This is a genomic window from Streptomyces sp. NPDC048612, from assembly GCF_043199295.1.
GTDB lineage: Bacteria > Actinomycetota > Actinomycetes > Streptomycetales > Streptomycetaceae > Streptomyces.
Genome location: NZ_JBICVV010000001.1, coordinates 445394 through 499939 on the forward strand (window position 1 = coordinate 445394; position 54546 = coordinate 499939).

59 protein-coding genes (2 of these 59 only partly in view) are annotated in these 54546 nt (G+C 71.6%); 32 read left to right on the forward strand and 27 right to left on the reverse strand.

The annotated features are described in order from the left end of the window. Positions 1–252 carry the beginning of a DNA-3-methyladenine glycosylase family protein gene (locus ACGFN2_RS01800; protein ID WP_393356728.1) on the reverse strand. 729 nt of this gene lie to the left of the window's left edge, so only the first 252 of its 981 coding nucleotides appear in the window; its start codon is at positions 250–252; its stop codon lies beyond the left edge, outside the window. A gap of 2 nt (positions 253–254) precedes the next feature. Further along, a complete protein-coding gene (locus tag ACGFN2_RS01805; RefSeq protein WP_362608278.1) occupies positions 255–626 on the reverse strand; it encodes a VOC family protein in 372 nt (123 codons plus the stop codon). Between the two features lie 79 nt (positions 627–705). Here ACGFN2_RS01805 and ACGFN2_RS01810 point away from each other — a divergent pair, with 79 nt between their 5' ends. From ACGFN2_RS01810 to ACGFN2_RS01825, 4 genes are all read left to right on the forward strand, one after another. Next, positions 706–1167, forward strand: a complete 462-nt coding sequence (locus tag ACGFN2_RS01810; protein WP_393356730.1) for a MarR family winged helix-turn-helix transcriptional regulator — start codon at positions 706–708, stop codon at positions 1165–1167. 527 nt (positions 1168–1694) lie between these two features. Next, positions 1695–2309, forward strand: a complete 615-nt coding sequence (locus tag ACGFN2_RS01815) for a hypothetical protein (RefSeq protein ID WP_393356732.1) — start codon at positions 1695–1697, stop codon at positions 2307–2309. Then, positions 2306–2596 (forward strand): hypothetical protein, encoded by a 291-nt coding sequence (locus tag ACGFN2_RS01820; RefSeq protein ID WP_393356734.1) that lies wholly within the window; start codon positions 2306–2308, stop codon positions 2594–2596. The genes ACGFN2_RS01815 and ACGFN2_RS01820 overlap by 4 nt, the downstream gene beginning before the upstream one ends. Positions 2597–3431: 835 nt before the next feature. Beyond that, positions 3432–3962, forward strand: coding sequence for a hypothetical protein (locus tag ACGFN2_RS01825; protein WP_393356736.1), 531 nt, complete (start codon positions 3432–3434; stop codon positions 3960–3962). A 37-nt stretch (positions 3963–3999) separates the two neighbouring features. Here ACGFN2_RS01825 and ACGFN2_RS01830 read toward each other — a convergent pair whose 3' ends face one another. Next, complete coding sequence (locus ACGFN2_RS01830) at positions 4000–4242, reverse strand: metallophosphoesterase (RefSeq protein ID WP_393356738.1); 243 nt, start codon at positions 4240–4242, stop codon at positions 4000–4002. On the opposite strand from ACGFN2_RS01830, the gene ACGFN2_RS01835 reads away from it, so the two are divergent. From ACGFN2_RS01835 to ACGFN2_RS01850, 4 genes are all read left to right on the forward strand, one after another. Continuing rightward, positions 4126–4389: a hypothetical protein gene (locus ACGFN2_RS01835; protein WP_393357180.1), complete on the forward strand. Its 264-nt coding sequence runs from the start codon at positions 4126–4128 to the stop codon at positions 4387–4389. The genes ACGFN2_RS01830 and ACGFN2_RS01835 overlap by 117 nt on opposite strands. 403 nt (positions 4390–4792) lie before the next feature. Next, complete coding sequence (locus ACGFN2_RS01840) at positions 4793–5296, forward strand: SigE family RNA polymerase sigma factor (protein ID WP_362608269.1); 504 nt, start codon at positions 4793–4795, stop codon at positions 5294–5296. A gap of 732 nt (positions 5297–6028) precedes the next feature. Continuing rightward, positions 6029–7336 carry a preprotein translocase subunit SecY gene (gene secY, locus ACGFN2_RS01845; protein ID WP_393356740.1) on the forward strand — a complete coding sequence of 436 codons (1308 nt, stop codon included), beginning with the start codon at positions 6029–6031 and terminating at the stop codon, positions 7334–7336. Between the two features lie 475 nt (positions 7337–7811). Further along, positions 7812–8066: a hypothetical protein gene (locus ACGFN2_RS01850; protein WP_393356742.1), complete on the forward strand. Its 255-nt coding sequence runs from the start codon at positions 7812–7814 to the stop codon at positions 8064–8066. Positions 8067–8323: 257 nt separating this feature from the next. Here the strand turns inward: ACGFN2_RS01850 and ACGFN2_RS01855 are convergent, their stop codons facing one another. Next, positions 8324–8905 carry a heme-binding protein gene (locus tag ACGFN2_RS01855; RefSeq protein ID WP_393356744.1) on the reverse strand — a complete coding sequence of 194 codons (582 nt, stop codon included), beginning with the start codon at positions 8903–8905 and terminating at the stop codon, positions 8324–8326. A gap of 261 nt (positions 8906–9166) precedes the next feature. On the opposite strand from ACGFN2_RS01855, the gene ACGFN2_RS01860 reads away from it, so the two are divergent. The 5 genes from ACGFN2_RS01860 to ACGFN2_RS01880 all read left to right on the forward strand — a co-directional run bounded on the left by ACGFN2_RS01860 (position 9167) and on the right by ACGFN2_RS01880 (position 13310). Beyond that, the gene (locus tag ACGFN2_RS01860; protein WP_393356746.1) at positions 9167–10372 is read left to right on the forward strand and encodes a sensor histidine kinase; all 1206 of its coding nucleotides are present in this window, start codon (positions 9167–9169) and stop codon (positions 10370–10372) included. After that, positions 10369–11010 (forward strand): response regulator, encoded by a 642-nt coding sequence (locus ACGFN2_RS01865; protein WP_393356748.1) that lies wholly within the window; start codon positions 10369–10371, stop codon positions 11008–11010. The genes ACGFN2_RS01860 and ACGFN2_RS01865 overlap by 4 nt, the downstream gene beginning before the upstream one ends. 278 nt (positions 11011–11288) lie before the next feature. Next, positions 11289–11933, forward strand: a complete 645-nt coding sequence (locus tag ACGFN2_RS01870) for a vitamin K epoxide reductase family protein (protein ID WP_362601673.1) — start codon at positions 11289–11291, stop codon at positions 11931–11933. Positions 11934–12013: 80 nt separating this feature from the next. Then, complete coding sequence (locus ACGFN2_RS01875; RefSeq protein ID WP_362601676.1) at positions 12014–12556, forward strand: DUF1707 domain-containing protein; 543 nt, start codon at positions 12014–12016, stop codon at positions 12554–12556. 331 nt (positions 12557–12887) lie between these two features. Then, complete coding sequence (locus ACGFN2_RS01880; protein ID WP_393356751.1) at positions 12888–13310, forward strand: hypothetical protein; 423 nt, start codon at positions 12888–12890, stop codon at positions 13308–13310. A 225-nt stretch (positions 13311–13535) separates the two neighbouring features. On the opposite strand, the gene ACGFN2_RS01885 is transcribed toward ACGFN2_RS01880, so the two are convergent. Beyond that, on the reverse strand, positions 13536–13985 hold the full coding sequence (locus tag ACGFN2_RS01885; protein WP_393356753.1) for an SRPBCC family protein: 450 nt from the start codon (positions 13983–13985) through the stop codon (positions 13536–13538). A gap of 104 nt (positions 13986–14089) precedes the next feature. Between ACGFN2_RS01885 and ACGFN2_RS01890 the strand changes: the two genes are divergently transcribed. After that, positions 14090–14230, forward strand: coding sequence for a hypothetical protein (locus ACGFN2_RS01890; protein ID WP_393356755.1), 141 nt, complete (start codon positions 14090–14092; stop codon positions 14228–14230). A 117-nt stretch (positions 14231–14347) separates the two neighbouring features. Here the strand turns inward: ACGFN2_RS01890 and ACGFN2_RS01895 are convergent, their stop codons facing one another. Beyond that, positions 14348–14965: a TetR/AcrR family transcriptional regulator gene (locus ACGFN2_RS01895; RefSeq protein WP_393356757.1), complete on the reverse strand. Its 618-nt coding sequence runs from the start codon at positions 14963–14965 to the stop codon at positions 14348–14350. Between the two features lie 57 nt (positions 14966–15022). Between ACGFN2_RS01895 and ACGFN2_RS01900 the strand changes: the two genes are divergently transcribed. Together ACGFN2_RS01900 and ACGFN2_RS01905 are read left to right on the forward strand one after the other, a co-directional pair. After that, positions 15023–15514, forward strand: coding sequence for a DUF1453 domain-containing protein (locus tag ACGFN2_RS01900; RefSeq protein ID WP_393356759.1), 492 nt, complete (start codon positions 15023–15025; stop codon positions 15512–15514). Between the two features lie 4 nt (positions 15515–15518). Further along, positions 15519–15629 carry a hypothetical protein gene (locus ACGFN2_RS01905; RefSeq protein WP_393356761.1) on the forward strand — a complete coding sequence of 37 codons (111 nt, stop codon included), beginning with the start codon at positions 15519–15521 and terminating at the stop codon, positions 15627–15629. Between the two features lie 85 nt (positions 15630–15714). Here the strand turns inward: ACGFN2_RS01905 and ACGFN2_RS01910 are convergent, their stop codons facing one another. Next, complete coding sequence (locus ACGFN2_RS01910) at positions 15715–16173, reverse strand: PaaI family thioesterase (protein WP_362601694.1); 459 nt, start codon at positions 16171–16173, stop codon at positions 15715–15717. Between the two features lie 65 nt (positions 16174–16238). Between ACGFN2_RS01910 and ACGFN2_RS01915 the strand changes: the two genes are divergently transcribed. After that, a complete protein-coding gene (locus ACGFN2_RS01915; protein WP_362601697.1) occupies positions 16239–16943 on the forward strand; it encodes a helix-turn-helix domain-containing protein in 705 nt (234 codons plus the stop codon). Between the two features lie 126 nt (positions 16944–17069). Beyond that, a complete protein-coding gene (locus tag ACGFN2_RS01920; protein WP_393356764.1) occupies positions 17070–17594 on the forward strand; it encodes a DUF1877 domain-containing protein in 525 nt (174 codons plus the stop codon). Between the two features lie 70 nt (positions 17595–17664). Here ACGFN2_RS01920 and ACGFN2_RS01925 read toward each other — a convergent pair whose 3' ends face one another. Both ACGFN2_RS01925 and ACGFN2_RS01930 read right to left on the reverse strand, forming a co-directional pair. Further along, positions 17665–18327 carry a GDSL-type esterase/lipase family protein gene (locus ACGFN2_RS01925; RefSeq protein ID WP_393356766.1) on the reverse strand — a complete coding sequence of 221 codons (663 nt, stop codon included), beginning with the start codon at positions 18325–18327 and terminating at the stop codon, positions 17665–17667. A gap of 60 nt (positions 18328–18387) precedes the next feature. Continuing rightward, the gene (locus tag ACGFN2_RS01930) at positions 18388–19908 is read right to left on the reverse strand and encodes an FAD-dependent oxidoreductase (protein WP_393356768.1); all 1521 of its coding nucleotides are present in this window, start codon (positions 19906–19908) and stop codon (positions 18388–18390) included. A 147-nt stretch (positions 19909–20055) separates the two neighbouring features. Here ACGFN2_RS01930 and ACGFN2_RS01935 point away from each other — a divergent pair, with 147 nt between their 5' ends. Both ACGFN2_RS01935 and ACGFN2_RS01940 read left to right on the forward strand, forming a co-directional pair. Continuing rightward, positions 20056–23298, forward strand: coding sequence for an ATP-binding protein (locus tag ACGFN2_RS01935; protein WP_393356770.1), 3243 nt, complete (start codon positions 20056–20058; stop codon positions 23296–23298). Positions 23299–23377: 79 nt separating this feature from the next. After that, positions 23378–24109, forward strand: a complete 732-nt coding sequence (locus ACGFN2_RS01940) for a Clp protease N-terminal domain-containing protein (RefSeq protein ID WP_362601711.1) — start codon at positions 23378–23380, stop codon at positions 24107–24109. A gap of 89 nt (positions 24110–24198) precedes the next feature. On the opposite strand, the gene ACGFN2_RS01945 is transcribed toward ACGFN2_RS01940, so the two are convergent. The 6 genes from ACGFN2_RS01945 to ACGFN2_RS01970 all read right to left on the reverse strand — a co-directional run bounded on the left by ACGFN2_RS01945 (position 24199) and on the right by ACGFN2_RS01970 (position 31142). Beyond that, on the reverse strand, positions 24199–25122 hold the full coding sequence (locus ACGFN2_RS01945) for an aminoglycoside phosphotransferase family protein (protein ID WP_393356772.1): 924 nt from the start codon (positions 25120–25122) through the stop codon (positions 24199–24201). 55 nt (positions 25123–25177) lie between these two features. Next, on the reverse strand, positions 25178–26842 hold the full coding sequence (locus tag ACGFN2_RS01950) for a PKD domain-containing protein (protein WP_393356774.1): 1665 nt from the start codon (positions 26840–26842) through the stop codon (positions 25178–25180). 343 nt (positions 26843–27185) lie between these two features. Next, positions 27186–27800, reverse strand: coding sequence for an ATP/GTP-binding protein (locus ACGFN2_RS01955; RefSeq protein ID WP_362601719.1), 615 nt, complete (start codon positions 27798–27800; stop codon positions 27186–27188). After that, entirely contained in the window at positions 27748–28191 is a 444-nt protein-coding gene (locus ACGFN2_RS01960; RefSeq protein ID WP_362601722.1) for a DUF742 domain-containing protein, read from the reverse strand. Before ACGFN2_RS01960 ends, ACGFN2_RS01955 begins: the two co-directional genes overlap by 53 nt. Before the next feature lie 52 nt (positions 28192–28243). Next, positions 28244–28675, reverse strand: a complete 432-nt coding sequence (locus tag ACGFN2_RS01965; RefSeq protein WP_018088646.1) for a roadblock/LC7 domain-containing protein — start codon at positions 28673–28675, stop codon at positions 28244–28246. 25 nt (positions 28676–28700) lie between these two features. After that, positions 28701–31142: an ATP-binding protein gene (locus tag ACGFN2_RS01970; protein WP_393357160.1), complete on the reverse strand. Its 2442-nt coding sequence runs from the start codon at positions 31140–31142 to the stop codon at positions 28701–28703. 570 nt (positions 31143–31712) lie between these two features. Here ACGFN2_RS01970 and ACGFN2_RS01975 point away from each other — a divergent pair. Next, entirely contained in the window at positions 31713–32852 is a 1140-nt protein-coding gene (locus ACGFN2_RS01975) for a substrate-binding domain-containing protein (RefSeq protein WP_362601728.1), read from the forward strand. 60 nt (positions 32853–32912) lie between these two features. Here ACGFN2_RS01975 and ACGFN2_RS01980 read toward each other — a convergent pair whose 3' ends face one another. Further along, positions 32913–33584, reverse strand: a complete 672-nt coding sequence (locus tag ACGFN2_RS01980; protein WP_362601731.1) for a DUF4142 domain-containing protein — start codon at positions 33582–33584, stop codon at positions 32913–32915. Between the two features lie 281 nt (positions 33585–33865). On the opposite strand from ACGFN2_RS01980, the gene ACGFN2_RS01985 reads away from it, so the two are divergent. The 5 genes from ACGFN2_RS01985 to ACGFN2_RS02005 all read left to right on the forward strand — a co-directional run bounded on the left by ACGFN2_RS01985 (position 33866) and on the right by ACGFN2_RS02005 (position 37699). Further along, positions 33866–34360 (forward strand): MarR family winged helix-turn-helix transcriptional regulator, encoded by a 495-nt coding sequence (locus ACGFN2_RS01985; RefSeq protein ID WP_393356778.1) that lies wholly within the window; start codon positions 33866–33868, stop codon positions 34358–34360. 144 nt (positions 34361–34504) lie between these two features. Continuing rightward, positions 34505–34849: a hypothetical protein gene (locus tag ACGFN2_RS01990; RefSeq protein WP_393356780.1), complete on the forward strand. Its 345-nt coding sequence runs from the start codon at positions 34505–34507 to the stop codon at positions 34847–34849. Between the two features lie 4 nt (positions 34850–34853). Continuing rightward, a complete protein-coding gene (locus tag ACGFN2_RS01995) occupies positions 34854–35855 on the forward strand; it encodes a caspase family protein (RefSeq protein WP_362601739.1) in 1002 nt (333 codons plus the stop codon). Beyond that, positions 35839–36975, forward strand: a complete 1137-nt coding sequence (locus tag ACGFN2_RS02000) for a trypco2 family protein (protein ID WP_393356782.1) — start codon at positions 35839–35841, stop codon at positions 36973–36975. Before ACGFN2_RS01995 ends, ACGFN2_RS02000 begins: the two co-directional genes overlap by 17 nt. Before the next feature lie 106 nt (positions 36976–37081). Then, positions 37082–37699: an MBL fold metallo-hydrolase gene (locus ACGFN2_RS02005; RefSeq protein WP_362601745.1), complete on the forward strand. Its 618-nt coding sequence runs from the start codon at positions 37082–37084 to the stop codon at positions 37697–37699. A 30-nt stretch (positions 37700–37729) separates the two neighbouring features. Here ACGFN2_RS02005 and ACGFN2_RS02010 read toward each other — a convergent pair whose 3' ends face one another. Continuing rightward, positions 37730–38176: a MarR family winged helix-turn-helix transcriptional regulator gene (locus tag ACGFN2_RS02010; RefSeq protein WP_393357162.1), complete on the reverse strand. Its 447-nt coding sequence runs from the start codon at positions 38174–38176 to the stop codon at positions 37730–37732. Between ACGFN2_RS02010 and ACGFN2_RS02015 the strand changes: the two genes are divergently transcribed. The 4 genes from ACGFN2_RS02015 to ACGFN2_RS02030 all read left to right on the forward strand — a co-directional run bounded on the left by ACGFN2_RS02015 (position 38162) and on the right by ACGFN2_RS02030 (position 40053). Continuing rightward, positions 38162–38518, forward strand: a complete 357-nt coding sequence (locus tag ACGFN2_RS02015) for an alpha/beta fold hydrolase (RefSeq protein ID WP_393356784.1) — start codon at positions 38162–38164, stop codon at positions 38516–38518. The genes ACGFN2_RS02010 and ACGFN2_RS02015 overlap by 15 nt on opposite strands. Positions 38519–38524: 6 nt before the next feature. Next, entirely contained in the window at positions 38525–38833 is a 309-nt protein-coding gene (locus ACGFN2_RS02020; RefSeq protein WP_393356786.1) for an alpha/beta fold hydrolase, read from the forward strand. Positions 38834–38912: 79 nt separating this feature from the next. After that, positions 38913–39686 carry a DUF72 domain-containing protein gene (locus ACGFN2_RS02025; RefSeq protein ID WP_393356788.1) on the forward strand — a complete coding sequence of 258 codons (774 nt, stop codon included), beginning with the start codon at positions 38913–38915 and terminating at the stop codon, positions 39684–39686. A gap of 82 nt (positions 39687–39768) precedes the next feature. Beyond that, positions 39769–40053 carry an acylphosphatase gene (locus ACGFN2_RS02030; protein WP_393356790.1) on the forward strand — a complete coding sequence of 95 codons (285 nt, stop codon included), beginning with the start codon at positions 39769–39771 and terminating at the stop codon, positions 40051–40053. A 33-nt stretch (positions 40054–40086) separates the two neighbouring features. On the opposite strand, the gene ACGFN2_RS02035 is transcribed toward ACGFN2_RS02030, so the two are convergent. From ACGFN2_RS02035 to ACGFN2_RS02070, 8 genes are all read right to left on the reverse strand, one after another. After that, entirely contained in the window at positions 40087–41484 is a 1398-nt protein-coding gene (locus ACGFN2_RS02035; protein ID WP_393356792.1) for a lanthionine synthetase C family protein, read from the reverse strand. Further along, positions 41481–44678, reverse strand: a complete 3198-nt coding sequence (locus ACGFN2_RS02040) for a lantibiotic dehydratase (protein WP_393356794.1) — start codon at positions 44676–44678, stop codon at positions 41481–41483. Before ACGFN2_RS02040 ends, ACGFN2_RS02035 begins: the two co-directional genes overlap by 4 nt. A gap of 49 nt (positions 44679–44727) precedes the next feature. Further along, positions 44728–44868, reverse strand: coding sequence for a hypothetical protein (locus ACGFN2_RS02045; protein ID WP_362601760.1), 141 nt, complete (start codon positions 44866–44868; stop codon positions 44728–44730). Positions 44869–45115: 247 nt separating this feature from the next. Further along, positions 45116–46144: a UDP-N-acetylmuramate dehydrogenase gene (locus tag ACGFN2_RS02050; RefSeq protein WP_393356797.1), complete on the reverse strand. Its 1029-nt coding sequence runs from the start codon at positions 46142–46144 to the stop codon at positions 45116–45118. 188 nt (positions 46145–46332) lie between these two features. Continuing rightward, positions 46333–47640, reverse strand: coding sequence for a hypothetical protein (locus ACGFN2_RS02055; protein ID WP_393356799.1), 1308 nt, complete (start codon positions 47638–47640; stop codon positions 46333–46335). A gap of 295 nt (positions 47641–47935) precedes the next feature. Further along, positions 47936–49222: an MFS transporter gene (locus ACGFN2_RS02060; protein WP_393356801.1), complete on the reverse strand. Its 1287-nt coding sequence runs from the start codon at positions 49220–49222 to the stop codon at positions 47936–47938. 243 nt (positions 49223–49465) lie between these two features. After that, complete coding sequence (locus ACGFN2_RS02065; protein ID WP_393356803.1) at positions 49466–50479, reverse strand: 2-hydroxyacid dehydrogenase; 1014 nt, start codon at positions 50477–50479, stop codon at positions 49466–49468. Then, the gene (locus ACGFN2_RS02070) at positions 50476–51645 is read right to left on the reverse strand and encodes a lactate 2-monooxygenase (protein WP_393356805.1); all 1170 of its coding nucleotides are present in this window, start codon (positions 51643–51645) and stop codon (positions 50476–50478) included. The genes ACGFN2_RS02065 and ACGFN2_RS02070 overlap by 4 nt, the downstream gene beginning before the upstream one ends. Before the next feature lie 111 nt (positions 51646–51756). Between ACGFN2_RS02070 and ACGFN2_RS02075 the strand changes: the two genes are divergently transcribed. After that, positions 51757–52917 carry a PucR family transcriptional regulator gene (locus tag ACGFN2_RS02075; protein WP_393356807.1) on the forward strand — a complete coding sequence of 387 codons (1161 nt, stop codon included), beginning with the start codon at positions 51757–51759 and terminating at the stop codon, positions 52915–52917. A gap of 79 nt (positions 52918–52996) precedes the next feature. On the opposite strand, the gene ACGFN2_RS02080 is transcribed toward ACGFN2_RS02075, so the two are convergent. Beyond that, positions 52997–53458, reverse strand: coding sequence for a MarR family transcriptional regulator (locus tag ACGFN2_RS02080; RefSeq protein ID WP_362601783.1), 462 nt, complete (start codon positions 53456–53458; stop codon positions 52997–52999). 93 nt (positions 53459–53551) lie between these two features. On the opposite strand from ACGFN2_RS02080, the gene ACGFN2_RS02085 reads away from it, so the two are divergent. Beyond that, complete coding sequence (locus tag ACGFN2_RS02085) at positions 53552–54400, forward strand: SDR family oxidoreductase (protein ID WP_393356810.1); 849 nt, start codon at positions 53552–53554, stop codon at positions 54398–54400. A 25-nt stretch (positions 54401–54425) separates the two neighbouring features. Here the strand turns inward: ACGFN2_RS02085 and ACGFN2_RS02090 are convergent, their stop codons facing one another. After that, positions 54426–54546 carry the 3' end of a phenylalanine 4-monooxygenase gene (locus tag ACGFN2_RS02090; RefSeq protein ID WP_393356812.1) on the reverse strand. The gene runs 767 nt beyond the window's last position, so 121 of the gene's 888 nt are visible here — the last part of the coding sequence; its start codon lies beyond the right edge, outside the window; it ends in the stop codon at positions 54426–54428.

Sequence of the window (54546 nt, forward strand, 5' to 3'; positions counted from 1 at the left end):
CACTGCCGTCGCCGGGTGCGGGGTGCCGGGATGCACGGTGAATTCGGCCCGGACCGTTCCCGTGCCGCCGTCTGCCCTCACCTCCTGCCGGACGGCGGCCGCGACGACCGAGGCGCCGTCGTCGGCGGGGAAGGCCAGGCGGAGGATGCCGTCCGTCGCCCGGCGGTAGTTCGCGGGGCGGAAGCTCTCCAGGAACCGGATGCCGGAGGCGAGCGAGAAGGGTCCGGCAGGGGTGAGGGTGACGGCGGGCACGGTCAGCCTCCGTGTGCGGTGAGGGTGTAGCCCTCGGGGCCCTCGAAGGAGAACATCGGCCCGAAGGGGCTGTCCGCGATCGGAGTGAGGATCTTGATCCCGGCAGCGGCGAGCTGGTCGTGGAGCTGATGGGCGTCGGAGGTCTGGAACCAGAGCACCGCGCCGAGTCCGGGCCGTGCGGTGTCGGCGAGGTCGACGCCCGGCAGGAGTTCGCGGACGGCGAAGGGGGTCGGCTTGGTGTCGAAGACGACCGCGTGGGGCGGTGAGAACGCGGCCCGGCGCAGACCGAGGTGCTGCTCGCAGAAGTCCGCCGCCGCGTGCAGGTCGCGCACCTGCAGGGCGACGAAGTCGGGGCCGTCGATGGTGGCAGTCATGGGTCTCCTCGAATCCAATGTCAGGACTTTGACATATCCGAGGCTAAGGCGGTCGCGTCGCGTATGTCAAAATGCTGACATGCTGGAGAACGCGTCGGCCGAACCGCCCCACCCCACGAAAGGCGTCACTCGCCACGTGGGATACCTGCTCAAACGCACCCAGGCCGCCCTCCGTGGGGCCATGGACAAGGTCCTGCGCGAGCACGGCCTGACCGTGCCGCAGTACGCCACCCTCGAACTCCTGGCCCTGCATCCCGGCATGTCCAACGCCGACCTCGCCCGCGCGACCTTCGTCACCCGGCAATCCGGAAACGTCGTCCTGCGGGGCCTGCAGGAAGCGGGACTGATTGCCCGCCCCGCCACCGCCGACCACGGCCGCGCCCGGCCCGCCCACCTCACCAAGGAGGGCAACGCGCGCCTGGCCGCCGTCCAGGCCGCCGTCTACGCCATCGAACAGCGCATGGTCGAAGCGATCCCGGCGCAGCGCCGGGCAGTGCTCCTTGCCGACCTGGAGCGCATGGCGGAAGCACTGGAGGAATGACCCCACTTCCCGGGTGTCGGTGAACACCCGCCGGGTTGCCCCGGAGAAGCTGCTCTTCGATCCGGTCGGCTTGCGACGGACCCTCGGTGTGCCGGAGTCCCGCCAGGAGGCGTTCGGCTCCGCCCCGGCCTTTCGTTTGGCCAAGGCGAGCTGATGCGAGGTTCGGACGCGTCGGTAGGTGATTGCGCAGCAGGTCAAGGTGAAGAAGGCCTCGTGGACGTCGCTCTGTCGACTGTCGGTACAGGGCGACCGCCGCTTGCGATGCCGTTGCTGCCGCAGCGGCATCAATCTTGAGGCGGGGCTGAGCGGAGCAGTCGGTACGGATGGGAAGGGCGGGGGCCGAATGCCATCCAGCGAGGGCCGAGAAAAGGGCAGCCGGTGGCGCACAGGGCTGACCGCGACCGCACCCGGGTGTCCGACGTTTCTCACTGCTTGCGGGTGAACCACGAGACCACGCCGTCGCGCCGACCGAAACTGGATGATCGCGCCCGTTATTGTCCCTTCTCGTGCCTTTGAGTTGCGCATTTGTGAATCTCAAGCCCGGCGTCGGAAAGACGACGAGTGCTGTGTGGCTGGCCCACGCGCTTCACGAGTCGGGTAGGTCTCCGCTGCTGGTCGACGGGGACCCGGCCGCTTCCGCGCTGCGCTGGAGCGAGCTGGCCAACGGCTTTCCGTTTCCGGTGATCGCCCTGCCGGTGGGGGACGTCCACCGTCGCGTGAACGACTTCCTCGGCGACCGCCAGTCCGTCGTGCTCGATGCGCCCCAGCTGGAAGACCATCCCCGTATCGCCCGCAGCATCATGAGGTACGCCGACGAGTGGATCGTGCCCGTGACCCCAGCCCCCATCGAACTGGACCGGATGGCGCCCATCCTCGGTGAGATGGCGGACGTTCAGTCCCTGCGTGCCGAGCCGGCCCGCTCGGCGGTGCTGCTCAATCGCACCAACCGTCCCGATGCCACACGCACCGGGCCCGATGCGGACGCTCGTGAGGCACTCACCGAGCGGGGCTTCAAGGTGCTGGACACCCATATCGCGCGGCTCGACCTGTACGCCCAGTCTTTCGGGAACCCGGTCCAGGCCAAGGGTTCGGCGTACATGGACTTCGCGGAGGAACTGATCAAGCGTCAGGACGAGGCATGAACCAGCGCAAGGAGAACTACCGTGCGGCATTGCGGCGCGGGCCGGATGTCTCGGCACCTCGGCCCACCAAGGTCGCCAGGTTGCAGAGCAGATACATCCGGGTGACCGTCGAGGTCGACCCCGACCTGCGAGGCGATCTGACGCGATGGATGGGGTGGCCCGTCTCCTCGGTGGCGTTCGCCGGCGCTACCGTCCTGCGTACTCTGGCCGCCACCGCAAGCTGGGTCGCTCGCCCCGGAGGCCAGGCTTCGTCCGGCCCGCGCGAGGCTCCGGATTCGGGTCGCTGACCTTCATGCGCTGACGACCCCGAACATGGCTGGAATTACGGAGCGGGGTCGTTCTGCGGGACGCTATGGGGCGGGGGTTGACTTTGCGGAGTTTCGCGGACACCAATATCGATAATGTCAACCGTCGGATGCGGCTGAGCTTTCTGGGCTGACCAAGACCGTCCTGAGGTCGGCTGCGAATTCTCCGTACCCTGCGTGCCCGACCCGGGAAGCTTTGCGCGGTACGGGGCTGAACGTGGTCGATCGCCCCTGTGACGGATGCGGAAAGTGCCTGCTTGGCATGCAGCGGCTGTCCCCCATGAAGTCGGCTACGTCGTCCCCGGAGCGTCAACGGGAGGACGTGCTGAGAGCCGCGGCATCTGTCGGCGGGGACGCCGCAGCGTCGGCTGGGCTGACGACTGGGAGGTATTGGGAGTCACGGACCCGGTCACCAGGCCCAAGCCCGGCCCGTGGCTTCGCGATGAGCGGGGGTCGTATGACGGCCTCGTCGCCGCAGCGGGTGGACCGCTCGACCGCAACGTCGTTGACTGCCTGAACACTGGCTACAAGACGCGTGACGAGGGAAAGCTGCTCGTCACGTTTGGCCACGAAGGTCCCTGGGACCTCAACGGCCATCGACTGCCCAGCAGACTGCCGCGAGGGCATTGCGTACTGCGACGTGTCCGTCCGCTTGAAAACCCTCGTGTGAGAACCCAGTTCGTGGACGCACATGCTGCGCAATGCAACCGCTACCGCTGCAGTGGTAATGCCGGGTTCTCATGTCCTGATCACCGAACACTGCAGGAAGAACTCGATGGCAGAACGGGCTGTGAATATGCGAGCCTCCCTCTCCCAGATGCCGATCGAGAAGGCCGTGATGACCCGCGACGAGGCTCTCAAGCAGCTCAGCCACCTCGCGCACGCGAAGGCATTTGATCAGCACGTCGGGTCTGACCAGCTCATCCAGGCTGGGCTGGACGCGCTGATCGCTGGGGTTGAGAGTCCTTCCCTCGCCATGCTGGCCGGTCTGCTCCGGAGCGAAGAGCCGGAGGCTCCGGCGCTCTTCGACCAGGTGCTGGAGGAGTTGGGCCTGCTCTTCCATCCGCCCACTGACCCTCGGGCCGCGAAGTGGGCGATGGCCTACTGGGTCGCCGGCCAGATCGCCGACGGCTCTCTGAATCCCGCCGTCGGCACCCACTTCATCTGGGCAGACGTCGCCTATGACCTCGGCTACCCCGAAGAGCTGGAACCGCTCGTCCATTGCGCGCACAACCTGGACGGCTGGGAGGAGAGCTGGGGAGTCTCCGTCGAGGAACTCGACGAAAGCGCGGTTGAGGCGGCGAAGCAGTTCCTGAGCAAGAGATCGGTAGCCGAAGCGGGGAGCTGACACCAGTTCACTCTCGCCACCGGGGATCGGTAACCCACTACCACCGTTCCCGCCAAGCGGCTGATGGTGCAGCCCTCAGGTCAGATACCGCATTGTGTCGGCATGGCCGAGACACAGAGGTCGGCGGTGCCAAGCTGGTCTGCACGTAGGAGATCACGCGCACGTGCTTTCGCTCATGGTTGCCCATGACCACGACCGAGTTCGGGCGCTCACGAAGAAGCCTGACCACCGCACCGGGTGCTGGACCTCGGTCGACCAGATCACCGACGCTGACCAGCATGTCGTCCGTACGACCCGTCCGGGCACGGCGCCGCCCCTGTTCGCGTTCTTCGCCGGCAAGGTCGCGTCCGGGCGCGATGACATCCGGGAGACACCGTCCACCGAATCCTCGCCGAGGACGACATCACCGACCGACCCCACGGCCTGAGCATCACGAGATCATGCCTGCGCCCTGGAAGACCCGCCCACGGCGGCAGTGCCTGGGAAAGAGCGCACACCGTGTGTTGGTGCCCGGCGGTGAGCGGCTGAACGCTGGCTGACCCGAGCATCGGTCCGTGTTGGTCTGGGAGTTCGAGGCCGGTCTCTACGCCGTGGCACGGACAAGCGCGCCGTTGTGCTCGTGTTCGTCGAGCTTGCACGCAGACGGCGCGGGCAGGGCGAACGGTCCCGGCAAGTGCGACGACCGGTGATCGTTGAGGGGGCGGCGCTCCACTGGCAGGCGGCGAGACCCTCCGAGTGATCCAAGTCACTTGCTGGGGGTGCATAGCGAGGTAGGGGCCAGTGTCTTTATTGAGGGTGTAGGGGCGTGTTGAGGTGAAGGGGCGACACTGATGGGGCGGATGCGGGCCGATGAGTTCGACCGGTTCGTGGCGGCTCGGTGGTCGGCGTTGCTTCACCTGGCGCGGCTGTTCACCGGCGGAGACCGGCACCGGGCCGAGGATCTGCTGCAGGAAGCGCTGGTCAAACTGTGGTTTGCCTGGCCGAAGGTGGCCGATCAGGCGCCTGAGGCGTATGTGCGCAGAGTCCTGGCCCGTGCCGCGGCGCGCTCGGCGCGGCGTCGCTGGTGGGGCGAGCACCCTGTGGACCAGCTGCCCGACCCGCCCGAGGTGGCAGATGAGACCGCTGCCGTGGACGAGCAGACCCGGTTGGAGGCCGTGTTGGCGTTGCTGCCGACGCGGCAGCGGGCTGCGGTGGTGCTGCGCTACTACCAGGACCTGCCCGAGCGGGATGTCGCGGAGGTGCTGGGCTGTCCGGTGGGTACCGCCCGTTCACTGACGACCCGCGGCGTTGCACGGCTGCGTCAGCTTCTGGCCGAGGCAGAGCCGGTGGAGTGAAGAGGGAGCTATGGATCACTTCGAACAGGAGCTGGCGCGGATGATGCGCGACAGCCACGAGGAAACGCTCTATGAGGACCGGCACCGGGACCGACTGCACGCCGGCGTTCGGGCACGCCGGAGGGCTCGGGCGGCCTGGACGGCCACCGGCTCCGTGCTGACCGTCGCCGGACTCGGGGTCGGACTGATGGTCCTGCCAAGTTCCCTTGCTCAGGACGGTGGCCCCGCCGGCCCTCAGCACCGCTCCGGCACCCCCGCGGAGCCGGGCCCGACACCGTCGAGGCCCCGCCCCGGGCCCAGTGCCACGGCTCCGATGCCGACCTGCACGTCAACCACCCGGCCGGTGCCGATGCCGTATCACCTTTCGACCGCCGCGCCTTCGATGCCCAGCCGTACGTCACCCCTCAAGCCGGTTCCGATGCCGACCTGCACCTCAATTACCAGGCCGGTTCCGACGCCGACACAAACCTCGACCGCCAAGTAGCGCCCTGGCCGCGTTCAAGCGGTCCCGATGGGTGTGTACAGAAGCCCAGTTCCGTGGACCTCGGTGAGAGGGAGACGGCGACTTGGCGTGCGCGCGTACCGCGCCCTGGTCAACCGAGTCGGTCACACGCCTCTGCCTCGGCTCCCGCCGAGCGGGCGAGCTCCGCACCGTTCATCCGCCATGTATTCGTCGATCCTCGAAACCGTCGCCTCCCGGCCCGAAATGTGTCGGGAGGCGCAGGAGGCACCGTGCTCACCGCGTTCGCCCGCGCGTTCAAGACGCCCGAACTGCGCAAGAAGCTGTTGTTCACCTTGGGCGTCATCGTGCTCTACCGGATCGGAGTGCACATCCCGGTCCCAGGGGTGAAGTACGCGAACGTCGAGTTCTGCATGGAGCGGCCCCGCGCCGACGGTGGGTTGTTCGGCCTGGTGAACATGTTCAGCGGTGGTGCGCTGATGCAGGTCACGATCTTCGCGCTGGGGATCATGCCGTACATCACGGCGAGCATCATCCTCCAGCTGCTGACCGTGGTGATCCCGCGGCTGGAGACCCTCAAGAAGGAAGGGCAGTCCGGGCAGGCGAAGATCACCCAGTACACCCGCTATCTGACCGTGGCGCTCGCCGCCCTGGAGGGCACCGGTCTGGTGGCCGCCGCCCGCGCCGGTACGCTCTTCCCGGGCTGCACGCGCCCTGTCGTGCCCAGCGACTCGGCCTTCACCGCCATCACGATGGTGATCACGATGACCGCCGGCACCTGCCTGACCATGTGGCTCGCCGAGTTGGTCACCAGCCGCGGTATCGGGAACGGCATGTCGATCCTGATGTTCATCTCGATCGCCGCCCGCTTTCCGGGCGCGCTGTGGCAGGTCAAGCTTGAGGGCGAGCTCGCCGGCGGCTGGATCGAGTTCTTCGCAGTGATCCTGGTGGGTCTGGCGATGGTCGCCCTGGTGGTCTTCGTCGAGCAGGCCCAGCGGCGCATTCCGGTGCAGTACGCGAAGCGGATGATCGGGCGCCGTTCCTATGGCGGGACGTCGACTTACATCCCGCTCAAGGTGAACCAGGCAGGTGTGATTCCCGTTATCTTCGCGTCCTCGCTGCTCTCCATCCCGGCGCTCATCGCCCAGTTCAGCGGGTCGCAGGCGGCATGGGCGACCTGGATCGCCACCAACTTCAGCAAGGGAGACAGCCCCGTATACATCGCCGCGTACTTCCTGCTGATCGTGTTCTTCGCCTTCTTCTACGTGGCCATCAGCTTCAACCCCGAAGAGGTTTCCGACAACATGAAGAAGCACGGTGGCTTCATACCGGGCATCCGGGCCGGTCGCCCGACTGCCGAGTACCTCAGCTATGTGCTCAGTCGGATCACGTGGCCGGGCTCGCTGTACCTGGGGCTGATCGCGCTCGTACCCACACTGGAGTTGGTGCTCTTCAACGCGAACCAGAACTTCCCGTTCGGCGGGACGAGCATCCTCATCATCGTGAGTGTGGGCCTGGAGACCGTGAAGCAGATCGAGAGCCAGCTTCAGCAGCGCAACTATGAAGGGTTTCTTCGTTGAATCTTCGGGGTGCGGTGGTCGTTGCCCGGGGCTGAGTGTCGAGTCGGCGTCTGGGTGCAAGCGCCAGTTTGACTGACTGGACCGAGGCAAACGTCTGGCCCGGCTGCAGGGGGCGGGCCTCTTCGCCAATCTCCGTAGCGCGAACGCACTGGACTTCTCCTGCGCGGCGGTCGACGGCTTCTATATCTGGGTGTCTTGGGGGGCCAAGACGGGGCGAAGCTCCGTCGGCCGGGGCGGGACGAGCGGCAGGCACCAGCTGATCACCGACGCGACTGGCCTCCCGCTCGCCGCCCCCGGCGCTCACCGGCGGCGAGGAAGCTCCGGCCCTTAACGATCACGAAGTAGTGGGCACCGCGAAGGGCGAGAAACCCGGCATGCTGGCTCGGTGGCTGAAAGTGAATTGACACCGGCGTCTTGGTTACACGCTTGTGTCACAATTGCCGGTCCAGGCCTTTTGGCTGCGGGGTGGGGGCGTGTGGCCATGTTCGAGCGTACTGACAACCAGCTTGTCAATTTTGTGCTCTTTCTCGTGGACGTGTTTCTGGGCTTGTGGTGGGTGTGGGTGCCTTGGCTCGTGTATTGGTTGATTTCTGAGGGGCGTCAGAAACACTCATCCGGCAATTCCGGTGGTTCCAGCTACCGTCACGACGGAGCCGGTGGTGATGGTGGCAGTTGCGGTGATGGCTTCGGTGGAGGAGGCGGCGGCTGCGGAGGTGACGGCGGCGGCTGAGGGACAGCCGTGGCAAACGGTCAAGGCTCGCTGCTCAAACTGCTGCTGTACGCGGAGGCCGTGGTCCCGCATTACTGGCGCCTGGAGTTCGACCCGGCACCGCGCCTAGTCCGCATGTTCTGCCCCTTCGCCCCTCACCTGGCCCGTCCGCGGCACCCGCCGCCACCCAGCCGGCGAGAAGGACCTCACCGGCCCGAGCGGGGACCGGCTGGCTACCACCGCTCAGGCCGATACCGAGGAACACATGGGCCGGTTGGCTAGCGGCCCACCGCCTCCGCTCCCGCCTGCGCGAACTTCTCATCCAGCGTCCCGGACGGCGCGCCCGCGACGCCGATGCCGGCGATCGGTGCCTTTTCGGCGGTGACGGGGACAGCGCCCGCCAGGAACAGGGTGCCGGGGATGTCCTTCAGGTTGGGGGCTTGGTGCAGGCGCTCGGTGAGCTGTGAGGTGGGGGCGTTCCAGGCGGCTGCGGTGAAGGCCTTGCGCTCGGCGGACTCGTAGGACTGTGGGCCGGCGCCGTCGCCGCGGAGGGTGACGAGGGTGTTGCCGTTGCGGTCGACGACGGCGACGGTGACCCGCTGGTTCTCCTTCTCGGCGGCGTGGAGCGCGGCCTGCGCGGCCTTGGTGGCGGCGTCGATCGTGAGATGGGTGGCGGTGGTGGTGGCCCGGGCCGGGACGGAGGCCGAGGCGGCGGTGGCGGATGTCGTGGCGGGTGCGGAGGCGTTCGCGGACACCGCTCCGACGGCCGAAAGGGCGACGGCGGTGAGCACGGCACCGCCGGTGGCGACGCGGGCACGGCGGGAGAACTTCTTGCGCAGAGGGTGCTCTATGGCGTTCATGGGGCGGTTGACTCCTCAGGTGGGTGAGCGGCGCGGTTGCCGTCTCTGCTTCGTCCGTTCTCCACTCTCGGCCCGGTACCGGGCCCGGACGGTCGGCGTTCCGGCTGCCCCGGAACTGCGGATCGGACGACCTCGGGGTCATCCGATCGGTTGACCGGGCCGGCCCCCGCGCCCGGTGACAATGGAGGTGTTTGCCCAGCTCGGCGCCGCTCGGCGGTCGGCGGGGCACATCGATGCAAGCGTGACGGGAGACGTCTCCGGATGCGGAACCGGCCGTACGAACCGAGCGCCGTGGACACCCGGTGGCTCGGTGCCGTGATGCACGCGGCGTTCTTCCTGCTGCTCGGCGGAGCGCTCGCGCGATTCCTGCTGCGCCATCCAGGCGAGCCGCGCACCCCATGGATCATCGGGCTGTGCGTCGTGCTCGCCGCACTGCACCTGCTGGGGCCCGGGATGGGCGACGCGGGCACGCGACCCACCCGGCGGCGTTCGGCCTGGCTGGCGCTGGTCGTCGTGGTGTGGATGGTGCTGGTCGTGCTCGCGCCCAGCTTCGCCTGGTGCGCGGTGCCCCTCTTCTACACCGGCCTGCGCACGCTGCCGTCCCGCGCGGCCCTCGTTCTCGTGGCCGTCCTGACGGCGCTCGTCGTCGCCGCGCAGCTACAGCTTGCCGGGCGTTTCGACCCGAACCTGGTGCTCGCGCCGCCCGCCGTCGCCGCCCTCGCCACCGCCGTTTTTCTGCAGAGGGAACGGCAGGCCGCCCGCCAGCGCGTGCTGATCGACGACCTGATCCGCACCCGCCGCGAACTCGCCGCCTCGGAACGCCGCGAGGGCACCCTCGCGGAACGCCAGCGGCTCTCCATGGAGATCCACGACACCCTCGCCCAGGGCCTGTCCAGCCAGCGGATGCTGCTCCAGGCTGCGGACCGGGTGTGGGACACCGAACCGGGCAAGGCCCGCGCCCACGTACGCACCGCCGCGTCCGTCGCCGAGCACAACCTCACCGAGGCCCGACGCTTCGTGCACGACCTGGCCCCCACCGACCTCGCCCGCGGCAGCGGCCTCGATCAGGCGCTGCGTGCCCTGGCCGCGCGGGAGTCCGGGGCGCACCTGACCGTACGCGTCCACGTGGACGACGGCGGCCGGCTCCCCGGGCTGCCCGAGCGCGTCCAGTCCGCCCTGCTGCGCATCGCGCAGGGCGCCCTGGCCAACGTCCGCGAGCACGCCGCCGCCGGTAGCGCCACCCTCACCCTCACGCTGCTCGACGACGAGGTCGTCCTGGACGTCTCCGACGACGGCCACGGCTTCGACCCCGCCGCGCTGCCCGACCGTCCCGGCAGCGGACGCGGGCACGGGCTGCCCGCCATACGAGCCCGGCTGCGCGCGCTCGGTGGCACCCTGACCATCGAGTCCACGCCCGGCGAGGGCACCGTCCTGTCCGCCGCCGTCCCCCTGGAGATGACCCGATGACCCCCGACCGCGCTCCCGTGCGCATCCTGGTCTGCGACGATCACGCCGTCGTACGGGCCGGGCTGCTCGCCCTGCTCGACAGCGCCCCGGACATCGAGGTCGTCGGGGAGGCCGGCACCGGTGAGGAGGCGCTCGCGCTGGCCGCGAAACTCACCCCGGACGTGGTGCTGATGGATCTGCAACTGGGCGAGGGCATCGACGGCGTGGAGACCACCCGCCGTCTCACCTCTGTCCCCGGAACCTCTCTCCACATCCTGGTCCTCACCACCTACGACACCGACGCCGACATCACCCGCGCCATCGAGGCGGGCGCCACCGGCTACCTGCTCAAAGCCGAGCGCCCCGACGAGCTGTTCGCCGCGATCCACGCCGCCGCCGAGGGACGTACCGCCCTGTCCCCGCCGGTCGCCAGCCGCGTCATGGCCAACCTCCGCCGACCGCGGCCCACCCTCACCGACCGCGAACGCGACATCCTGGCCCAGCTCGCCCGCGGCATCGGCAACCGGGACATCGCCCGCGCCCTCCACATCAGCGAGGCCACGGTCAAGACCCACCTGCGCCGCATCTACGACAAGCTCGGTGTGGACACCCGCGCGGGCGCCGTGGCGATCGCGAAGGAGCGGCGACTGGTGCCGTGAGGGGGACCGGCGCGAGCGGCGGCGGCCTGCGTACGGGAATTTGTCGTGGCACGGGAGTTCGCCATGGCTAGGGAATCTGTCATGGCGCCGGGGGAGTGGACGTCGGCCCGCTCCCAGGCCGAGAGAGCACTGAGAGCGCGCTGTGTTCCGCCGCTGCTTCCTCGGGCTCATCACACTCTGGTTCGTGGCGAGTTGGGGCAGAATGAACGGCGGTGCCGCGACCGCGGCGTGGGTCCGCTTGCTGAGACCCACCTCCTAGGGATCGACGGAACGGCGATATGACGACGACAGCGCTTGACGACGTGTCCACCGGCGACGACCGCGCGAGGGACGCGGACACCATCGGCTCGGGGCGCGGTTTCGCGCTGCTCCTGGTGATCACCGGCGCGCTGGGTCTGCTCGCGTCCTGGGTCATCACCCTGGACAAGATCGAGCTGCTGATAAACCCGAACGCCAAGCCGGCCTGCACGTTCAACCTGATCTTCTCCTGCACCGACGTCATGGAGAGCAAGCAGGCGGAGGTCTTCGGCTTCCCGAACCCGATGGCGGGACTGGTCGGCTTTGGTGTGATCGTCGCGATCGGTGTGGCCCTGCTGGCAGGTGCCCACTTCCGCCGCTGGTACTGGATCGGGCTGAACATCGGCACGGGGCTCGCCGCAGTCTTCTGCATGTGGCTGATGGTCCAGTCGCTGTACGTCATCAGCGCGCTGTGCCTGTGGTGCATGCTGACCTGGTCCGTCACCATCCTGATGTTCTGGTACACCACCGTGCACAACCTCAAGCACGGCCTCGTCCCGGCCCCCGAGGGGCTGCGCCGTACGGTGCTGGAGTTCCACTGGGTGGTGCCGGTGCTCTGGTACGGCGTGATCGCACTGCTGATCCTCACCCGGTGGTGGACGACGCTCTGGAGCAAGCTGCTCTAGAACTCCGACCGCCCTCAATTCCGTTGCCAGCTACGTAACTTGGGATGTCCGCATCGTCGGCACGGCACTAGAGTGAGACGGTGACCTCTCTGCCGGAAGACCCGCCGTCGCGGTTGACCGAAGACGCTCGCGACGCGGCCGTACAGCGCCTGCAGGAGGCGTACGCCGCGGGGCACATCTCGCACGAGGAGATGGACGAAGGCCTCAACCAGGTGCTCACGGCCAGGACACCCGGCGAGCTGGCGTCGGCCCTGGCCTCGCTCCCGGAGGAGAGCGCGGGCACCACGTCCACGATTGCTGCCGCCGGCGGACGCATCCAGCGGCGCGGCGCATGGCGGGTACCTCGGACGCTCAAGGTCGCGTCCGCTTTCGGAAGGGTGCGCCTCGATCTGTCCCGGGCCGTTTTCGAGCATCCGGCAGTCGACATCGAGCTGCAACTAGGCACCGGCAAGGCCAGGATCACGGTTCCTCGCGACGCGATCGTCGACGTCGAGGATCTGCACACCGGGTGGAAAGACTTGCTCTACAAGCCCCATCGGCGCACCCGCCCCGGCGGGCCGAAGATACGGGTCTCCGGAACCGTCGGCTTCGGACGGCTGAAGATCCGCCACGCGCGGCGTTGAGGCTCGGCTCGGCGCCAGGACCAACCGCGGCGCCGGGGCTCGGCGTCGCGGGACTCTCGTCGTTGCCTACCGCACGCTGCCCCCTTCCTGTCCTGCCGGTGCCGACTTCGGACCGTCCAGGCCATCGGATTGCCGCTCCCAAGAAGCGATTTGGCATCCGTTGATGGGATCAGTGCTTGGTTAGCGGGCTATGTCATGAATTCGCAAAGGCGCCGGGCGAGGGGCAACGCGCGGGGCGGCGGGCCCATCTGCATAGTCGGCGAGGCGCACCGTGCGCCTTCGTGAGGGGGCGGGTCCTGCCGCGTTGGGGGATTCGCGGGAGGGGAAGTCCATGACCAGGACGAAGAAGACCGGGTTCAAGGCGCGGGGCGGCCGTGTGGCGGCGATCGGGGCGCTGGGTCTGGCCTCGGTGGCGCTGGCCGCCGGGCCGGCGTTCGCCAAGGGCGACGTGGAGATCACGGCGCCGCGCACGGCGCAGGTCGGCAAGACCATCACGGTCAAGGCGCACGGCGGCGATGACAGCGCCGGCTTCCTGCATCAGCTGTGCCTGGAGGAGAACGGCTTCGGCCAGGGGTGGCACCAGGAGACGTGCAGCGCGGCGGTCGAGGGCGACGCGAAGGTCACGGCACACGGCACGTCCGCACGCCGCGGCGACCTGAAGTTCCGCGCGGTGCTGTACGGCCTGACCAGCCCGCACGACCAGAAGCCCGTGCGCTTGCACGCCTCTGACGTGGTGACGGTGCACGTCCGCTGAGCCGGCGACGCGGCCGTGGGCAACGGGCCAACCATTGCCCATGGCCGCGCATCGAAGTGCTTCTCGGGAGAGCGCGCCGACACCCTGGGGCGCTGTTGGTCAATTCGGCCCCGGCGCTCGTGGCCCATCGGGTCGCTCTGACTGGGCAGAGATGCATCGCGCTCGCTCCGGTCCACCGGCGGCGCAGGGCGTTTGCGGTGGAGCGCGTGCGCCGGGCCGGGCTACTCAGTCGAAAGTGCCGGCTAGGTAGGCGTTGCGGACTCTGATGAGGTGGGACATGTATCGGCGTAGGAGGAATCTGTCGATGATGCGTCCGACAGGCCCCAGCGGTGAGGAGAAGTCGATGACGTCTCGCATGATGGTGCCGCCGGTGCCGTCCGGCTCGAAGTAGTGGGCGTGACGCCATCGTTTGAAGGGTCCGGACTCCTGCTCGTCCACGAAACATCGGGGCCGGTCGTAGGAGGTGATGCGGGCCTTGAGCCGCCAGGTCAGGCCGAGATGGCGAGCCTGGAAGGTCACCGTGTCACCGAGCGCCAGCTCGCCCCCGGTGTTGCCGCCAACTGCTCGCTCCGAAGAATCGGCCATCGAGCGGGTATGCGACTCCACGTCCAGGCATATCGCGAACACCTGGTCCGGGGGTGCGGCGACGACAGTCACGACCTCGAAATGCTGCACAAGCCCACCCTAGACGCTGGGCATACCGGGCCGTCGCTCAGGTCAAAAGCAGGTCTCATTGAGACAACCGGCAGCGTCCCCTGTGCGCTGGAGGCTCGCTGATCGTGGACTGCCTCCTGGACGCCTTCGGCCCGGCGCCGCTGGAGGGCGACAGTCGCTCCGAGGTCATGTCCTCAACGATCCGTTGGATCGCGGCGCAGGTCGGTGAGCTGCCGTACTTCGCTGAGGGGTCCAGCCCGGCTTAGCGTCTGTCCGGTGGGTCGGACCATCGCGCGCATGCGACCGGCCGGCGGGGCTCGGCCTTCATGTAGAGCGCCGCACCGGCAGGGTGGCGAACTGCGAGCAAGTGCCGTCCCCGGAGGTCAGTTGTCGGCCCTGAGGGTGTCCAGGTGTCGTCGTAGTACCTGCCGCAGCAGCTTGGGTGGATAGCGGTCCGGCAGCAGCGTTGCCTGGAGATTGAGTCCGTCGAGGAGGGCGGCCAGCCGCGCGCTTTCCAGTTCGATGTCCAAGCCGCCGGGCAGCCCGCCGGCGCACCGGGCTTCGTGCAGTACGCGCGACATCAAGGTGTGCAGGTTGGCCTGCATTTCGGCGGCGCAGGGCCGCAGTTCGGGGCGGGTGAGTGTTGCGGCGGTGAAGGCGAGCCAGAGTGCGGACTCCTGGCGGCGGGCCTCGTCCAGGGGGAGCAACTCGGCCAGGAGTTCTTCTGTTGCGGCCCGGCGGTCGGTGCTGCCGTCGGGAGTCAGGAGCCGTTCGGCGTGGTTGCGGATGCGGTCGCCGATGCGCCGGCTCAGCTCCCTCATCGCGAAGGTCATCAACTCGTCGTGGTCGGCGAAGTAATGGCGGACCGAGCCGACGGCGAGTCCGGCTTCATCGGCGACATTGCGCAGCGACGCATGCTCCAGCCCCTGCCGGGCGGCGACGGACAGGACGGCCTGCGCCACTGCCCTGCGGCGGGCCACGGGATCGACGATCTTTGGCACGTTGTCTTTATAGCACGACCGGGCTAACATTCTTTTTAGCTCAAGCGCGCTATAAAGATGGGTGGTACCCGCGTGAACCCCTGGCTGCTCGCTGCGATCATCGCGGCGGTCGTGATCGCGGTCGTGATCAAACGGATGATCGGTGAACCGGTCAACGCGAAGGATCTCTTCGTGACCCCGGCGATCCTGACCGGGATCGGCGTCCTGTCCCTCATCAAGAGAACGGATCTGACCGGCACCGACCTCACCTGGGTCAGCACGGGCGCCGTCCTCGGTGTGGCACTCGGCGCACTCCGCGGCGCCACCGTTCAGCTCGTCGACAAGGGAGGTGTCCTGTGGCAGCGATACACCGGCCGCACCTTCCTCGCCTTGGTCGGTGCCCTGGCGGTCACGGCCGGGTTCCATGTCCTGGCGGTGAAGATGGGCATGCACGCGGACGCACGTCCCCTCCAGCTCTCCATCGGTGTGAGTTTCCTCGGAGAGTCCCTCATAGTGGGCCGCCGCGGCATGACTTCGGGAATCCCGTTCGCCCCGGCACGTACTCGCTGACTCGTTGGGCTTCTCCGCGCTCAGTACCTTCTCCCGCTGGTTCCGCGCCGAGTTCGGCACCAGCCCGACCGCCTGGCGAGCTGCCGCGGCCGGCCAGGAACGGTCGCCGGAGTAGTTGCCTATGACCTGCGCCTGTGGGGAGGGCACACCGAAGCGCAGAGGCACAGGACGTCGTGAGCAGGGCAGGGGCGGGTGTCCGGTCAGCGGGTGGGGAACAGGGCGCAGGTGGTGGTGGAGTGGGCGTAGAGCTTTCCGTCCTCGACACCGATGAGCTGCGCCTCGGCGGTGGCCAGTGTGCGGCCGACGTGGAGGGTGCGCCCGGTGGCGCGCAGAGTACCGGTGCCCGGGACGACCGGGCGCAGAAGGTTCACATTGAGCTGTGCCGTGGTGTACGCCTTGCCCGCGGGCAGTTCGCTCATGACGGCCGAACCCATGGCGGAGTCCAGCAAGGTGGTCAGGAAGCCGCCGTGCACGGTCCCCATCGGGTTGCACAGGTGCTCGCCGGCCCGGCCCTCGAAGTCCGCCCGGCCCGGCTCGACGCCGACGATCTCGAAACCCAGTGTCTTCGAGAGGGGGGCTTGGGGCCTGCGGCCCTCGATGATCGAACGCAGGAAATCGATGCCGCTTTCAGTGTTTTCGCTGGTCATGTAGCTGGTCATATAGGGGACCCTAGATCCGTCCGGCGACGGGGCAAGTACGGATTCCGTACCGCTACTCTGCGGGGATGACGGGATTCGGACAGTTCTGCGCGGTGGCTCGCGCGCTGGAGGCCCTCGGTGAGCGCTGGGCGCTGCTGATCGTGCGCGAGTTGCTGCTGGGCGAACGGCGCTTCAACGACATCCGGCGCGGCATCCCGCGCATCTCGAAGACCATGCTGTCGGCGCGGCTGAAGGAGCTGGAACGCGCCGGGATCGTTGTCCGCGAGAGCGACGGCTACGCCCTCACCGAGGGCGGCGCCCAGCTCGCTCCGGTCCTGCGCGAACTCGGAAGCTGGGCGATGCACTTCGACCGCCGTGGGCTCCGCCCCGAGCACCTGGACCCGGATGTGCTGGTCTGGGACATCCGCCGACGGGTGGTGCCCGAACACCTTCCCCAGGAACCGACCCTGGTCGAACTCCGCTTCTCCGGCCAGCCGAAGCCGTACTACCTCCTCGCGCGCCGCCCCGAGGTCACGCTGTGCACCGAGGACGGCGGATTCCCGGTCGCTCTCCGGATCGAAGCGGACCTTGAGGCCCTGACGCGGTACTGGCTCGGGGAAACCACCTGGGACCGCCTGCTGCGTGCCGAGCTGGTCACCCTCACCGGCCCCAGCTCCCTCCGCCGCGCCTTCCCGGCCTGGTTCTCCGGCTATCTCCTCCGCCCCGGCTCTCCTGGCACCGCCCCGGTGAGCGCGGGGGACGGCACGGCGACGACACCGGCCGACGGCTGACCCGGCCTCGGGGGCGACGGAACCGCCAGCGGAATGCGCAACGGAACGTCACCCGGCACAGGCAGAACCACCCCCACAAGACCGAGTGCGGAGAAAACTGCTGGACGGCGTCGGGATACTGCCGCCATGGCCGTCACTCAGCAGCTCGCCCGTGTCCCGGCGGAGTATCTCGCCGCCTGCCGGCAGGAAGCCGGTGCCTCACCGGACGGAGAGTTCCGCTGGAATCCGCCGGCCGAGGATGTGCTGGACCTGGACTGGGCACCCGTCCTGCTGGAACGGGTCTGTGCGCTGGCAGGTCTCGATGACGTGCTGCTGCATGGTCTCCGGCGGGCCACCGAGGGCGATGCATCGGTCGACGTCGGCTTCCTCGCCACGCCTCCGTATGCCATCGGCCCCTTCGGACCCGCTCCCGCGGCGCTGTCCCCAGCCGGAGCGGCTCATGTCTCGGAGCTGCTCGGGCAGATCGACCTGCGAGCCGTACTGGCCACCCTGCCGGCCGAGGAAACCGAGGCCGCCGCCCTGGTGGGCGACGGAGCGGACGGGATCGCCGGAGGTCTGCGGAAGTATCTGCTGGAGCACTTCCACGCCCTCCGTGACTTCTACCGTGAGGCGTCCCGACGGCAGCTTCTTCTCGTGCTGTGGTGGGACTGAGCCGAGCACCTCCCGGCGGCGGGTACGGCAATACCCGTGGAGTCGCGTGCACTTCTGGCTGGGGGCACGGTCAGGCGACCAGGCGCAGCCAGGCCGCCGCGAGGGCGGCGTGGCCGGCCGGTGTCGGGTGGACGCCGTCCTCGGCCCAGTGTTCCGGACCGGTCGTCGTGGCGAGTTCGGTGAACATGCGGTCGGCGGGCAGCAGATGGGCACCGTACGTGCCGGCGAGTTCCCGGACGGCCTGGATCTTCGGGTTCAGATCGGTGCGCCATTCCTTGCGCTCTGCCTCTCCGACGAGTGCGGCACCGGCCTCGACGACGCCGTGGACGGGCAGGAGGAACGGCTCGATGAGGATCAGCTCCGTGCCCGCCCCGGCGAGGGGTGCGAGCAGCCGGTCATAGCCCGCGGTGAACTCCGCCACGGGGATCACCCGCCCCTCCGGGTCCAGGGTGTGCCAGCCCATGTCGTTGACGCCGACGAGGATGGACACCACGTCCGGGCGGGCGTCGAGCACATCCCGCTGCCACCGGGGTTCGAGGTCGCTCACCTTGTGGCCCGCGATCGCGGAGTTCAGCCAGGTCACGGGCCGGTCCGGGTGCCGCAGGCCCCACTCGCCCGCGATGCGCAGCGGGTAGCCGAACCCGAGGCCGTCCTCGCTCTCCAGCCGCCGGCTGTCGGTGATCGAATCGCCGGTGAACATCACGGTGGTTCCCGGGCGGAGGGTGATCGTCATAAGTGCTCCTTGGAAGGTGGGTTGAGCCAAGGAAGGTTCAGGTGGAGACGGGCTGTGGCGTCAGGTTCGCGGGGTGCCGAACCACTGGTCGGCGGCCTGCTCGAAGGCTTTCGGGTCGACGTCGTGCCCGGCCGCCCAGGCGACGACGCCGTCCGGCCGGATGAGCACGGCACCCAGTCCGAGGTCGTTCCTCGCCGCCCCGGCCACGTAACGCAGGTGGTTCCGCCGGTCCTTCGCCGCCTCGCGCAGGCGGTGGCCGGAGCTGAAATCGAGCGTGACGCCTCGTCCGTCCCGCAGCAGCTCGCCGAGGCGCGTGCCGTCGTCGAGACGGAGGTCCGGGGCGCTGCGGCCGGTCAGCGGCTGGTCGCTGCCGAGGTCGTAGCGGATCGACGATCCCGACACCTTCTCGAAGACGTGGGTCGTTCCGTCACGGGTCCCGAGCAGGTCGCGCACCACTGCCTGGATCGCCTGGCCATGGGGGTCCGGCCGCATCACCGCCGCCTGGGCGCGCGTCCAGTCGAGCACCGAGGCGCCGACCGGATGCCGCTCGCGGGTGTAGGTGTCGAGCAGCCCGTACGGCGCGTGCCCGAGCACGGTCGCCGCGAGCTTCCAGCCGAGGTTCATGGCGTCGCCGATGCCGAGGTTGAGTCCCTGTCCGCCGACGGGGGAGTGGATGTGCGCGGCGTCGCCCGCGAGCAGGACGCGCCCGAGCCGGTAGGTCGTCGTCTGCATCGCCCGGTCGGTGAAACTTGAGGCGAGCGAGACGTCGTTGAGCGTCACGGCGGTGCCGGACACCCGGCGCAGCACCGTCTGGAGGTGGTCGCGAGTCGGCTGCTGCGAACGGTCGAAGGCGCCGCCGTCGAAGTCCATGACGCCGAGGTGCCCCTCGGTGGGCATCCGGAGGTACAGGCCCGTCGGCGTCAGGTTGATCCCGGGGCGCAGCACGTCGGGATCGGCGAGAGCGGCGAGCATGACATAGCCGGTGAACAGCGGCTCGGTGCCGACGAACTCGAAGCCGGCGAGCCCGCGCACCGCGCTGCGTCCGCCGTCGCAGCCGACGAGCCAGCGCGCCGGGTACGCGTGCTCGCCGGCCCGCGCGACCACGCCGTCGTCGTCCTGGGCGAGGGCGGAGACCGTGACGCCGCGCCGGATCTCCACACCGAGCCGGGAAGCCCGCTCGGACAGCACCGCCTCGACCGCTGCGAGGTGCGTCAGCACGCCGTCCGCCGCCGGGCCGGGAAGCCGGTACGGCAGGGCGGCGAGGTCCACCTTCGCCGGATCGAGCACCAGGCCGGCGAAGTGGCCCACGCCACCGGGAGGTGACGGCTCGTCCGCGTCGGGGTCCGGGCCGGGAGCGTCGTGGAGGCCCGAGGCCGCCAGGAGGGGGTGCAGCATCCCGCGGCGGTGGAACGCCTCGACGGACCCGGCGGACAGGCCCCGCATCCCGAGGGGGTCCGCCCGCCATGGGGAGCCGGGCTCCGGTTCCCGTTCGAGCACCAGGACGGAGCAGCCCGCGAGGCCGAGTTCACAGGCGAGGAAAAGTCCGACCGGGCCGGCGCCCACGATCACCACGTCATGCATCAGAAGTCCCTTTCGGAGAGCGGTTGTTGTGTGGCACGCCCAGAGTGCTGCGGGCCCCTCACGCGGCGCGCACACAGCGCTGACACGAGGGCACACGGGCAACGCCCTGACGTGAGGGCCCGGCCGTGCGCGTGCGAGGATCGGAGCATGGACGGGGGTGCCGGGGGTGCGCGGCTTCGGGTCAGGCTGCTCGGCGCCTTCCAGCTGTCCCGCGGTGACACCGAACTGTCCGTATCGGGCGCCCGGTTGCAGGCTCTGGCCGCCCGGCTCGCCCTCGCCGGCGGGCACACGGTCGGGACGGGCGGCCTCATCGACGCGATCTGGGCCGAGGAGCCGCCGGCCGGCCCGGCCCACGCCCTGCAGGCCCTCGTCTCGCGGCTGCGCCGGACCCTCGGCGCGGCCGGTGACGTCGCGCAGCACGCCGGCGGCTACCGGCTGGCCGTGGACGCGGCCGACGTGGACGCGCTGCGGTTCGAGCAGCTCGCCGCCGCGGGCCGTGACCACCTGCGCGCCGGCGACCCCCATGCCGCGGCGGCCGTGCTCGGCGAGGCCGTGGCGCTCTGGGGCGACCGTCCCGGCGCCGGGCCCACGGTCGTCGCCGCGGTGGCGCCCGCCGTGGCGACCCGGTTGGCGCACGCCTCGACCGAGGCCGTCGCCGACCTCGCCGAGGCCGAGCTGGCGCGGGGCCACGCCGACGCGGCCGCCACCGGTCTGGCCGCACTGCTTGCCGAGCACCCCTTCCACGAGCGCGCGACCGCGCTCCTCATGGACGCGCTCGAAGCCCAAGGGCGGCAGGCCGAGGCCCTCGCCCTGTACGAGCGGACCCGCGAGCGCCTGGCCGACGACCTCGGCACCGCCCCGGGCGCCGCCCTGAGCGAACGCCACCTGCGCCTGCTGCGCGCCGAACGGCCCGCGCCCGACGCCTCGCCGGTCCGGCGGAGCAACCTGCCCGCACCGCTGACCAGTTTCCTCGGCCGCGACGACGACCTCGCCCGGATCGACGGGCTGCTCGCCTCCGGGCGGCTGGTGACGGTGCTCGGCCCCGGCGGCGCCGGCAAGACGCGCCTGGCGGTCGAGGCCGCCCGCCGCCACCGGCCCGCGTACCGCGACGGCGTCTGGATGATCGACCTCGCCTCGGTCACCGAGCCCGCCAAGGTCGGCGCGGCGCTGCTGGCCGCGATCGGGCTGCGCGGCGCGGCGCTCTTCGCGGCCCCGGCCGCGCTGCGCGGCGACCCGGTCGGCGAACTCGACGTGCTGGCCGACCAGTTGGACGGCCGCGAGAGCCTGCTCGTGGTGGACAACTGCGAGCATCTGGTCGACGCCGTGGCGCACCTGATCGCGGCGCTGCTGGCCCGCTGCGCCACTCTGCGGGTACTGGCCACGAGCCGTGAGCCACTGGCGGTCGACGGCGAGACGCTGGTACCGCTCGGCCCGCTCGCCCTGCCCGAGCCGCACGAGGAGGTCGGGCAGGCCCGCCGTACGGCGTCGGTGCGCCTGTTCACCGAGCGGGCGGCGGCCGTACGTCCCGGTTTCGACGTCGACGAGCACAACCTCGGCGAGGTGCTGCGCATCGTCCGCGGCCTGGACGGCATGCCGCTCGCCCTCGAACTGGCCGCGGCCCGGCTGCGCACGCTCTCGCTGGCCGGCCTGGCCGCCGGACTGTCCGACCGGTTCCGCCTGCTGACCACCGGCAACCGGACCGCCCTCCCCCGGCACCGCACGCTGCGCGCGGTCATCGCATGGAGCTGGGACCTGCTCGGTGCGGACGCCCGTACGGTCGCGGAGCGCATCGCGGTCCTGCCCGGCGGTGTCACACCGGACTCGGCCACCGCGGTCTGTGCCGGCACCGCGGTGCCCGCCGACGAGATCCCGGAGCTGCTCGCGGACCTGGTCGACCGGTCGCTGCTGCAGCTCGCGCCGGACACCGGCCGGTACCGGATGCTGGAGACCCTCCGCGAGTACGGCCTGGAGCGCCTGGCCGAGCAGGGCACCCTGACCGGCGTGCGGGACCTGGCCGCGCGCCACTCCGCCGGGCTGGTCGCCCGCCACGACCCGCTGCTGCGCGGCCCCGGGCAGCTCGACGCCCTCCATGTGCTGCACGCCGAGTACGACAACGCGCTCGCCGCGCTGCGCCACCTCTGCGACACCGGTGACACCGCCGGCGCGAGCGCGCTCGCGGTGGACCTGACCTGGTACTGGCAGATGCTCGGCCGGCACCCCGACGCGGCCTACTGGCTCGGTGAGACGGTCGCGCTGCCGGTCACCGGGCCGGGCCTGCAACGCGACATCGCCGAGGGGCTGCTGGCGCTCAACACCGTCGCCACCCGGGGTGCGCCGGCCAAGGACTGGGTCACGGAGCGGCGCGGGGAGTTGCGGGCGCTCGCCGGCCGGCTGCTGAGCCATCCGGAGCTGCCGGGCCGCCGCGGCGTGCTGACCGCGGTCGGGCTGGCCGCCCTGACGGAGACCGAGGTGTCGCCGGCCGTCCTCCAGCGGCTGGTCGACGGGCCCGATGTGTGGCTGGCCGGGATGGCCCGCCTGTTCCGCGCCCAGTTCGCCGAGAACGACGGTCATTTCGACCAGGTCCGCAGCGATGTGCGCGCCGCGCTGGAGTGCTTCGCCCGCGCGGGCGACCGCTGGGGCCTGGCCAAGGCGCTGCCCCTGAACGCGCTGGTGCGGCAGTACGACGGCGATCTCGACGGCGCACTGGCCGACCTGAACGAGGCCAAACGGCTGGCCCGCGCGTTCGGATCGCTCAGCCTCAGCGACGAGATCTTCGTCGACCTGCGCCGGATCGATCTGCAGGTGCGGCTCGATGAGACCGCGCGGGCGGCCGAGACGATCGCCGTGGCCCGGGAGCGCGTACTGCGCTCGGCGTCGCCCGAGATGGCCGTCCTGCTCGACGCGCGGGAGGCCGCCCTGCGGGTGCGCACCGGCGAACTGGCCCGGGCGCGCGGCCTGTTCGAGTCGCTGGAGGCCGGACTGTTCGGGCCGGGCGTGTTCGGCGGCGACCAGGGGCAGGCACTGCTCGGCGCGGTGCGGGGCGCGCTCTGTCTCGAACTCGGCGACGGGCCGGGTGCCGCGGAGGCGTTGGGCCGGGCGTACGCGGCGGCCGTCGACAGCAGGGACATGCCGATCGTGGCGACGGTGGCGGTGACCGTGGCCGGCCTTGCCGCGCTGCACGGGCGGCACCGCGAGGTCGCTGTCCTGCTCGGCGCGGCGGCCCGCCTGCGCGGTGCCCACGACCGCACCGATCCGCAGATCCGCACGCTGAGCGGCCGCGGCCGGGCCGCGCTCGGCGACGCGCACTTCACCGAGGCGTACGAGACCGGCTGGCAACTGGAGGTGACAGCGGCCCTGTCCCGCACCGACCCGGCGCGGCTGCTTCCCTGAGTCCCCGCACCCACGGAGCCCCCACCAGGGTGTCAACCAAGGGTTGACACCCTGGTGGCTGTCAACCTAAGGTTGCCTCATGGTGGAATCGACTCAGGTGAACAATCCCGTCCGTCTCGACGACCTCATCGAGGCGATCAAGAAGGTGCACGGCGACGCTCTCGACCAGCTCCAGAGCGCTGTCGTCGCCGCTGACCATCTCGGCGACGTGGCCGACCATCTCATCGGCCACTTCGTCGACCAGGCCCGCCGCTCCGGTGCCTCATGGACCGAGATCGGCAAGTCCATGGGCGTCACCCGACAGGCCGCCCAGAAGCGGTTCGTGACGAAGGACGAGTCGGAGCCCGGCATGAGCCAGGACTTCGGCAGGTTCACCCCCCGGGCCAGGAGCGTCGTCGTCGCGTCCCAGAACAAGGCCCGCGAAGGCGGCCACGCGCAGATCGGCGCGGGGCATCTCGTGCTCGGCCTGCTCGACGACCCGGAATCGCTGGCCGCACGCGTGCTCGTCGCCCAGGGCGTAGGGCTGGAGGCGGTCCGAGCGGCCGCTACCGAGGCGCTGCCGGAGCCCGCCGGCGAGCCCCTGCCCGCCCTCGTGCCCTTCGACGCCCAGGCGAAGAAGGCGCTTGAGCTCACCTTCCGCGAGGCGCTGCGACTGGGTCACAACTACGTCGGCACGGAGCACCTGTTGCTGGCGCTGCTGGAGCAGGAGAACGGCGAGGGCGTGCTCAGCGGGCTCGGCCTCGACAAGACGAACACCGAGGAGCAGGTGTCGGCCGCGCTGACGGAGATCCGGGACAAGCTCCACGAGTAGCAGTGGCGCACGGGCCCGCCCCTCCCCGGGGCGGGCCCTCACGGTCGTGCGGCAACCCGGCCCCGTCGTCGCACTCTCACGGGGCGGCGCTAACGGTTCAGCAGCGACTCCGCGAGGGCGACGGAGGACGGGGCCGGCGCGGTCGCGCCGCCCTCGATGTCCCACAGCTCGTTCTGCAGCAGCCGCCCCAGCGTCCAGCCGGTCGCCCGCGCACGGTCCAGGCCGAGCACCGCGGTGAGCAGGTCGAAGCGGCGCCGCACCACGCGCGGGGTGTCGCCCTTGGCGACGACGTCCTCCCAGCGGCTGTCCAGGGCGGGCCACAGGTCGAAGCCGGGATCGCCGGACAATGGCTCGGGATCGATGGCGAGCCAGGGCTCGCGCTCCGCGGCGAGAACGTTGTCGTAGTGCAGATCCCAGTGCAGCAGCCGGTCGCCCGGTTCGCCGACCAGCTCGGCCACCGCCGAGGCCCAGCCCCGCAGGCGTTGCCGGTCGGCCGGGTCGGCCAGCGCCGTGACCGCCCGCGGAACCCGCTCCAGCATCTCGGTGGCGATCTCGCCCAGGCTCCGCAGCCCCGGCGGCGCGGGGACCCGGACCAGCCGCGCCTGAATACCGGCGAGGATGCCCATCGCCATGTCGTCGTCCTCGATCGAGGCCAGCGTGCGGGCACCGTCCAGCCGTTCCAAAAGCATGGTGCTGCTCTCGGGATCGTGGTCGAGCAGCCGCACCACCCCCGCACCGTCCCAGGTGCGCAGCCCGATGAGTGCGGCGCGGCTCTCCTCCCTGGGCATCTGGAGTTTGAGGACCGCGCGGGTGCCGTCCTTCCGCAGCACCGGCAGCACCAGCGAGGCTTCCCCCGCTCCGGCCGCGCCGTCCCGTTCCAGCTCCCAGCGCTCCAGGGATTCCGCGGCGAGAGCCGGCAGCCCGGCGATCCAGGCCATCCCCTCCTCGCCGAAGTTCCTGGCGTACGAAGCGGCCAGGGACCGCGGGACCTCGACCGCCTGCAACATGCTCATATCGGTGCCCTTCAAGGGGAGTTGGCTCTCCCGCTGGAATCTAGCCGCCGGTCCTTCACTTGACGGTGAGATCCCCGGGGGCCTCGACCAGCACCTTTCTGCCGTCCCGGTCGGTCATCACGAGGCGGGGCAGCCAGGGGCCCTTGTGGTCGTAGGCATGGGTGACGGACGCCTGGTCGGTCTCCTGCTCGGTGCCGTCGCCGAAGTACCAGTGGTAGCGGTATCCGGCGGCGGGAGGCTTGCCGTTCACCGTGACCGACAGGGGGACCTCACCGCCGAGGCGTGCGTGCTCCGGGGCCTTGAGCCGTGCCCGGGGGCCCTGGTGGGGAAGGTGGAACCAGCTGCGCAGGCTCGGGTTGAGGAGGAAGGATTCGGCGTACTGGCGGGCGCCCGCGATGTCGGGGTGGGCGACGGCCGCGCTCAGACACTGCAGCGGAGTGGCGCTGAGCTCGGGGCAGGCCCGGGTACGCAGCGGGAAGGCCGGGTCGGTCACCGGGTTGCCCCAGACCTTGGAGTGCGGGGTGAGGACGGCGTTGTCCACGGTGAACAGGCCGTCGGCCGCGGCCGCGTACGGGCCGTCCTGGGACGCCTTGTTGGCCGCGGCCGCCGCCTGGCGGTAGGCGGCTCCGGCCAGCTGGGTGTACTGCTCGTAGCGCTCGGCCACCTTGCCGAGAGCGGCCCGGCAGGAGGCCCGCCGCCCCGCGGTGATGCCCGGGGTCGAGCAGGTCTTCACCGGGATCGGTGAACTGCTGCGGCTCAGCGCGTAGGAGAAGTCGGCCACGAGCACCTTCGGCCGCCCCGGCAGGGCATGGGCCTTCTCGATCGCCGCCCGCATCCCGCGTCCGCCGTACCCGACCTTCGCGCCGCTGAAGTAGGGCACGTCCTCGGCCGGGTTCTCGGGCGCCGCGCCGACGCCGGAGCACTCCCGCTTCACCGCTTTGGGCAGATCCTCCGAGCCGGGGGTGAGGCCGACGCCGATGCCGAAGAAGGGGTCGAGGTCGTTGATGCATCCGTTGATGACGACCAGGTCGAGCCCGTAGCCGCCCGCACGTGCCTCCGCGCCCGCCCTCTCCAACTGGCAGAACACATCGGGCATTTGCTGGGTGACCTCGCCGAACTCCATCTCCCCGTCGCCGTCCGGGTCCTGCTTCTCCGTCGTGCGCAGACAGGCCGCGTCCTTGTTGCCCGCGGGCAGGTCGGGCGCGTCGAGTACCGCGCCGGAGATCGCGTAGTCCCGGTGCTGAGATCCCCGGCCGGTCTCCCGTCCGAGCAGCTGACCCGTCAGATAGGGGAACTTCTGATCGTGATCCAGGCCCTGCCCCCAGACCACGGAGTCGCCGACGGACGCCACCCGCACCGGGTCGCACCCCCGGCGCAGCGTGTCGCGCCAGACCTTGCCGTAGTGGCCGGCCGCCGGATGCTCCGGGGTGGCGGCGAGACGGGCCTCGATCTGCACGGCGGTCTCGGTGGCGGGCACCCGGTCGTGGGGGAGGCGGAACTTTGCGGTGCCCACGCCGGCGGTCATGGCGAGCCGCCCGCCGGCCAGGCGCTTCTCACCGGCCCGTACGCGCCACTCCACGGTGGCCCCGGACTTCGCCGCGGCCGGGTCGTAGATCTGCACCCGGCCGTGCACGGGGCCGCGGCACACCGGATTCGGCGTCAGGTCCACGTCGAGGACGAGGGGGAACGCCGATCCCGGCAGGGCACCGGTCCGTGCCACGGCGGGATGCCCGCCGAGGAGCTGGCAGAGGAGCACGGTGACCGCGCCGACCGCCGCCGCCCGCCTCGCCGTCCGCGGGCGACGGGCGGTCCCCGGTCCGCCCGGTGCGGAGCCCCCGCCGGTGCCCGTCCGCCTGCGCACAGCCCACCGTGACCACGCCCGTCTCACGCCAACACCCCTGATCTCGCCGTCGTTTCGGTCCGCGGAGCCGGCTGCATCCGCATCGTCACGGATCATGGCAGCCGGAAGTGCGGCGGGGGCGGGGAGCGGTGTTCCGTACCGGGTGAAACTGATCACTTACCGGTAGTTACGGCGGGCCGGAGGCCGGGAGACCGTTCGGGAGTCAGTCCGCCGCGCCGTTTTCCGCGCGGGACAGGGCGACTTCGAGGACGATCAGCAGCGCGTCACGGACCGAGCCCGTGTTGCGGGCGTCGAAGACGGTCAGCGGTACGTGGTCGGAGACGTCGAGCGCCCAGCGCACCTCGTCGAGGTCGTGGTGGACCTCGCCGTCGAAGGCGTTGACGGCGACGGCGAAGGGGATGCCCTTGTGCTCGAAGTAGTCCACCGCGGCGTAACAGTCGTCCAGGCGGCGGGTGTCCACGATCACCAGGCCGCCGAGCGCGCCCTCGACCACGTCGTCCCACATGAAGCCGAACCGGTCCTGGCCCGGCGTGCCGAACAGATAGAGCTTCAGCGTCGGGTCGATGGTGAGGCAGCCGAAGTCCATGGCCACCGTGGTGGTGGTCTTGCCGGGGGTGTGGGTGAGGTCGTCCACCCCCGCCGCGACCTCGGTGATGGCGGCCTCCGTGGTCAGCGGCCGGATCTCGGAGATCGCGCCGACGGCCGTGGTCTTGCCGACACCGAAGCCGCCGGCGATGACCAACTTGACCGGTACCGGCGGCTGTTCAACCGCTGTCACGGAGTGTGTCCCGTGAGTCGGGGACGGCGCGGAGACCATCGATAACCCTTCGCAGTACGGAAATGTCCTGGGTGGTGCCGGCGTTCGCGACATGGACCGCCAGATGCCCGGCGGCCCGCAGGTCCTCCGCCAGCACCCGGACGACATTGAGGTGGAGGCGCAGCCGCGCGGCCAGCTCCGCCACCGACTGCGGCTGTCGGCAGGCGGCCACGATGTCGTGTGGTTCGAAGGCGAGCGTTCCCAGGGCGGCGAGCCCGGCCGAGGTCGCCACGATCTGGGCCTCGACCGGGAGCGGGGGGCCGGCGCCGTCCCCCGCCACGCGGCCGGCGGTCAGCAGGAACGGCCGGATCGCGGGAGCGCGGCCGACCGGCTCCGACGGGCCGCGGGCAGCGCCCGCCGCCTCGTTCGGTCCTGGTTCACCGACGGCCATTTCGTGGTCCTTTTCTTGGCGCCCGCATTCCTGCCTCCGCGGGTGGGACGGGTCAGCGGGCCGGTGCGGCGCCGGCGTTCTTCTTGAGCTCCAGCACCAGCTGGGGGGTGAGCGCACTGCCGGCCCGGTTGGCGAAGAGGGTCATCTCGTAGGCGATGTTGCCGAGCTTGGCCTCCTTCGAGGTCACCACGCCGAGGACGGCACCACAGCCGATCGCCGAGACGAGGACGTGGCCGCCCTCCAGGTCGATGATGACCTTGTTGAGGCCGCCCAGGCCGTAGTTGCCGGACGCGCCGGCGGCCAGGCTGGTGACGCCCGACACGATCGCGGCGAGCCGCTCGGAGTCGGCCTGCTCGCGCAGCTGGGAGACCGCGATCAGCAGGCCGTCGGAGGACACCGCGATGGCGTCCACGACACCGGCGGTCTGGGTGGCGAACCGGTCGAGCAGCCAGGTGAAGTCGGCCGCGGCGGCCGTCAGATCCATGGCTTCCGCGCGCTCGGGACTGCTCTTACCTGTCGGCGTCGTCACTGCCCGACTCCTTCCGGGGTTGCTGGTGTGCTGAGGGCGCTGAGTCCCTCGGGGGCGGAGCGCTGTCCTGCTCCGCCCGGCGTACGGCGGCTTCGAATGCGTCCAGCTCCGAACGGACCGCGTCGGCGTCGGCCGGCCGGTGCATGCCCTCGGCCTCCCGGCCGGCCGTCGGAGTGGTCATGGGGAGCGTCGCGCCCCGCACCCGCCGGCGCAGCGGCCGGCCGGCCGACGCCGGGCGCGGCCCGGACGCGGGGGCGGGCTCCCGGTCCGTGCGCTGCGGAAGGCGCCGTGGCAGCCCGCCCTCCTGCGAGGGGGCGACGGGCCGCCGCTCGGGCGCGGGGGCGGGGGTCCGCACCGGCAGGGGCGTGGCGGGTGCCGGGCCGGGCTCGGGCGCGGTGGGCTCCTGCGCGGGCGGTGCCGGATGAGCTGACGTGGAGTCGGCCGGTGCCGGGTGCGCGGAGGGAGAGTCGTCCGGTGCGGGGTGCGCTGACGTGGACTCGGCCCGCGCCTCGTCCCCGGTGTCCACAGCGGGCAGCTCCGCCGCGGGGGACGAGGGCGCGCCCGGCCGGACGGTCAGCAGCAGCGTGGCGGGGAGCCAGACGGTGCCGGTGACACCGCCGCCCGGCGTACGGCTCAGGGTGACCCGGATGCCCGAGCGACGGGCGAGGCTGCCGACCACGAACAGGCCGAGGACCTTGGTCGGTACGAGGTCGAGCCGCTCGCGGCGGACCAGCCGGGCGTTCTCCTCGTCGAGGCGGTCGGCGCTCATCCCGAGACCGTGGTCGATGACCTCGATCAGGGCGCCGCCGTCCGCGGTGATGTCGGTGCCCGGCCGGACGACCACCTCGACGGGGGTGTCGGACGGGGAGAACGAGACCGCGTTCTCCAGGAGTTCGGCGAGCATCAGCGTCAGGTCGTCGACGATGTCGGGGCCGACGGTGACCTCGGTCTCGGATCGCAGGGACACCCGCTGGAAGCCCTCGATCTGGCCGAGTCCGGCCCGGATGACATCGACCAGGGTCGTGGGCCGGGCTTCCACCTCGGGGTCCCGGATGCCGGCGAGCAGCATCAGGCTGTCGGCGTTGCGCTGGAGGCGTACCGCGATGTGGTCGATGCGGTACATCCGCTGGAGGACGTCGGGGTCGGTCTCCTCGCGTTCCACGGCGTCGATCAGCATCAGCTGACGCGAGGTGAGGTTGCTGACCCGGCGTCCGACGTTGCCGAACATCTCGGCGACATTGCGGCGGCTGAGCACCTGCCGCTCCAGCAGCGCCGCGGCGGTGACCTGCACCTGGTTGAACGCCTCGGCCAGATGACCGATCTCGTCCCGGACCGGGACGGGGATCGCCCGCGGCCGCAGCGGGGTGCCGTCCGGCGACTCGTCGTCCTCGACCCTGGCGAGTTCCTCACCGGCCACGTCGACCACCTGCTGGGCGGCGCCGGTCAGAGCCGTCAGCGGCCGCACCACCGAGCGCCGGACGAGGACGGAGAAGGTCAGCCAGGAGGTGAAGCCGAGCAGGGCGAGGCCGAGCATGGTCAGCGCGTTGTACAGGGCGCTCGCGGAGAGACTGTCGGCCCGCGCGGCGATCTGGTCGATCAGCGACCGGGTGATGTCGAGGCGCGACTGGGCCTGCCGGGTGCCGGCGTCCATCGCCTCGCGCAGCTGCTGCGGGGACTGGCCCTGCAGCGAGCCGGGATCGATCTGCAGCTCCGCGAACCGGGCCTCGATGCCGTTCTCCTCGGCGTTGCGCGCGATCCCGCCCAGGCGCAGGACCTGGTCCGGAGCGGCGATCCTGGCGAAGCGTTCGGTCTGCTCCTCGTAGAGCTTCTGGGCACCGACGGCGCGGGTGTACTCGGTGAGCGCGTTGGCGTCCCGGGTCTGGGCGGAGAACACCCCGCTCTCGAAGGCCGCGTGGGCGGCGTCGGCGCGCAGGACCGTGTCGAGCAGGTTGGTGACCGAGGACGACGAGCTGCCGACGAAGCGGTCGAGGCCGATGCCGTCGATCAGATAGCCGACCGCGGCGGCGTACGCGGGGTCGATCCCGGCGGCCGGCACCGAGCCCCGCTCGACCTTGTCCCGCAGCACCGCCAGACCCCGCACGTACTCCAGGGCCCGCGACTCCTCCTTGGGCAGCTCCGCACCGAACGACGTCTGTACGGCGGAGACCTGTGCGTCCGTGACCCGCTGCGCCCCGCGGTAGGCGGCGGTCGACGGCAGGGCGGCACCGGGCCGGGCCGCCTCCTGCTCGACGGACAGCAGCAGCGCCTGCCGGTGTTCCGCCTGGATGTCGTTGATCAGCCTGGTGACCTGCTCGCTGTCGCGCACCAGCTCCTCGGTCCGGCCGGCGTCCAGGGCCTTGTCCGCCTGATTGCTGACGCCGATGGCCAGCAGCACGCCGACGACCGCGACCGGCGCGATCACCAGCACATTGAGCTTCCGCCGGAACGGCCAGCGGTCCAGGAGTGCACCCGCCTGCTGACGGAACCGCGGACGCAGCGGTGAACGCCGGGAACGGTCCGGTTCGTGTGGCGGGTCCACTGTGTCCGCAGACACCCAGGCCTCCTTGCGACGTGCTCCTGAGCGGTGACCGAGGTGGTGTTGGTGCCGACCGCCGACGACGGGGGAGGGTGGGGAATGCGTATTTCGCCCCTTGTGAGCGAAAGGATTGCGCCACACCTCCGACCGGCGGTGAACATTACCGCTTGTGCATGCGCAGGCAACACATGACGACCAATGGCCAAACGGTATTCAACTCTTTGTCATGTTTGGCCCGTTGTCTTCACTGCAGAGTGCGGTGCCGGACGAGGCGCTGAATGGCCGGATTTCGTTGGGAGAGTGGGACGGGTGGACCGGTTCGTTCCGTATCGGGCCCGGCGTCGCCGGCCGCTGGCCCGCATCTCCCGGAGGGGGCTGCTCCGCGGAGCGGCACCACCCGTAACCTGTCTCCCCCCACCCCCGCCTGTAACCTCATCCTGCCCTGCGAGGAGTCCCGTGCACCCCATCCGCAAGGCGGTCGTGACAGCCGCCGCACTCCTGGTCACGGCCACCGCCGCCGGCTGTGAACCCGGCACCGGCACCACCGCGTCCCACCGGGACACCGCCGAGCCCGGATGTCCCACCGCCCTCGCCAGGGCCCAGCAGGCCGTCAGGAAGGCCGAGGCGGTCAGCGCCCCCTGGAAGGGCCCCACCACCGGCCCCAAGGCGGTGCATGACAAGACCGTCGTCTACATCGCCCAGACCCTGACCAACCCCGGCGTCGCCGGAGTCGCCCAGGGAGTCCAGGAAGCCGCCAAGATCGTCGGGTGGCGTGCCCGCACGCTCAACGGCCAGGGCACGCCGGACGGTCTGCGGGCCGCCTTCAGGCAGGCCCTTCGCCTCAAGCCGGACGGCATCGTCATCAGCGGTTTCGACCCCGCGACGACCGGGGCGGAGGTCAAGAGGGCCCGTGCGGCGAACATCCCGCTGATCGGCTGGCACGCCGCACCGTCTCCGGGCCCCAGCAAGGACCCCGAGCTCTTCAGCAACATCACCTCCCGGGTCGAGGACGTCGCGAAGATCAGCGCCGACTGGATCATCGCCCGGTCCAACGGACACGCGGGCGTCGTCCTGTTCACCGACGCCACGGTCCCCTTCGCCAAGCACAAGTCCGACCTCATCAAGAAGGAACTCGCCACCTGCTCCGGCACCAAGCTGCTGAGCTACACCAACATGCCCATCCCCCAGGTCAACAAGCGGTCCATCAAGGAAGTCCGCTCCCTGATGTCCCGCTTCGGCAGCCGGTGGACCCACTCCGCCGCCATCAACGACCTGTACTTCCAGCACGCCGCCCCCGCCCTGCGCGCCGCGGGCAAGGACGGCGCCGGCGCCCCGTTCAACATCGGTGCCGGTGACGGCGACCCGTCGGCCTTCCAGCGCGTCAACGGCAAGGAGTTCCAGGCCGCGACCGTGCCCGAGCCGCTCTCCGAACAGGGCTGGCAGATCGTCGACGAGTTCAACCGCGCCTTCAGCGACGCCCCGGACAGCGGGTATGTCGCCCCGGTGCACATCGCCACCTCGGCCAACAGCGGCGGCGCGCTGTCCTGGGACTCCGAGGGCTACCGGCAGGCCTACCGCAAGATCTGGGGGGACTGACCCGGGCTCCGACCCGGGGACGCCACTCGGAAAGTCAGCTCAAGTCCCCCTGAAACAATGCTACTTGGGGATGGTCGAGGCCACGTCGTCGAGGGTGTCGTCGGTGACCAGGCCGGTGTCCTCCAGGACGCTCATATGGTCCTGGACGGTGTCGTTGGTCTGGGTGGCAAGACGCCGGATCAGGGTGTTCTTGGTGGTGGCGCGGACCTCGCCGATGGTGATGAAGATCTTGCCGTGGGAGGCGCGGAGCAGGTCGACGAAGAGCTGGTCGAACTCCTTCCCCCGGGCCTTCTTCAACTGGCTCACCCAGCCCTGCTGTTCGGCGGTGGCCTGGTCGGGGATGGGAACGCCCAGCGCCTCGGAGTCCTCACGCGCCAGCTGGTCGAGCCTGCTGTGTCCTTCGAGCAGATGCATCCCGGCGCGCTTGATGGACTCGCTCGACGCGTGCGACTGGGCGAGCCGCCCCGCCGGCATCTCCCACAGCCCGGCCTGCCGGACCTTGGTGAGGAAGACCTTGTCCAGGGAGGTCACCTCACCCGAGTTGCCGCCCTCCGGTCCGGCCGCTGCCGCGTTCGCGGCCGGGAGGTGGGCCGAGGCCGACTCGTGTGCGGGGCCGTGTTGCTGGGAGAGCCAGACGGATACCGACGCGATGACGGCCGTGAGAGCGACCGCGACGGCTATCAGACGGCCACGTTTCGAGGGGGACTGGGGTGTCCGCGCGTGAGTTTTCATCATGCCTCCTGATTGCGCGCGTTGAGCGCCGGAGCGCTGTCGCCCACGGGCTGCCGGGGCACGGTCACGCTAACTTTTGCACTGAGCAAAGAAGCCGATTCAGCGGCGATGCGCAAATCCCTGGGGCGGGCGGCGGTGATGGGCTACGATGCCGCCCCTTCGCGTATCCGGGCGGGCACGTGCGGCGGCGTTCCCGGCCTCGCAGGCAGCCGGGCAGGCCGCCGGTCGTCCCCGTTGTCCCGCCGAGGGCGTCCGGACAACGGGGACGGTAGAAAAGGGGAATGGCGGAGCGCGGAGCCCCCACGGGGGCCATGGATGATGTGGAAGCGGTGACCCGTGCGGTGCTCACGGCGTCGAGGCTGCTGGTGGCGGTGTCGGCACGGTCGCTCGGCGAGGTCGAGGAGCGGGTGACGCTGCCGCAGTTGCGGATGCTGGTGGTGCTCTCCACCCGCGGCGCCACCAAACTCGTCGCCCTCGCCGAACTGCTCCAGGTCGCGCCCTCGACCGCGATGCGCATGGTGGACCGGCTCATCGCGGCAGGCCTGGCGCACCGTCAGGCCAACCCCGGCAACCGGCGCGAGACCCTGCTCCAGCTCACCGACGAGGGCCGGCGCACGGTCGCGGAGGTCACCGCCCGTCGCCGCGCGGAGATCAGCACCATCGTCGAACGACTCGCCCCCGCCCAGCGCGCCTCGCTCATCGAGGCACTCACGGCCTTCAACGAAGCGGGCGGTGAACCACCCGTGGACGCACCGGAATCGCACCCCCTGGGGTGAGCGGCCCGGGGCTTCGGGCCGCGCGCCCCGGAGTCCCGGCCGATCCCCTCATGACGGACAACTGCGATATGAGCGAAGTGCCGTCCCGCCGCATCATCCGGCTCTATGCTCAGAGCCCATTCCGACGCGGGCCGGAGGCTTACGGTGGAGATCACGATCCGGTGCGAAGACGCCGACACGGCAGGGGAGTTGGCGCAGAGCCTCTACCAGTGGCTGCTCGACGAACCGGACGCCCGCAGGCATGCCGAGGTGCGGCTGGTCGGTGCCGAACCGGTCAAGGGTGAACTGGGATACGTGCTCGATCTGGTGCAGCTGGTCGTCAGCTCCGGATTCAGCGCGGGGTCCCTGGGCTACACCGTCGCCCAGTGGAAGAAGATGAACGCCCCGCAGCTTTCCGTGACGTTCGAACGCGACGGCCGGACCGTCACGGTGAGCGGGACGGACGCCGAGGTGATCGAGCGGGCCGTTCAGCAGCTTGACGAAGAGTGACGCATTGGCCCGCTTGCCGCGGTTCGACGCTTCGTATGCCCTGTTGATCGGGGTGTCGGAGTACCAGGATCACGCCTTTCCCGAGGTGCCGGCCGCGATCCACAACCTGGCGGGTCTGCGCAGTGTGCTCGCGCCGTCCGACGGCGGTGGCTTTCACCGCGAGAAGTGCCGGATGGTCGCGAATCCGCGCACCGGTGAGGGAATGCGGGTCGCCATCAAACGGGCGGCCGAGTCCGCGACCGACGTGCTGCTGCTCTACTACGTGGGCCACGGCTGGAAGGTCGACGGTGACCTCTACCTGGCCTCCCAGTCGTCGAGCCCCGATTCGATCGAGACCACGGGCCTGGCGTACCGGACGGTCCGCCGGCTGGTGCGGAGTTCGCCGGCCGCCCTGCGGATCATCGTCCTCGACTGCTGCTTCAGCGGAGTCGCCACGGGACTGCTGAGCGGCGAGGGGGACCTGTGCCTCAGCACACCCGAGGTCGCGATCCCCCTCGAACAGGAGCTGCCCGACGACCATGCCGACGGGGTGTGCGTGATCGCCTCCAGCGGCCCCAACCAGCCGTCCCAGGACTCGGACGGGGCGGATCACACCGCGTTCACCGGGCATTTCCTCGCCACGCTGAGGGCGGCCACGCGGGCCGGCGACGTGCGGGACCTGGAAGCGGTGTTCGACGGGACGAAGGCGGCGATGGAGTCGGCCGAGCTGCGGCATGTGCCGCTGATCGCCTCCATGGGCGGGGCCCGGCGGCTGGCGCTGGTGAAGGGCCTGGTGGTGCCGGAGCCCGTCCCCGCGAAGGAGCCGGCGGCCGTCGTCATACCGCCTCCGGCCGCGGAACACGAGACCGTGCCCGCGCCGGGGCCGCCGCCCGTGGAAGGCGGCCCGGCCAAGCTCATGAGCTGGCACACACCGGTGGGAAGTGCGGACATCTTCGATTCCGCACTGGCGCTGACGCTGCTGCAACAAGCCATGGCAATGGGGGGTGACGATGAGCACGCCGGATAGGAAGCGGAGCGGGGAGATCGAGCGGCTGCGGGTACAGGCGGAGGAGGACTTCCGGGCTTACGGCCCGCAGCTCGCGGACCGCCTCCTGACCGCCTGCCGGCGGCTGCTCGCCGCGGGCGACGGTGAGGAGGCCCTCCTGATCGCCCAGGAAGCGGTGGGCATCCACCGCCGGCTCCTCGACCGCTACCAGGCCACCGGGACCGGGCTGGCCCAGGCACTGCTGCAACTGGGCATCTGCCTGGCCGAGATCGGGGCGTCCGAAGAGGCCGTCGATGTGCTGCAGGAGTGCCTCCGGATCACCGAGATCCAGCCGGCGCACGTCCGGCCGCCCGTACAGCGCCTCCGCGGCAACGCCCTGGAGTGCCTCGCGCTGGTCCTCGGCTCCTCGGGCCGTACGACGGAGGCCATCGCCGCCTCGCGACAGGCGATCAGCGGCTACCGGTCCGTGTGCGACGAGGACCGGAGCGCGATGCCGGAGCTGGCGCGCGGGCTGCACAACCTCGCCACCCTGCTGGCCGCCAGCGCCGCCTGGGACGAGGCCCTGGTCCCCCTGGAGGAGTCCCTCGCGCTCTACGACCAGCTCTCCACGGAGGGCAACACCGCACTGGCGGCGGAACGGAGCCGGGCCCAGCAGCTGCACGCCGTACTCGCGGAAGGAGACGAGGACACCGGGGACGTCGAGGGCGAGGCGCTGTCCGCCTACCACCTGGCCGCCGAGTCCGACGCCTACTCGACCACCTCGGGACTGGCCAGCATCCCGGCACATGTGGAGATCAACCTTGTTGAACCCGTCGACCACGTCGCACCGCCACACAGGGAGCAGAGGAGCATGGAGCGCAACCGGATTGACCTCACCGAAGCGGTACAGGCCGTACGCGACGACCTGCGCGCGGCCACCGGCAGGTTCGACAGCGATGAGCTGCAGTTCGAGATGGGGCCGATCGAGCTGGAGTTCACCGTCGAGCTGGAGCGGGATGCCCGCGCACGGTCGGGGGTCCGCACCTGGGTGATCACAGACAGCGGCGGGTCGAGCACGGGCTCCGCCAGACACCGGCTCAAGCTCACCCTGACCCCACGACAGCTCGCGTACCGGAGCGTTGATGTGACGGACCGGATCTAGACAGGGCAAGCCACTCCCCGCCGTCGCCGCCGGGGGCGCCGGCGGGGGCGGCCGACGCCATGACACCGTGCTGACACCCGCACCCCCGCCGCGTACTCTCCGCAGGATGCGCCTCACCAAATACACTCATTCCTGTGTCCGGCTGGAGCGTCCGGGGGGCGGGACGCTGGTCATCGACCCCGGCATCTGGAGCGAGGCGCGGGCGCTGCCCGGTGCCGATGCCGTCCTGGTGACACACGAGCACGCCGACCATGTCGACGTGCTGCGCCTCAAGGGACTCGGGGTGCCGGTCTTCGCGCCCAAGGGCGCGGACCTCGGCGGCCTCCTGGACGTCATCGAGGTGGAGCCCGGCGAGGAGTTCAGCGCGGCCGGCTTCGCCGTCACGGCGCACGGCGGCCGGCACGCCCGGATCTACGGCGGCCTCCCGGACTGCGCCAACCTCGGCTACCTGATCGACGAGCGCCTCTACCACCCCGGCGACTCGCTCCAGGTGCCCGACAGACCGGTGGAGACGCTGTTCGTCCCCGTGCAGGCCTCGTGGCTGCGCACCTCCGAAGCCATCGACTTCGTCCGCACGGTCCGGCCGGAGCGCGCCTACGGCATCCATGACGCACAGCTCAACGAACGGGGCCTGCACAGCGTCAACGGCTGGCTCGGCCAGGAGGCGGGCGGGTGCTACCGCTGGGTGCCGCCGGGGGAGCTGACGCCGTGTTCGCGAGGGTGAGGGTGCGCCGGGTGCGGTGGCCCGCGTCCCTCAGTCCACCTCCACCTGGTCGAAGAGCGCGAGCATCTCCGTGAGCACCTGCACGCACGCCCGCACGTCGGAGTCGGTCAGATTCCCCTGGACGTGACGGAGCAGCGCGTGCTCGCGCGCGAGCACCGCGGTGATGGCCGCCCTGCCCTCATCGGTCAGCCGGATCAACGAAGAACGCTGATGAGCCGGGTTCGGGGTGATCTCGACCAGCTTCCGGTCAGCGGCGTCGTTGACCATGCGCTGCACGAACTGCCGGCTCAGCGCCTGGGCCCGGCCCATCTGAGGGACGGTCATAGGGCCCTTGTCGCACAGCAGGTCCAGGACGGCGCGCACGCCGACGGACAGTCCCTCGACCGGCGCGGCCTGTTCGACCTTGCGCTGTACGCGTCGGTACAGGATGACCAGTTGGCGGCCCTCACGCCGGACTTCCGGGTGATCGTCCCGGATGCCCGTGGCCACGGCACCTCTTCGATCGAGACCGGAGCGTTCCGGCACACCGACGATCTCGCCGCGCTGCTGCGGCACTTGGACGTCGGCCCGGTGGTCCTCGTCGGACTCTCGATGGGCGCGGGCATCGCGGTGGACACCGCGCTGGAGCACCCCGGGCTGGTGCGCGCGCTGGTCGTCAGCGGTGCCGGGACCAGCGAGCCGGAGTTCCGCGACCCCTGGGTCAAGGACATCGTGGCCGAGCAGGACCGCGCCCTGGCGGCCGGTGACGTCGCGGGCTGGATCGACGCCTTCATGTTGTTCGCGGCCGGCCCACGCCGCACGCTCGACGACGTCGACTAGGGCGTCGTGCGACGACTGCGGGCGATGGCCGAGCGGACGCTCGCCAAGCACACCGGCACCGAACCGGACTGGCAGCTCCCCGTGGCAGACACCTGGGCGCGGGCGGCGAAGATCGCCGTTCCGGTGCTGGCCCTCAGCGGCGCCATCGACGCGCCCGACCAGATCGGCATGGGGGAGCGCCTGGCGCACGGCGTCAGCCATGGCCGGGCCGAAACCATCGACGGCACCGCGCACTACCCCAACATGGAACGCCCGGACGTCTTCAACGAGTTCCTGGGGGAGTTCCTGCACACCGTGGGTGTGCCGGCGCGCTGACGGGGTCGGGGCCGCCGTAGCGGCTGCGGCCCGGGGCACGGCTGATACGCCGCACCCCGGACCGGGCAGGGATGCGGGCATGACCGTTCTCGTCGGAACCTCCGGCTGGCAGTACAAGGACTGGCGTGCGGTGCTGTACCCGCCGGACCGGCCGCAGCGGCTGTGGCTGGAGGAGTACGCGCGGCACTTCGCCACCGTCGAGAGCAACGCCGCCTTCTACCGGCTGCCCGAGGAGAAGACGTTCGCTGACTGGCGGGACCGGACCCCCGAGGGGTTCGTGATGGCCGTGAAGGCGAGCCGCTATCTGACCCACATCAAGCGGCTGCGCGATCCGGAGGAGCCGGTCCGGCGCCTGATGTCGCGGGCCGCCGCCCTCGGGCCCCGGCTCGGGCCCGTCCTGCTCCAACTGCCGCCCACCCTGCGGGTGGACGCCGGGCTGCTGGACGACTGTCTCGGTTGTTTCCCCGCCGGTACCAGGGTGGCCGTCGAGCCCCGCCACGCCTCGTGGTGGACGGAGGAGATCAGGTCGGTGCTGGAGCGGCGGGGTGCCGCGCTGTGCTGGGCGGACCGGGGCTCCCGGCCCGTGACGCCCCTGTGGCGGACCGCCGACTGGGGGTATGTGCGCTTCCACGAGGGCCGCGCGGACCCCTGGCCGCGCTATGGCGGGCAGGCGCTCACCACCTGGGTGCGGCGGATCGCCGACACCTGGCCGGACGGTGCCGATGTCCACACCTACTTCAACAACGATCCGGGCGGGGCGGCCGTCCTCGACGCCACCCGTTTCGCCCGTGCCGCCACGGCCGCCGGGCGCTCCGTGAGCCGTGCGCCGTCCGGGCGTGGCGCCGACCGGTGACCGTGGGGCCGGGATATATCTGCGCTCGTACGGCGGGGAGCCATCGAGGGGCGAGCTGACGAGGTGACGAGGTGAGGCACGGATGATCCGCAGACGGGTGGTGGTCTCCGGAGAGGTGCAGGGCGTGTTCTTCCGCGACACCTGCCGGCGCACGGCCGAGGCGTCCGGGGTGGCCGGCTGGGTGCGGAACCTGCCGGACGGGACGGTGGAGGCCGTGTTCGAGGGGGAGCCCGAGCGGGTGCGGCAGCTGGTGGACTGGGCGCACACGGGGCCGCCGTCGGCCACCGTCGACGCCGTGTCCGTGCGGGAGGAGGAGCCGGAGGGGCTGACGGGCTTCGAGATCCGCCCGACGGCGGGACGCTTCTGACCGGGGCGGGGTGCGGGCACCGCCCCACCGCGGTCAGCTCATGAGGAAGGCCGCGTCCCAGCCGCTCCCCTCCTGCGGGGCGGCTCCCCGGCGGGCGTCCGCGTAGTCGGCCAGGACGAGGGCGATTCCGGCGGCGCCGTCCAGCAGCCCGGGGTGGTGCACCCGGTGCGGTGCGGACGCGGACGGGTCGGCGGGCGGCACAACCTGGCGGTAGCCGAAGGGAGTTCGGGTGTCGCACTCCGCCACGAGCTCCCGGGCGAGAGCGTCCGCCGTCGCCCACCACTCGATGCGCCCCGTGGCGGCGGCCATCCGGCTCACGGTGTGCAGGACGCCCGCCCGGCCGTGGCAGAAGCCCGGGTCCGCGGCCACGGCGGCGTCGTACGGGCGGCGCACCAGACCTCTGACCGCGTCCTCGGCCACTGCCGTCAGCCGGTCGTCACCCAGCGCCCGCCCGGCCAGATGCAGGGACCAGGCGATCCCGGCGGTCCCGTAACACCACCCCGGGCGGCTCCGCGCCCCCGCCTCCGGCCGGGACGCCGACGCCTCCGGCCGGGAACCCGCCGGCTCCGGATGCGGGACGCGCCCGGGCCACCGCATGCCCAGGCCGTCGGTGTGGCCCACGCGCACCACCCAGTCGGCCATACGGCGGAGGGCGTCCGGCATGCCGGGCACCCGGTGTCCCGCGCGGTACGCCAGGGACAGCAGGGCGAGGGGGCCGCAAATCCCATGGGCGGCACCGACGTTGAGGTCGCCCTCCGGGAACTCCGTGCGGTCACGCGGGACGGGATACCGGTCGGGGGCGCACCACCACCCCGGCACCTGGAGGCCGTCGTCCGCCATGGGGGACCGTACGGGACGGGTCATCCCGACCAGAAAGGAGAGGACGTCGCCGAGCGCCCGTGCGCACCGCTCGTCGCCGTGGGCGGCCGCCGACAGCAGGGCGCGGCCCTGGCCCGCGAGGCCCGAGACCGCGTCGTAGTCGTCGGCCGCCAGCCCCGGCCCGTGCTCCCGCTGCCGCGTCACCAGCCGGGCGACGCGGGCCCGGACGTATCCGGCGTGGACCTCGGCGCAGCGGGCCAGCAGCCGGGCGTATCCGCCGTGTGCCTCGGCGTGCAGCCGGGCGGGCAGCAGCAGGTCACCGACCGCGGCCGGGCCCGCTTCGGTGATCGCGGCGACGGCGGCGGCGAGGTGGGCGTGCCCGAGCGCCGCGTGCCGTGCGTCGCTCCGGGCGCACCTGATGTGCAGCAGCGCGATACCGGGGTGCCCCAGCAGCAGCGACGCGGGCTGCCAGGCGGGCAGCGGCAGTTCCGGCGGCAGCGCGGCGAAGGCCGCACGGGTGGTGCCCGCCACCTGCTCGGGCGAACTCAGCAGACCGGCGACACGGAGGGCGAGGTCCGACGCCGCGTCGCACAGCGCGAGGGGTGCGGTCATCCGGTGTTCCGCCTCCTCAGCCACAGCGCCAGCGCCTCACGGGCCGTCACCTGCGCCGTCAGTTCCTGTTCGCGCCGCGGGCCGAGCAGCCGGTTGCAGTGCATATGGGCCAGACTCAGGGCGATCCGCGCCGTCCGGCCGGGGTCCGTCCCGGCGGCGGACAGCGCCTCGCGCAGGCCGGCCAGCGCCGGGCCGCGGCTGCTCCACCCCTCGCCCCACCCCACGCCCCGGCCGTCCGCCGCGGCCGGTGGGCGGGGCCGGCCCCGCGCGTCCAGCAGCGCCGCGATCTCCTGCTTCCGGGCCCGCGGGACCTCTCCCCGGCGCTCCAGCACCGACGGGCCACTGAGCCGGTCGAGCGCCTCCTCCGGGGAGCCGAGACGGGTGAGGATGTCGAGGATGCCCAGCGCGGCCGCCGACGAAGGATCGCCCAGTTGGTCGGGGGCCATGGCCAGCAGCCTGACGACGGACTCGCTGTCGGCCTGGAAGACCCGCTCGGCGTGCCCGAGGGCGGTCGGTCCGCCGTACCTTTCGACCTCGGGCTCGTAGGTGTCCAGGACCACCTTCCCGAGGAGCCCCGCCTCCGTACGCGCCCGTGCCCAGGAGTGGAGTGCGGGCAGCAGCACCGGCCACAGGGACTCCGGCGTGCCGTGGAAGCGCAGCCGGAGGTGCGGTGCGGGGTCCTCGTACCGGAGGAAGAACCAGCGGTCGACGCCCGCCCTGTGCAGCAGCCCGGGATCGGTCAGCGCCCCGAGGTGCCGGGTCAGCACCTCCGCCTGGCGGGCCGTCGGCACATAGAGCTTCGCGTAGAGCCACTCGCCACCGGGCAGATGGCCGCGGGTGCCGGGGCCGTCGTCGCCGTCCGGGCCCGCCGTCGGGAGCGGGACCGGTGCCGTCCCGGGGACGTCCCGCCGGGTGCGGTGCGCGGTGCCGCGGCCCGTGGGGCGGGCGAGGACGGGGAAGACGAATCCGGCGGCGTGCGGCCCCTCGGGACCCCTGAACCACTGCCGTCCGGCCCGGCCGCCGACCTGCTCCACCACGGTCAGCCCGGCCGCCCGCCGCACCTCGTCACGGAAGACGGCCAGCTGCCACGGGTCGTCGAGGTCGGCCGCGATGCGGTGGTCGGCCTTGGCGAGCAGCACCCGCCGGGGGACGTCCCAGCGCCGCCGCCACCGCCCGACCGCCGTCCGCCACTCCTCGTCCCCCAGGCCGGCCGCGGCGCGCAGGGCCCGGTCCGGCAGCCAGCGCGCCGGGGACAGCACGGTCCGGCCGTACCGCACCCGCGGCAGCGCGGGAGCCGCCTGCCAGCTTCCCCAGCTCCACGGCGCACAGAAGGACCGGCCCTCCTGCCCGAGTTCCAGCAGGAACCGTGCCACGTACGGCAGATGACCGTTGCCCGGGTAGAGCATCGAGTACGAGAGCGGCCGCACCCCGCGGCCGGTCGTGGTGTCGACGAGCCGGAGGTGGTCCGGGTCCGCCCGCACCGCCAGGTTCTCCAACCGCAGGTCGTGCGCCGTCTCCGCCGCGGCGGGCCCGACACCCAGCGGGATGCGGTGCGAGAGCCACTGCGGTACGGCGGACACATTGGCCGCACGCGCCACCCGGGGCCGGTAGGCGACACAGGCCGGGATCTCGTCGTCCGGGGCGCCGCGCTCCGCGTGCCGGGCCAGGTCCCGGAGCTGCGCAACGGACCGGCCGAGCACCGGCGCGAACCGGCTGAACATCGCCCCGGCCAGCGGCGACACCGCCTGCGGTGCGAGCACCAGACGGAAGTCCCCGTCGCACAGGGCGTCCCGGTCCGGTGCCACCAGCTCGGCCACCAGCTCCATGCTCGGCGGGGCCGGCCCGCGCTCCGCGGGTTCCAGCGCGCGGACGGTCTCCTCGTGGAGCACCACTTCCGGTGTTCCCCGGCGGGCCGCGTCCATCAGCAGCTCGCCGAGGACCCGGTCGCGCGCCCCGGACACGGGGGCGGGCTCGGCGGCGGGCTGCCGGTAGGCGCGGGGCAGCCCCAACCCCCGCGCCTCGTCGAGCAGTTCCAGGACCGGGACCGGCCGGTCGGTGCCGTACCGTTCGAGGAAGGCCAGGTGGTAGCCGCGCAGCTGCGGAGTGCCGCGCTGGACGGGGGAGGTCCGCCACAGCACCGTCGCCGCCTGCGCCACCTCCCGGGCCACGTCCCGCGGCAGGGTCAGCCGAATGTCCAGGGACAGGTCCGTCTGGAGGACGTCGGACGCCGGCCGCAGCGCCCGCATCCGTGCGGAGACCGCGGCCGCCCGGGGCCGCCGCGCACCCGGCGGCTCGGCGTCCAGAGAACGCAACTCCCCGTGTATCGCGCACAGTTCACGAGCCACCGGATGGTCGATCCCGTGCAGCCGGTCCCGTACGTGGTCGAGGGGTGCGGTGCAGTCGGGTGGCGGCGTCAGGTCGGTCAGCAGGAAGTGGCCGCGCACGAGCTGCCCGACGGCCGCCTCGACCGCCCCGTCGGGGGCCTGGGGGAACTGTCGCCCGGCCTCCTCGACCAGCCGGGTAAAGGGGGTGGGGCGCGCCGCGGCCGCCAGGAGGTGCCGGACCACCCGGGTGTGCCGCACCGACCCCGTCACCTGCCGTTTCCCGGTGCGGTCATGGTGGTCGACCAGCACCAGACGGCCGTCCCGGACGGTGTGCAGGTTGTTGGCCGTGAGTCGCGCACGCGCCAGTACGGCGGGGGCCTCGCGCAGCGTCTCCAGCACGTCGTCCAGCCAGGCCGCGTCCGGCCGGGTCACGCTGCGCCCGCCGCCGGCCGCCTCTCCCGCGGGCGCCGCTCCGAACCCCGCGATTCCGACCCCCGCGAACAGGCCGAACGGAGTGGGGCGGTGGGACATCCGTGAGTGGTACTTCGTCAGCGACAGCGCGATCCGGCGCAGCGACTTGAGCCGCAGCCGTTCCCCGGCGACGACCCGGTCCACCTCGGGGGCCAGGCTCGGGCCGGCCAGGCCGACCGCTTCCATGAGCCGCGGGTCGGCGGCGAGCCGGGTGATGTGCCGGCGCAGCCGCTCCTCCTCGGACGGGGCCTCGCCGGGCTGCCCGGCCGGAGGCTCGTCCGGGGGCAGGGGGAGTGCCGCGGCCCGTACCAGGGCCACCGTCCCGCACTCGAAGGCCACCTCACCCGCACCGCTCACGTCCGCCCCGCCCCGTTCCCCTGCCACCGCCTCGCCCGACATGGGTGCGGGGTGCTGCGGGACGACCTCCCGCAGCACCCCGCACCGTGTCTCAGCAAGGCCAGGTGGTGGGCGAGCAGACCTGCGTCATGAGCTGCGGGTCCTGCGCCTTCACGGCGGTCTCGGCCGGCTCCATGAGGTCCATGTCCAGGTCGAGGTCGAATTCGTCCACGCTGATGGCGACGTTCTCCATAATCCCCTCCAAGCAAGATGATTCAATTCCGGAGTATTTCCGGTTGTTGCGGCGATATTGCGCAACCGCCGACGTATTCCATCCAAGGCCGCGGACCGGGGTCAAGCACGTTCGATCTTTGGCTGAGGAGCAACTCCCCTGCTGCGGGCCTGTGTTACGTTGCGCCCTGCCTCGCCGCCCCGTGCGGCCGTGCGCCACCTCAGAGGAAGTCGCGTTCAGAGAAAGTCGCGTTCAGCGGAAGCCGAACTCAGAGGAAATCGAGCTCGGAGGTCAGCCGGACCCCCGTACGGCACAGCACCTCCTGCTGTACGCGCTCGACCGCCCGGGTGAAGCCGGTGGCGGTCGCCCCCTCGTCCGCGACCAGGGTGTAGTGCCGCGAGGAAACGCGTACGCCCGTACCGACCGGGGTGTTCAGCTCGAAACCGGCCTGCCGGATGAGCCAGCTCGCACTGACCCGGGTCGAGCCGTCGGGGAAGCGGTTCACCGGCGCACTGCGTGCTCGCAGGCCGTCGGCCTGCGCCGGGGTGATCTCGGGGCTGAGGAACACACTGCCGACCGACCGGTCATCGGCGCCCGCGCAGCCCAGCACCATGCCCTTGCTCCGCCGCACGGCGAGCACCGCCTGGGCCGCCTCGTCCAGGGGCACCCTGCTCCCGACCGGGACATCGAGCGCGGCGGCGACCGTACGGTAGGTGACCGGGGCGCTCAGTTCGGACCGGCGCAGCGCGAAGACCAGGGACAGCAGGGTCCACCGGCGGGAGCGCTTGAAGACGCTGGTGCGGTGGCCCAGCCCGCAGGCCGCGGCGTCCAGGGTGACCCTGCGGCGCAATTCCCAGTCCCACGCCGTCACTTCGACCAGACAGTCGGCGGTCTCCTGGCCGTAGGCGCCGACGTTCTGGACCGGTGTGGCGCCCGTGGTCCCGGGGATGCCCACCAGCATCTCCATGCCCGTGAGGCCCTCGGCGATGGTGGTGTCGACCAGGTCGCCGAGGAGGTGACCGGCCTGGACCTCGACCAGCACCCGGCCGTCGGTGGTGCCGCCGGTGATCCGAAGGCCCTTGGTGCTCATCCGCAGCACGGCGCCCGGGCATCCGGCGTCGCCGACCACCACGTTGCTGCCCTCGCCGAGACAGACCGGGCGGCCGGGGGAGGCGTCGGCCAGCGCGACGAACTCGGGGAAGTCCGCGGGGTCGAACAGCTCGCAGAGGACCGCCGCCGGGCCGCCGAGGCCCAGCGTCGTCATCGGGGCAAGCGGTACCTCATGAGTGACTCGCATAGGTTCCTGTTCTCCTGGATGCCGTTCCATGTCGGGGGTCGTGTCCTGGGGCGCGCGGGGGAGGGGCCCACCCTCAGTGTGTGACGGGCGGGACGCAGGCGCGCGCCACCGCACGGGCGGCGGACGCGGCCGTCGCGCGGACGGTCGCGGAACGGCCCTGTGGGCAACGGAACTTGGCGGCCACGCCCTCAGCCCGCCGCCCGCGCCGGGTCCACGGCCAGCAGATCATCGGCCCGTTGCACGATGTCGCGCGCTACCGCGGCGTCGTACCGCACGAACCGCCGCCGCAGCGCGGTCAGCCGTGCATGGGCGCGCTGTGAGCTGACGTTTTCGGCCAGGGACAGCGCGTCCGTGGCGGCCTCCGCGGCACCGTCGAGTTCCCGGCACGCCAGCCGCGCCTCGGCCAGCGAGGCGCTGTGCAGCAGCAGATTGCGCGGCTGGCCGCCCCGCAACAGCTCGATCCCGCGGGTGAGATGCCCCTCCGCCCGGTCCGGACGCCCCAACTCCAGCCAGGCCCGGCCGGCATCGGCCACCATGACGGCGGGGGTGAGCCAGTACGCCCAGGGCGGCTCGGCCGAGGGGCCGCCCGTCCGGCTCAGCTCGGCGGCGTCGTCCAGGGCCCGCTGACAGGCCGCCTCGTCGCCGAGACCGGCGTGCGCCCTGGCCTCGCGGGTGGCCAGCAGCGCCTGGCCGATGCCCATGTCCTCGTGCGCCGACCCCTTACGGGCGATCCGGATCAGCCGCAGCGCCTCGTCCGTCCGTCCGGCCCACCCGGCCCGGTAGCTCATACAGGAGATGATGTACGCGGCGAGCGGCCGGTCGCCGGCCGCCCGGGCGGCGCCCAGCGCGGCCAGGAAGCGGGAGCTGCTCAGCTCGTCCATGCCCTGATCGGCCGTCAACCATGCGGTCAGTTGGCCGAGTTCGGCGATGATGCGGTGCAGTTGCCGCCCGGTCGGGGCGTCGTAGGAGTACTGGGCGGCCAGCTTCTCCGCCCACTGGAGGTCCTGCAGCGCCCACTCCAGGACGAGCCCGCTGCTGCCGCTGTCGTCCAGCCGGCGCAGCTGCTGGATTCTCGCGGCCAGCACCTCGATCGCGACCGCGGGGATCTCGTCGCCCCGCAGCCGCGAGGGCGGCGGCAGCGCCTCGTCGGCCACCAGCCAGTCCACCGCCGCGGTCAGCGGTTCCTGGCCGGCCGGCCGCCGTCCGGGCGCCGCGCGGCGCCGCTGGGCGGGGATGCGCCGGCACTGCGGGGCCGCGGACGGGAAGTGCTCGGGCCACAGCGCCTCGACCGCGATCGGCTCGCCGAGCTTGTCGGACAGGATCGTGGCGACGATGTGCGGCAGCCGGCGCCGCGGGCATGCGCCCTTCAGCCAGTTGTACGGCGCCTTGCTGCTGATGGTGCCGTTGCCGCACCGCCTGTTGATCTCCCGGGCCAGCCGCTCCGGCGGCCAGGACAGCCGCGCCAGACAGGTCGCTAAGACGGATGTGTCGTTCATCGGCGGAGAACCTCCGCCGCGGCGGCACTCGACACGGAGGGAACGGGCGGAGCGGTCTGCCGGGCGGGTCGGAACGCTCCCGGTGACCGCCGGAGGCGCCGCGGAGCCGGACCGGACCGGAGGGGAAGGGGGCCGGTGATGTGCATAGCCGCTTCCCACGCCCCCCTGCCGACGACTGCCCAGCAAGGGTAGGGATTCCCTGGGGTGGAGCGGCAAATCTGTGACGACTGACACAGCTGCTGCGCACGATGTGCACGTACCCGGCGAGGGCGGCGAGCGGCACCGTCCGAGGCCCTCATACCCGGTCCAGTTCCCGGGCCGCGGCCGGTTCCCGTACGGCTGCCGGGCGCAGCGCCCGCCAGTAGAGCGCGACCCCGACCGCCAGCACGGCCACCGCGAACAGGAACGGCGCCTCGAACGAGCCGCTCACCTGCGCCAGCCAGCCGGTGAGCAGCACCCCGCCCGCGGTGGCCGCCGTGTTGAGGAAGTTCATCAGCCCGCTGACCGCCCCCACCGTTCCCGGCGGTGCGAGCAGTCCGGGCAGCCCCCAGGCGACCGGCGCGGCGATGGCCAGGCCCGCCAGGGAGACCGACATCCAGCAGACCGCGACGGCCGGCGAACCGGCGCTCCCCGCGGCGCCGATCGTGCCGCCCAGCGCCAGACCGCAGGTCAGCACGGTCCTGCGGACCACCCACGGGTCGCGGCCCCGGCGGATCAGCCGGTCCACCAGCCAGCCCCCGACGGTGAGTTCGGCGACCGTCGCCACCGCCCACGGGACCATCGCGTAGAAGCCGGACTGCAGCAGCCGTACGTGGAACTCCCGCTGGAGGAACTCGGGCATCCAGGTCAGCACGATGTTGATGGTGTAGCCGTAGCAGGCGAAGCCGCAGGCCACGAGCCAGACCTGACCGGAGCGCAGCGCGGCGCGGAACTCCCGCAGCCCGCCCCGGTCGGCGTCCCGTGCCCCGCCCCGGAGGATGAACTCCCGCTCCGCCGGCCGCAGCGAGCCGTACGTGGACGGGTCCCGGTAGCCCCACCACCACACGGCGGTGAACAGCAGGCTGAGCGCCGCGCTGAACAGGAACCCGGCCCGCCAGCCCCACTCGCTCATCACGAACGCCAGCACCGGGAACGCCACCATGTTGGCGAGCTTGGTGGCGCCGTCGAACAGGGCCGTCGCCATCCCGCGCTCACTGACCGGGAACCACGCCGCGGTCGCCTTGGAGGCGCCGACCATCGACGGCCCCTCGGCCACCCCGAGCAGCAGCCGCGCCAGGATGATGGGGCCGACACCGCCGGCCACCGCGGTCAGCAGGCCGGCCACGGCCCATAATGCGGACGCGATCCGCGTCAGCCGCGAGACCCCGAACCTGTCCACCAGCAGGCCGGCGGGCAACTGCACCAGGCAGTACGACCAGGTGAACGCCGAGAGCACCACCCCGAGTTGCTGGAGGTCCATACCGAACTCGTCGGCGATCGAGGAGCCGGCCACCGAGATGGCCGTACGGTCAAGGAAGTTGACGACGATGCCGCCGGCGAGCAGTCCGCCGATCGCCCAACGGGTGCGTCCACGGGGTTCCACGAGCGTGCGCAGCCTTTCCTGGTGAAGCCTCTCCGGCACTCCGGTGCCGGTGCCGGAGCCGATGCCGGGCGGACGCTACCCCTGTTGCCGAGGGGGCGGCCGTCGGAAGTGTCGAGAAATGGCGGTGGCGCGCCAGGAACGCGCCACCGCACCGCGCCGCACAGGCGTACGGGCCCGCTGACCGGCACCCGACAATGGCTGAAATTCAGGAAGGAGCACGCCCCGGCGCCCCGCCAGGTGCCGCTACGACACCAGGTCCCGCAGCGGCTTGCCCTCCAGATGGTCGATGACGTTCTGCACGGCTGCCAGGGCGATACGGACCAGGGTCTCGCGGGTGACGCCTCCGACATGCGGGGAGAGGACCACGTTCGGGGCCCTCAGCAGACGCAGCGCCGCCGTGGGCGGCTCGGGCTCGAAGACGTCGAGGCCCGCCCCGGCGAGCGTGCCCGCCTCCAGCGCGTCCGCGAGGGCGTCCTGGTCGATGAGGGCGCCCCGTGCGGTGTTGATGACGAACGCGGTGGGCCTGAGGAGGGCGAGGCGCTCCGCGCCGAGGAGACCGCGGGTTTGCCCGGTGAGCGGGGCGTGCAGGGTGACGTAGTCGGAGGTGCGCAGCAGGTCTTCGAGGCCCAGGTACCGGGCGCCGCCGAGACGGGCCTCGACCTCCGGCGCGGCGGCCCTCGGCCCCGTGTAGACGACGGTCATGTCGAACGCGACGGCACGGCGGGCGACTTCCTCACCGATGTGGCCGAGACCGACGATGCCGAGGGTCTTGCCGGAGAGTTCGGTCAGGGACTGCTGGAGCCGCGGCAGCGCCCAGTCCGCCTGGACGAGAGCGGTGTGCGCCGGGACCAGCTGCTTGGCGAGCGCGAGCATCAGGGCGAAGGTCTGCTCCGCCACGTTCTGCTTCTCCGCGCCGCTGGAGCCGATGTTGCAGACCGGGATGCCCCGCTCGCGGGCCGCTGCCAGGTCGACGTAGTCGAAGCCGTGACTGGCGCACTGGACGAGTTCCAGCCGCGGTGCGGCGGCGAGATGCCCGGCGGTGACCGGACTCAGCCCGGTGATCAGGAGCTGCGCCTCGCGCAGCGCCGCCGGGTCCTCGTCGGCCGATTCGACGACCGTGACCCGGGCGCGGCCGGGGAACAGGCCGGACAGCGCGGCCCCGGCGGCCCGGCCGCCCACATGCGGCGAGACGACGGCGAGCACGTTCTTCACGTCCTGCGGCTCCGGGGCCGGCTCCGAGTGCGGCGCGGTGGTCATACGGACTCCTCGATCAGGTCGTCGGCGGTCAGGGTGGCGGGGCGGGAGTGCCCGGACAGTGCGAGGGTGAGGTCGAACTCGGCGAGCAGACAGCGCACCACATGCTCGACGCCCGCCTGGCCGTCGAGGCCGAGACCGTAGGCGTAGGGCCGCCCCACCAGCACCGACTTCGCGCCCAGGGCGAGCGCCTTGACGATGTCGTCGCCGGTGCGGATACCACTGTCGAAGAGGATGGTGAGCCGGTCGCCGGCCGCCTCGGCGACTCGGGGCAGCGCGTCGGCGGCGGCGACGGAGCCCGCCACCTGACGGCCACCGTGGTTGGAGACGACCACCCCGTCCACACCGGCCTCGGCGGCCCGCAGCGCGTCGTCCGGGTGCAGGATGCCCTTGAGCACGATCGGCCCGTCCCAGTTCTCCCGCAGGAACGCCAGATCGGGCCAGGTCTTGGCGGGGTCGGCGAACATCCCCACGAAGTGCATGACCGCCGCGTTCGGGTCCTCGTGCACCGGCTTGGCGAGCCCGGCCCGGAACGCGGGGTCGGTGAAGTAGTTGGCGGTGCCCACACCGTGCAGGAACGGCAGATAGGCCTGGTCGAGATCGCGCGGCCGCCAGGCGAGCAGCGGGGTGTCGAGCGTGACGAACAGGGCGGTGTAGCCGGCCGCCTTCGCCCGGTTCAGGAAACTCCGGGTGACCTCTCGGTCCTTCGCCCAGTACAGCTGGAACCACCGCTCCCCGTCACCCATCGCCTCGGCGACCTGCTCCATGGGCGTGCTGGAGGCGGAGGACAGGATGTACGGCACGCCCTGGGCCGTGGCGGCCCGGGCGGCGGCGGACTCGGCGTCCGGGTGCATGATCGACAGCACCCCGACCGGCGCCAGCGCGAGCGGCGCGGGCAGCGCCCGGCCCCACAACTCCACGGACAGATCGCGCTCGTGCACATCGCGGAGCATCCGCGGGACGATCCGCCGGCGGTCCAGCGCGGCCCGGTTGGCGTCAGCGGTGCTGCCGGTGCCCGCGCTGCCCGCCACATAGCCGACCGGGCCGGGCCCGAGCCGCTGCTCGGCGAGCCGCTCCAGCCGGCTCAGATCGGTCGGCAGCCGCGGTACGGCGCCCGTCATGCCGTGGAGATAGATCTCGTACTGGAAATCCGCCCAGTGCTTCGCCATCCGTCCGCTCCGCCTCTCGTCGCCGCGACCGCGTGTCCCCCGCGATCCTGGCGACGGTGACAAGACCCGTCCACCGTCCTGCGCACAACACACGGGTGGAATCATCACCCTGTGACAGAGGAACGGGAACGCGTCCGGCAGCAGCTGACCGCCGACCCACGGGTCGTGCCGGCGATCGTCACCGCCGTACGCGAGCAGGTACCGGCCTACGCCGTGCTCGACGGGAGCCGGCTCCACGAGGTACGGGCCATCGCCGCCTGGGCGCTGGACCGGCTGCTCCACCTCTGGGCCACCGACGGTGCGCTCACCCCCGCCGACCTCCGGCGGTTCCGCGGGATCGCGGCGGCGCGGGCCGCGGACGGGCGCCCGGTGCAGGCGGTGCTGCGGGCCTACCGGGTCGCGGCGACCACCCTGACCGACGAGATCGCGGCCGCCGGGCCCCCGCTGGGAGCGGCGGACGCCTTCGCCCTCACCCGCATGGCGCTGACCACCCTCGACACCCTCGCCGAGGAGATGGCCACCGCCTACACCGCCACCAGCGAGGACCTGGCCGGCGACCGCGACCGCGCCCTGCGGCTGCTCCTCGACGACCTGATCACCGGCCGCCACGCCTCCCTCGGCGCCCTGACCGACCGCGCCGCCCGCCTGGACATCCAACTCCCCGACCCCTACTGCCTGTTGGTCGCCGAACCCATCGACCGGCCCGGCCCCGCCCCGACCCAGGAAGCCGCCCGCGCCCTCCTCGCCGCGGTCACCGCTCCTGGAGAGCCGGGACCCGCGACGGTCCGCGGCTCGCGGCTCGTCCTGCTGCTGCCCGCCGCGGCCGCCGGCCGGGCACCGCAGGCCCTGCGCGAGCGGGGCCTGCGCGGTTGCGCGATCTCGGAGGAGAGCCTCGACCGGATCGCCGTCGCCTACCGCCTCGCGGCCGACGCCCTCGACACGGCGCCCGCCCACGCCCACCACCCCACGCGGGTCCTCACGGACGGGGACGCCCAGGTGCTCGCCCTCCTCGGTGGCCGTCCCGCCGCCACCCCCGAACACCTCAGCCGCCTGATCCTCGGCCCCCTCGCCCGGCCCGGCCACGATCACCTCATGGCGGCCCTCACCGCCTACCTCGACACCGGCTCCGCCAACGCCGCCGCCCGCAGACTCGGCCTCCACCCCCAGTCCCTCCGCTACCGCCTCCGCCGCATCACCGACCTCACCGACCGCGACCCCCGCGACCCCTGGCAACGCCTCACCCTGGACATCGCCCGGACGATCGGGCATTGAGATCGGGCATTGAGGGGCGGCGGGTCAGAAAACCCCGCCTCCAGGGGCGGATCGTCCGACGCCCCGGCTCTCCGCCCTCTCACCCCTCCTTATTGGCCTTGAGCTTCCGCCACACCGTGCTCAGTGCTTCGAGGTCGTCCTGGTCGAGGAGGTCGGTGAACACCGGGGCCAGGCAGGTGCGGCGGGTGGCGTCGGCCTCTTCGAAGAGTTGACGGCCTTCCGGGGTGAGGGAGACCTCGACGGAGCGGGCGTCGCGGGCCGAGGGGGTGCGGGTGACGAGTCCGCGGCTCTGGAGGGCGTCCACGACGCGGGAGACCTGGCTGCGGCTGAGCATGGTGCTGTTGCCGAGCACCGAGGCCGGTACCGGTTCCGGGCTGGAGGCGAGCCAGAGCATCACCTCGAACCAGGAGACCGGCAGGTCGTGGGCCTTGCTCAGGGCGCGGTCCACGCGTTCGGTGAGGACGGTTCCGGCCCAGACCAGCCCGTAGAAGGCGTGATCGGCCACGGACATCTCGGCCTGGGTGAGCTTCCTTTTCGCCATGCGGCAAGGCTACCGGTTGCGTGTGTGCGCACACAATGCTTATGGTGTGTGTACACGCACCTAAGTGTTCTCCGTACGACCGAAAGGCTCGCCATGTCCTCCCCCTCGTCCAAGGTTGTTCTGATCACCGGCACGTCCTCCGGCATCGGCCTGGCCGCCGCGGTTGCCGCCGCACAGGCCGGCTGGCGGGTGGTGGCGACGCTGCGCGACACCGGCCGCGCCGGCGCGCTGCGCGAGGCGGCCGGGGAAGCGGGGGTGGAGCTGGACGTCCGGCAGCTGGACGTCACCGACGAGGGCTCCGTCGCCGCCGCGGTCGACGGGGTGATCGCCGATTACGGCCGCCTCGACGCCGTGATCAACAACGCCGGTGCCGGACACCTCGGCACCCTGGAGAACGAGAGCGTGGCCGAGGTGCGCGCGGTGATGGAGGTGAACTTCTTCGGAGTGCTCCATGTCTCGAAGGCGGCACTGCCGCACCTGCGGGCCACCGGCGGCCGCCTGATCACCGTCACCAGCGTCGGCGGGGTCGTCGGCCAGCCCTTCAACGAGGCGTACTGCGCGGCCAAGTTCGCCGTCGAGGGGTACATGGAGAGCCTGGCGCCGGTGGCGGCCCGGCTCGGTGTGTCCGTGTCCGTGGTCGAGCCCGGCGCCGTGGCGACCGAGTTCGTCAACAACATCGGGGCCGATCTGTCGGCCGAGGTGGCCGCCGCGGGCCCGTACGCGGACACGCTCCAGGCGTACCTGGACCGCACCGTCGCGCAGTTCCTCAACGGCGCGCAGACCCCCGCCGAGGCCGCCGGGACGGTGCTGGAGGCGCTCACCGCGGACCGGCCCGCGTTCCGCCTCCAGACCTCGGACTGGGCGCGGCAGTTCACCGGCATCAAGCTCACCGACCTGGACGGCTCGGCGGTGCTCGGCCTCACGGCCGGCTGGGTCGGCTGACCCGGGCGGTGCCGGTCGGCCGGCCCTACGCCCGGTCCCGGGAGAGCGCCGGGACGCGCAGCCGGCGTGCGCTCTCGTCGTCGAAGTCCGCACAGAACGCGCCGAGGACGTCTTCGAGATGCTCCAGGGAGCGCGCGGTGTAGAGG

Excerpts from the sequence above, each read along its gene's own strand:
- ACGFN2_RS02040 (WP_393356794.1), bottom strand. The coding sequence starts at position 44,678 with ATGTCGGGCGAGGCGGTGGCAGGGGAACGGGGCGGGGCGGACGTGAGC.
- ACGFN2_RS01810 (WP_393356730.1), top strand. The coding sequence starts at position 706 with ATGCTGGAGAACGCGTCGGCCGAACCGCCCCACCCCACGAAAGGCGTC.
- ACGFN2_RS01860 (WP_393356746.1), top strand. The coding sequence starts at position 9,167 with ATGCGGAACCGGCCGTACGAACCGAGCGCCGTGGACACCCGGTGGCTC.
- ACGFN2_RS02000 (WP_393356782.1), top strand. The coding sequence starts at position 35,839 with ATGAGCACGCCGGATAGGAAGCGGAGCGGGGAGATCGAGCGGCTGCGG.
- ACGFN2_RS01920 (WP_393356764.1), top strand. The coding sequence starts at position 17,070 with ATGGCCGTCACTCAGCAGCTCGCCCGTGTCCCGGCGGAGTATCTCGCC.
- ACGFN2_RS01965 (WP_018088646.1), bottom strand. The coding sequence starts at position 28,675 with ATGGATCTGACGGCCGCCGCGGCCGACTTCACCTGGCTGCTCGACCGG.
- ACGFN2_RS01960 (WP_362601722.1), bottom strand. The coding sequence starts at position 28,191 with ATGGCCGTCGGTGAACCAGGACCGAACGAGGCGGCGGGCGCTGCCCGC.
- ACGFN2_RS01935 (WP_393356770.1), top strand. The coding sequence starts at position 20,056 with ATGGACGGGGGTGCCGGGGGTGCGCGGCTTCGGGTCAGGCTGCTCGGC.
- ACGFN2_RS01980 (WP_362601731.1), bottom strand. The coding sequence starts at position 33,584 with ATGAAAACTCACGCGCGGACACCCCAGTCCCCCTCGAAACGTGGCCGT.
- ACGFN2_RS01900 (WP_393356759.1), top strand. The coding sequence starts at position 15,023 with ATGGGTGGTACCCGCGTGAACCCCTGGCTGCTCGCTGCGATCATCGCG.
- ACGFN2_RS01820 (WP_393356734.1), top strand. The coding sequence starts at position 2,306 with ATGAACCAGCGCAAGGAGAACTACCGTGCGGCATTGCGGCGCGGGCCG.
- ACGFN2_RS02085 (WP_393356810.1), top strand. The coding sequence starts at position 53,552 with ATGTCCTCCCCCTCGTCCAAGGTTGTTCTGATCACCGGCACGTCCTCC.
- ACGFN2_RS02035 (WP_393356792.1), bottom strand. The coding sequence starts at position 41,484 with ATGACCGCACCCCTCGCGCTGTGCGACGCGGCGTCGGACCTCGCCCTC.
- ACGFN2_RS02005 (WP_362601745.1), top strand. The coding sequence starts at position 37,082 with ATGCGCCTCACCAAATACACTCATTCCTGTGTCCGGCTGGAGCGTCCG.
- ACGFN2_RS02030 (WP_393356790.1), top strand. The coding sequence starts at position 39,769 with ATGATCCGCAGACGGGTGGTGGTCTCCGGAGAGGTGCAGGGCGTGTTC.
- ACGFN2_RS01805 (WP_362608278.1), bottom strand. The coding sequence starts at position 626 with ATGACTGCCACCATCGACGGCCCCGACTTCGTCGCCCTGCAGGTGCGC.
- ACGFN2_RS01910 (WP_362601694.1), bottom strand. The coding sequence starts at position 16,173 with ATGACCAGCTACATGACCAGCGAAAACACTGAAAGCGGCATCGATTTC.
- ACGFN2_RS01985 (WP_393356778.1), top strand. The coding sequence starts at position 33,866 with ATGGCGGAGCGCGGAGCCCCCACGGGGGCCATGGATGATGTGGAAGCG.
- ACGFN2_RS02055 (WP_393356799.1), bottom strand. The coding sequence starts at position 47,640 with ATGAACGACACATCCGTCTTAGCGACCTGTCTGGCGCGGCTGTCCTGG.
- ACGFN2_RS02065 (WP_393356803.1), bottom strand. The coding sequence starts at position 50,479 with ATGACCACCGCGCCGCACTCGGAGCCGGCCCCGGAGCCGCAGGACGTG.
- ACGFN2_RS02070 (WP_393356805.1), bottom strand. The coding sequence starts at position 51,645 with ATGGCGAAGCACTGGGCGGATTTCCAGTACGAGATCTATCTCCACGGC.
- ACGFN2_RS02045 (WP_362601760.1), bottom strand. The coding sequence starts at position 44,868 with ATGGAGAACGTCGCCATCAGCGTGGACGAATTCGACCTCGACCTGGAC.
- ACGFN2_RS01825 (WP_393356736.1), top strand. The coding sequence starts at position 3,432 with ATGCCGATCGAGAAGGCCGTGATGACCCGCGACGAGGCTCTCAAGCAG.
- ACGFN2_RS01930 (WP_393356768.1), bottom strand. The coding sequence starts at position 19,908 with ATGCATGACGTGGTGATCGTGGGCGCCGGCCCGGTCGGACTTTTCCTC.
- ACGFN2_RS01880 (WP_393356751.1), top strand. The coding sequence starts at position 12,888 with ATGACCAGGACGAAGAAGACCGGGTTCAAGGCGCGGGGCGGCCGTGTG.
- ACGFN2_RS01955 (WP_362601719.1), bottom strand. The coding sequence starts at position 27,800 with ATGGTCTCCGCGCCGTCCCCGACTCACGGGACACACTCCGTGACAGCG.
- ACGFN2_RS01865 (WP_393356748.1), top strand. The coding sequence starts at position 10,369 with ATGACCCCCGACCGCGCTCCCGTGCGCATCCTGGTCTGCGACGATCAC.
- ACGFN2_RS01830 (WP_393356738.1), bottom strand. The coding sequence starts at position 4,242 with ATGCTGGTCAGCGTCGGTGATCTGGTCGACCGAGGTCCAGCACCCGGT.
- ACGFN2_RS02050 (WP_393356797.1), bottom strand. The coding sequence starts at position 46,144 with ATGCGAGTCACTCATGAGGTACCGCTTGCCCCGATGACGACGCTGGGC.
- ACGFN2_RS01925 (WP_393356766.1), bottom strand. The coding sequence starts at position 18,327 with ATGACGATCACCCTCCGCCCGGGAACCACCGTGATGTTCACCGGCGAT.
- ACGFN2_RS01940 (WP_362601711.1), top strand. The coding sequence starts at position 23,378 with ATGGTGGAATCGACTCAGGTGAACAATCCCGTCCGTCTCGACGACCTC.
- ACGFN2_RS01870 (WP_362601673.1), top strand. The coding sequence starts at position 11,289 with ATGACGACGACAGCGCTTGACGACGTGTCCACCGGCGACGACCGCGCG.
- ACGFN2_RS01855 (WP_393356744.1), bottom strand. The coding sequence starts at position 8,905 with ATGAACGCCATAGAGCACCCTCTGCGCAAGAAGTTCTCCCGCCGTGCC.
- ACGFN2_RS01945 (WP_393356772.1), bottom strand. The coding sequence starts at position 25,122 with ATGAGCATGTTGCAGGCGGTCGAGGTCCCGCGGTCCCTGGCCGCTTCG.
- ACGFN2_RS01915 (WP_362601697.1), top strand. The coding sequence starts at position 16,239 with ATGACGGGATTCGGACAGTTCTGCGCGGTGGCTCGCGCGCTGGAGGCC.
- ACGFN2_RS02025 (WP_393356788.1), top strand. The coding sequence starts at position 38,913 with ATGACCGTTCTCGTCGGAACCTCCGGCTGGCAGTACAAGGACTGGCGT.
- ACGFN2_RS01840 (WP_362608269.1), top strand. The coding sequence starts at position 4,793 with ATGGGGCGGATGCGGGCCGATGAGTTCGACCGGTTCGTGGCGGCTCGG.
- ACGFN2_RS02080 (WP_362601783.1), bottom strand. The coding sequence starts at position 53,458 with ATGGCGAAAAGGAAGCTCACCCAGGCCGAGATGTCCGTGGCCGATCAC.